The following is a 57,145-nucleotide window of genomic DNA, read 5'->3' as shown; positions in this document are numbered from 1 at the left end:
GCTACAAGATAAAATTACTGAGATGGTAAACCAACTAACTCCTGAACTTATAAAATCTATCACCAGTTATCAATTATACACTAAAACATTTTTTGAGTATTTTTAAATCAGAAATGGTATAATTCAAATGGTCAGAGAAATCAACTCCGGGCAAGAGAGCATTGCCTTTAAAAGATTTGGTGGGAATTAGTTGTTGCGATTCCATTAACGAGGTAATCTCCTCACTAAATTTGCCACTGTCCTTATGTTGAACTACCGTTATAAAATTTGCTTTGTTTCCATACATCAAACTCATTCCTGAAATCGGATATTCTTGTGAGTCTGGTTTATCATTATAATATCCAATCATTTCCAAGCAAATCATTCCCTTTACGGGAATTTTACTCTCAAAAAGATAATTGGCATGAATATAACTGCCCATTTGTTCTGTTCTAAAAAAAGGAGGTTCTTCTAAGGTGTATGCTACAAAATCTATTCTGTATTTGAGGTTCTCTTTGGCTAAAAGTCGAGCCAATTCCAGTAAACCTGCTACACCGCTAGCATTGTCATCAGCACCTTGTTGATTGCCAAAAACATCGTAATGGGCACCAATTATGATACGTTCTTTATTTTCTATTCCAATTGAACCTATTACATTTTTATATACGTTTCCATCAACATCATATTTTTGATACCCAGTAGAATCACATACTTTTTGAAGCCCTGATTTGATATAACCGGCAACACTATCAAGTGTATGAATATTTTTATAATTTCTAGTTTTTTTTGTGTTGGTAATATTGATTAAATCATTATTGATTCGCAAGGTATCAGCAAAAACCAATTCTTTTTTGGTTTTATCTTGCGAATGTGTACAGCTAAAGGAAATGATTAGCAAAAATATAATTAGTAGATTTTTCATTTTCACTTTTTTTACTTACAAATATAGGTAGTTAAACTAAACCAAATGTTACGGTATTTAATCCATATCTCTATAATTATTTTACCTATTTTTGTAAGCTATTACAAACAAACACTTAATGTCTGAAGAAAAAAAATCACTCAATTTTTTAGAGCAAATAATAGAAGAAGATTTGGCCAATGGTCTTGACAGAGACAAACTGCATTTTCGGTTTCCACCAGAACCAAATGGGTATTTACATATTGGTCACGCTGCTTCAATCTGCCTAAATTTCGGGTTAGGATTAAAATATAACTCCCCGGTTAATTTGCGTTTTGACGATACCAATCCCGCCAAAGAAGAGCAGGAATATGTTGACGCTATTAAAAAAGACATACAATGGTTAGGGTTTGAATGGGCAAATGAATTATACTCTTCAGATTATTTTCAGCAATTGTACGATTGGGCTATAAAGTTGATTAATGATGGTTTGGCTTATGTGGACGATCAACCGTCAGTGAAAATCGCCGAGCAAAAAGGCACACCCACGGAAGCTGGCACCAATAGTCCGAACAGGGACAGACCTATAGAAGAAAACCTAGAACTTTTCGAGAAAATGAAAAATGGCGAATTTCCAGAAGGTTCTCATGTACTACGTGCAAAAATAGATATGGCTTCGCCGAATATGCACATGCGTGATCCAATTTTGTATCGTGTATTAAATAGAAAACACCATAGAACTGGAGCTACTTGGAGCATTTATCCAATGTATGATTGGGCTCACGGACAATCGGATTATATTGAGCAAATCTCCCATTCGCTATGTACATTGGAATTTAAAAGTCACCGGCCACTATACGATTGGTGTTTAGATCAAATTTGTTCTGGTGACGATTTACGCCCAAAACAACGTGAATTTGCCCGACGTAATTTGAGCTATACCGTAACGAGCAAACGTAAGTTGTTGCAATTGGTAGAAGAAGGGCACGTAAATGGCTGGGACGATCCGCGTATGCCCACCATTTCTGGATTGCGTAGAAGGGGCTATACCCCAAACGCCATCAGAAAATTTAGTGAAGTTGCCGGAATTTCAAAACGTGATAATGTTACGGATGTAGCGTTATTGGAGTTTTGCATAAAAGACGATTTGAACAAAACAGCACCACGGGTTATGGCAGTATTGAATCCTGTAAAGGTGGTTATTACCAATTATCCTGAAGGAAAAGAAGAATGGCTAGAAGCAGAAAACAATCCAGAAGACGAAAATGCTGGCAGTAGGAAAGTTCCTTTTTCGAGAGAAATCTATATTGAAAAAGAGGATTTTAGAGAAGAAGCCAACAAAAAATTCTTTAGGTTAAAATTAGGAAAGGAAGTCCGGTTAAAAAATGCGTATATCATTAAAGCGGAATCGGTTGTGAAAGATGACAACGGCGAAATAACCGAAATACATTGCACTTATGATCCTTTAAGCAAAAGTGGTAGCGGCACTGAAGAAAGTCAACGTAAGGTTAAGGGTACTTTGCATTGGGTATCCATACCCCATGCGATAAAAGCGGAAGTGCGTTTATATGACAGATTGTTTAATGACGAAGCTCCAGACTCACATAAAGACAAGGATTTTAAGGAGTTTATCAACCCGAATTCATTGGAAATTATAAATGCTTTTGTAGAACCTAGTTTAAAAACGGCAAAGGTATTGGACAGATTCCAATTTCAACGTTTAGGTTATTTCTGTGTGGATAGTGATAGTACTGCTGAATACTTAGTTTTTAACAGAACCGTGCCTTTACGTGATAGTTGGGCCAAGATAGAAGCCTCCCCCTAGCCCCCTCCAAAGGAGGGGGAACTCGCGGTTTATACATTTGGAAATTGCCATTTCCTATTAAAAAGATAAAATAAATTGAAACCTTGATAGCAATTGGTATAAAATCTACATAGCACATTGAAAATCATAGAACAAATAAAACTTCCCATAAAAGCGGAAATGGAATTCTTTGAAGACAAGTTCAAAGCTTCTATGATTTCGAATGTACCTTTATTAAATAGGATTACACATTTTATTATACGCCGAAAAGGGAAACAAATGCGGCCCATGTTCGTTTTTTTAGTTGCAAAAATGGTTTCCGGTGGTAAAGTAAACGACCGCACTTATCGCGGAGCATCTTGTATTGAACTGATTCATACTGCAACGTTGGTGCATGATGACGTTGTTGATGATAGCAATCGAAGACGTGGATTTTTCTCTATAAATGCCTTATGGAAAAATAAAATTGCCGTTTTGGTTGGTGATTTTTTACTCTCTAAAGGGGTTCTACTTTCCATAGACCATGGCGATTTTGACATTCTAAAACTAATTTCCGTAGCCGTTCGCGAAATGAGCGAAGGCGAATTATTACAAATTGAAAAAGCAAGAAAGCTAGACATTACGGAAGATGTTTATTTCGAAATTATCCGTCAAAAAACTGCAACGCTAATAGCCGCCTGTTGTGGAATCGGTGCTGCATCCGTAAATGCCACACAAGAGGAGGTTCAAAAAATGAGAAAATTTGGTGAAATAATCGGTATCGCATTTCAAATAAAAGACGATCTTTTTGATTATTCTGATGGGAAGATCGGCAAACCAACAGGTATTGACATCAAGGAGCGTAAAATGACCTTACCGCTCATTTACACCATGAATACTTGCTCTGAAAAGAATAAAAAATGGCTCATCAACTCAATAAAAAATAAAAACAAGGATAAAAAACGTGTTAAAGAGGTTATTGATTTTGTAAAGGATAATGGTGGCATTGAATATACCATTAAAAAAATGAAAACCTACCATAAAGAAGCAATTACTATTTTAAATTCCTACCCTGATTCTCCATACAAAAAATCACTAACTGAAATGGTTAATTATGTAATTGATAGGAAGATATAATTGGCCCTTGCATTTCTTCACATATTTAACTCCAAACACTTCAAAATATAATTTTTACAGTAAATAATTAATTTTCTTGTCAATTCGGAACGAAATTTGATAGGTTTCTATCAATCGTCGCTATAAAAAGAAATACTATTAATAATTTCAAAATATATTCTTATGCGAAAATTTGCATTTCTTTCTTTGGCAATTTTATGTTTGAATTGTGATGACATTCAGTTTTCTGGTAATAATGAAATAAATAACGATAACGAGTTTGTTATAGACCCCGAAAATCAAAATTTTGGTGCGGAAGGCTCTTTTTGCTACGGATTTTCTGAGCCCACTACGGGTAATAAAGCCGATATTGAAATCCCTTCAACGTTTCCAGGGTCCTTAGATCTTTCCTCTTTTTTACCACCAATCGGCAATCAAGGCAAACAAGGTTCTTGCGTGGCATGGGCAACAGGATATTATCTAAAGGGATATCAGGAAAACGTTGAAGATGCAAATAATAGCATACAAAATCCTAACAATTTATTAAGTCCCGCATTTATTTACAATCAAATTAAGGTAGCTGACTGCGATAGTGGTTCTCAAATACCAAGTGCTTTGGAACTTATTTCTGATACAGGAATTGTTACATTAAGTGAAATGCCCTACAATGAAAATGAATGCCAAACTCAGCCAACCGAAACACAAATTAATTTAGCAGAAGAAAACAAAATCATGTCATTTTCTTATTTGGATGGTGATACCCTGTTCAATCAGGCTAAAGCATTTTTAAATAAAAATCAACCGATTGTTATTGCCATTTCTATTGACCGAAATCATTTTGGAAAAATAGATGCTAATGGTGACGCTGTTTACAGAGAGTTTGAAAATGCTGACGGATCACACGCTATGTTGGTTGTTGGTTATGACGATGCAAAAAATGCCTTTAAAGTGGTGAATTCATGGGGAGAAAGCTGGGGCAATAATGGGTTTGTTTGGATAGATTACAAAGCCTTTGAAGATGTACTGGACACAGGCTCCGATTTCAAAATTTTATGCGAGGCTTGGGTTACAGAGGATGTTATTTCGGTTAGTATTTAATTACAAACCTTACAATCTTCTTTACTCTTAATTTCTCCAACTAATTTACCTTTATCATTCAATTCGTAACCACAGCAATCCATAAACCCTTGGGCAATCATTTTTCTAGCACGTTGTATTTGCGATTTTACGGTGGGTAAAGGCACTTTTAAAAATTTAGCTATTTCTTGTTGCTTATATCCCTGAATATCGGCCATAAAAAGTGGATCTCTGTACTTTTTATCTAAATTAGTTATGATTCCGTATAGACAATCATGTTCGGAATGTTCATAGAATTCTACCGTATGGCTATCGTTATCTTCAATATCCAATTTGGCAATATCATTATCAATCGAAAAATGATTTTTTTTAGTAGCTCTAAAATAATCAGTAATAGTATTGTTTGCCACAGAAAAAATCCAAGACTTTATTTTATCGATGTCTTTTACATTCGATATTTTGGTATGTACTTTTATAAAAACCTCTTGTAATAAATCATCAGCAATGCTTTCATCTATAACTTTAGACAAAACAAATCGTCTCAAATTTTCCGAGTATCTGTTCCAAATAATTTTTGTGTCTGTCATAAGCCCATCCCCAACCTTCCCCAAGGGAAGGGAGTTCAATTTTGGTTAAAATTTATATTTTCCTTTAAAGTTTAAATCCTTTCTTTCAATTGCAAATTCCTTCTCAAAGAAGATTGCTGATTTTTTATACCCCAATATTCCCCTCCCTTAGGGAGGGGCTAGGGGTGGGCTCATTAACAATTACAACCTGAACAGGTGCAATTCTCGCACGTACAATTTGTACAAGTTCCGTCTTTACATCCTTCACAGTTGCAGGTACATTCTCTATTTCTCATATTATTAAATTTTAAGGTTAAACTTCTTTTTACATCTATTAGACGTAAAGAAGTTAAAAAAGATGCACTTTTAAGCTAAATTTTTTGGAGTGGACATTTCAAGCAGCTCATCCATAAAACCTCTACTGTTGGAGAGTCTTGGCACTTTATGCTGTCCACCTAACTTATTTTTTAACTTCAACCAATTGTAGAATAGTCCCGCTTGGGCTTGGTGAACTTTTGGCATGGTCAATGTCATGTCATTATAGCGTTTGGCTTCATAATCTGAATTGATGGACTTTAATGAATTGTCTAATAGCTCAGTAAAATAATCAATATTTTTTGGTGCTTTTTTAAACTCTATCATCCATTCATGTGAGCCTTGTTTTTTGCCGTCCATAAAAATAGGGGCAACCGTATAATCAACAACTATGGCGTTGGTCTTTGCACAAGCTTGTTTTAAGGCCTCTTCTGCATTTTCGATAATTAATTCCTCACCAAAAACATTGATATAATGTTTGGTTCTTCCCGTAATTCTTATCCGAAAAGGATTTAACGAAACAAATTTAACGGTGTCGCCAATTAAATATCTCCACAAGCCAGCATTAGTTGTAATTACAATGGCATAATTTATATTTAACTGTACCTCTTCCAACGGAATGGCTATTGAATCTTCACCATTGAACTCCGACATGGGAATAAATTCATAAAAAATGCCATAATCCAACATTAACAGTAAATCTAACGAATTATTTTCATCTTGTAGGGCGAAGAAACCCTCCGAAGCATTATAGGTTTCGTAATATCTAAAATCTTTTTTAGGAATTAACTTTTTATATTGCTCCCGGTAAGGATTAAAATTTACCCCACCATGAAAATAGACTTCTAAATTCGGCCACACCTCTAAAATATTATCCTTTCCTGTTTTTTCCAATACCGCATTTAACAATACCAACATCCATGAAGGCACACCCACTAAACTTGTAATATTTTCATTTATGGTTTCATTTACTATGGCTTCCATCTTTGCTTCCCACTCACTCATCAAGGCAACCTCTGACTTAGGCGAAGAACTAAAATCGGCCCAAAAAGGCATATTTTCAATTATTATTGCAGATAAATCTCCGAAATAGGTGTTATTATCTTCATAAATTGCACTACTCCCTCCTAAGCGTAATCCTCGACCATTGAACAATCCTGCATCTTCATTATTATTGATATAAAGTGCCAACATATCTTTTCCTGCCTTTAAATGACAGTATTCTAATGCCTCTTGACTTACTGGAATAAACTTACTTTTTGCGTTGGTAGTGCCACTAGATTTAGCAAACCACTGAATTTGCGTTGGCCAAAATAGATTTTGCTCCCCTTTTCTTGCTCGTTCAATTAAAGGCTCAAATGTTTCGTATTGTTGAATTGGAACTTGTTCTCTAAAAGTTTGATAATTATAAATCGAGCTAAAGTTATACTGCTTACCAAACTCCGTGTTTTTAGCAGTTTCAACTAGGCGAATTAACAACTCGTGCTGAACATCAATAGGATATTTTAAGAAAAGCTCCATTTGGTGCTTTCTCTTTTTTAAAAACCAAGAAATAACCGTATTAAATAGTGGTAACATTTTCTAAATTTCTATATGATGTTTCATATATTTGGACAATAAAAGTACGATTTTTCTTCGTACTGAAATTAAAATTATCAAATTATGGCTAAAGTGGGAATTATTATGGGCAGCAATTCAGACATGCCCGTGATGCAAGATGCAATTACAATACTGCACGAATTTAATATAGATACCGAAATTGATATTGTTTCAGCACATAGGACTCCAGATAAATTGTATGATTATGCAAAGAATGCCCACGTTCGTGGAATTCAGGTAATTATTGCTGGTGCAGGAGGTGCCGCCCACTTGCCTGGTATGGTGGCTTCTATGAGTCCGTTGCCTGTTATTGGTGTGCCCGTAAAATCAAGTAATTCTATCGATGGTTGGGATTCTGTTTTGTCCATTCTTCAAATGCCAGGTGGTGTTCCAGTCGCGACAGTTGCACTAAATGGAGCAAAAAATGCAGGAATTTTAGCCGCTCAAATTTTAGGAAGTACTGATAAAAAAGTTCAACAGACTATTATTGATTATAAAGAAGGGTTGAAGGTTAAAGTTGAGAAAGCGGCTGAAGCAATAAATTTTAAAAATCAAGAAAAAAATTCCAAATAATAAAACACAAATTGCAAGCACCAAATTCCAAAAAAAACCAATAAAATGTCAAAAAAAGTTTACGATTTAGAGGAAAGAACATATCTTTTTGCAAAAAATTGTAGGCTTTTATTATACAAATTGCCTAAAACATCTGCCAATTATCAAGACTCCAAGCAATTGATAAAATCTTCTGGATCAGTTGCTGCAAATTATATTGAAGCTAATGAAAAACTAGGTGATAAAGATTTTAAATTCAGGCTTAAAATTTCCAGGAAAGAAGCCAAAGAATCAATATTATGGCTAAGGCTTTTAAAAGATTTAAACGAACCTTTTGACGATAAATTAGCAGATTTAGTACAAGAAGCAGACGAACTAAGAAAAATACTTTCAACCATCATCAATAAATCGTAGTTCTATTGGAATTTGGAATTTTTTTATTGATTTTTAACTTTTACTTTATGAATCCACTATTACAACCCTTCAACACTCCATATTCCACCGCACCTTTTTCTAAAATTGAAAATAAACATTTTAAACCCGCTTTTGAGGAGGCTATTAAAAGAGCGAAAGCAGAAATTGATGAAATAACAGATAACTCAGAAGCTCCAACGTTCAAAAACACTATTGAAGCGTTAGACTTTTCAGGCTACACATTAGATAGATTATCATCCATTTTTTTTAATTTGAATTCAGCCGAGACCAATGATGAAATTCAAAAAATAGCCCAAGAAGTTTCACCAATGTTATCTGAATTTTCAAATGATATACGATTGAATGAAAAATTATTCAATCGTGTAAAATCGGTTTATGATGATAAAGAAAATTTAGATCTTTCTATTGAACAAGCCACACTTTTAGATAAAAAATACAAGAGTTTTGCAAGAAATGGTGCGAATCTGAATGATACTGACAAAACTAAATTAAGGGAAATTGACAAAAAATTATCAAAACTCTCCTTACAATTTGGAGAAAATGTATTGGCTGAAACCAATGCATTTCAGTTGCACTTAACCGATGAAAACCAACTCAAAGGATTACCAGATGGAGCAAAAGAAGCTGCAAAAATGACCGCTAAGGAAAAAGGTTTGGACGGTTGGGTAATTACGTTGGATTACCCAAGTTATATTCCTTTTATGACGTATGCTGATGATAGATCGTTGCGAGAAAAATTAGCCAAAGCGTTCGGAGCAAGGGCTTTTAAAAATAACGAACATGATAACCAGCAAATCGTATTGGATATTGTAAAACTCCGTTATGAAAGGGCTAACTTACTAGGCTATAAAACCCATGCCCATTTTGTGCTGGAAGAACGTATGGCGGAAAACCCAGAAAAAGTATTGTCTTTTTCAAATGATTTGTTGGAAAAAGCAAAACCTGCCGCCGAAAAAGAATTCAAACAACTTTCTGAATTCGCAAAAAAAGATGGAATCAAACTATTACAAAAATGGGATGGTGCTTATTATTCAGAAAAACTAAAAAAACAGTTATTTGATTTAGATCAAGAGGCTTTAAAACCCTTTTTTAAATTAGAAAATGTAATTGATGGTGTATTTACCATTGCCAATAAATTATTTGGATTGGAATTTAAAGAAGTCAACAACATTGACAAATACCATAAGGACGTTAAAACCTATGAAGTGACCAACCAAAGTGAAGAGTTCATATCAGTTTTTTACGCCGATTTTTTCCCAAGAAAAGGCAAACGGAATGGTGCTTGGATGACCTCATATAAAAGTCAATGGAAAAAAGATGGTGATAATTCAAGACCGCATATTTCTATAGTTTGTAATTTTACGAAGCCTACAGAAACGAAACCATCGTTATTGACATTCAATGAAGTAACAACTTTGTTTCATGAGTTTGGACATGCCTTACATGGTATGCTGGCAGATACAGTTTATCCTAGCCTTTCTGGCACCAGTGTGTATTGGGATTTTGTTGAACTGCCCAGTCAATTATTAGAAAACTGGTGTTACGAAAGGGAAGCATTGGATTTGTTTGCAAGGCACTACGAAACCAAAGAGCCCATCCCAATGGAACTGGTTCAAAAAATCAAAGATTCATCAAACTTTTTAGAAGGGATGCAAACGTTACGCCAACTTAGTTTTGGATTGTTGGATATGCAATGGCACGGTGGCGACCCAACTAACATTAAAAATGTAAAAGAATTTGAAAACCAAGCCTTTGCCGATACACAACTCTATCCTGATGTTGCCGAAAACTGTATGAGCACATCGTTTTCCCATATTTTTCAAGGGGGTTATTCTAGTGGTTACTATTCATACAAATGGGCTGAAGTATTGGATGCGGATGCCTTTGAATATTTTAAGGAAACCGGGATTTTTAATAAAGAGACCGCGAAAAAGTTTGCTGAAAATATACTTTCAAAAGGAGGAACAGACAAACCTATGGATTTGTATAAGCGTTTTAGAGGTACAGCACCTTCAGCCGATGCGTTGTTGAAAAGAGCTGGATTAGTTGAAAAAGAATGAAATTCTTAAAAATTATATTTCATATTGTATTTATAATCCTATTAACCATTTTAACACAAGTTGGCGGACTGATTTGGATATTGACTTTAATTATTTCAGCAAAATTAAAATGGAAAAAGGCGTATTTATTTTTTGGATTGTATTTTGTTTTTAATCTGATATTGATTCCTCCTATTGCTAAAGCTTTTGGTAGAGAAAAACTACCGACTTTCAACTCAAATTTAACACCGAGGAATATTGCGTATCCAATTCTATTCCGAAATTATATAACCCCACAATTAAAGACACTATTGATAGAAACTTCTAATAAAATTAAAGAAGAGCATAATTTTAAAATTACCTATCTAGATGCTAATTTTCCATTTTTTGATAAATTTCCGTTGTTACCTCATCTTAGTCATAATGATGGAAAAAAAATAGATATTTCATTTATGTATAAAACAAAAGACGGAAAAGAAACGAATAAAAAACCATCTATTTCGGGTTATGGAGCTTTCATTAAAGACCAAAGTATAACATCTACAACCTGTCAAGATAAAGGGTATTGGCAATATGATTTTACGAAATATTTCACTTTTGGAACTTTCAACGATTTAGACTTTGATGATAATCAGACCAAAATTCTAATAAAGGAGTTATTAGAACATATAAAAACGCAGAAGATTTTTATTGAGCCTTATTTAAAGACACAAATGGGTTTAAACCGGTATGATAAAATAAGATTTCATGGCTGTAGGGCAGTGAGACACGATGACCACATTCACTTACAGATAAGATAATCTTTTTTAATTGACTCCTTCCTTTAATCCCTTTACTCAACTAATTAGCAGATACTTTATTAAAAGCCCTGGGTTGTTACATTGATTTGATAAAAGAATACATCTTCTCTCTGGTTTTTGCATCTGGCATTTTACCATAACCGGCCATCATATTATCAATGACATGTTTAGGTTTAGAAGTACCCGGAATTACACAGGTTACCAACTCATTTGAAAGAATGAATTTTAAAAAAAACTGACCCCAACTGTTGATATCATAATCTTTGCTCCATTTAGGAAGTTCCTTTCCACGTGTAATTCTAAACAATGAACCACTTTCATAGGGTTGATTAATTATAACCGCTGTATCATGCTTTCTTATCGTTTCGAATAATGATTTTTCGGCGTTTCTTTCCCGTATAGAGTAATTGAATTGAACAAAATCGGGGTTTTCTTGTTGTATCACTTTTTCCAAAGATGAATGTGACGAATCTGTATAATGTGTAATTCCCCAATAACGGATTTTACCTTTTTCTTTCCATTCCTTAAGCGTTTTAACATGTGTTTTCCAGTCAACCAAATTATGTATTTGCATTAAGTCTATTTTTTTTCTTTTCATCAACTTAAAGGATTGATCCATTTGTTTTATCCCAGCTTCTTTTCCTGAGGTCCATACTTTAGTTGCGTAGAAAAACGCATCGGATAATCCAGATTCGCTTGTTAAATCACCAACTACTCTTTCTGAACTACCATACATAGGCGATGAATCAATCACACTTCCTCCCAATTTATTCATCTCTACAAGAACCTGAAGTAAGGTTTTTCTTTCTTCTTGTGAATCGCCAACATCAAAAGTTTGCCACGTTCCTAAACCAACCACAGGTATTTTTTGTTTTGAAGAGGGTATCTCTCTGAGTAACATTTTTTCCTTTAATTTATAGGACATTAGTCCAGGGTAAGCCAACAGTCCTAAAGTACTTAATCCTGTTAATTTTAATACTTCCCTTCTGGTATATATATTATTTTTCATAGTTAAAATTAAGAATTTTTAGCTTCAATCCACCTACTCAAATACTTTGTGCTCTGAAAACTATGATGTTGTAGCAAAACTCCAACAAAATTATTATTTCTATGTAAATTTATATCATCTTGAATTTTACGGATTTGATTATTTAGCTTTTCCGATAGTTGCTCTTTAAGGTAAATGTTATTAATTATTCCAATTCCATTTTGTTGTGATGTTAGCCAAATCTCTTTATTCGAATAAAGTTCAACTGCTTTATCGGCAAATGCTTTGGGATTGTCAGTTATGAAACCATTCCAAGGTAAATCGCCATGCATACCTTCAGCTCCAAAACTAGTTGTTACACTAGGTGTTCCGTTGAGCATCGCGTCAATAAATTTTCCTTTGAGTCCCGCTCCAAATTGAAGTGGAGCTAATAATACTTTCGCTTTTGAAATAACTTTATGGGCATCTTCTGCCCTACCCATTACCATAAAACCTTCATTTTCGTTATGCAAGTCTGTAACTTTTTGAGATGGGTAAGATCCGTAAATTAACAATTTAGCGTTTGGTATTTGTTTACGAATTAAAGGCCAAATGGTCTTTTTTAAGTATAAAACTGATTGCCAATTGGGTTCGTGTTTAAAATTACCAATGCTTATAAAATCTTGTCGCTTCTCAAAAAATGATTTTTTAAATATATCCTCTTGTGAAATACCATCGAGCATAAAAGGTAATTCAACTAAGATTTCTTTTGGAATTTTAAAATGATTGATTAACAATTGATATTCATATGGTGATATAATCAATGACAAATCGCATCTATAAATACTTGCAATTTCTCGTTTAGTAATATCTAACTTGTTAAGTTGTTTTAATTCAAAAGTTTCATCCTTTTTAAAAGCTTCAAACCTTGCTTGTCGTAAACAATGTAAATCTTCGGTATCTAAAATCCGAATCGCATTTGGGCAATTTTCAGCCACCCGCCAACCGAATTGTTCTTCTGTAATAAAACGGTCAAATACAACAATTTCGGGTTGTAACACTTTAATAAATTCATCAAAACTGGAATCGTTTAATTTAATAGTAACTTTTTTAACTCCAAGACTTTCTAAATCATCAATATATTCCGTTTGTTGTGCTGCACTTGCAAAAGTGATTTTATAATTTTCTGCTAAAAAAAAATGAAGCAATTGCAACATCCTACTTCCCGCCGCTGTAGAAGTTGATTCAGGGAAAACAAGACCGATAAATAAGACCATTTGCATTCTGCTAAAATAACTAATATTCTATTTAAAAAATAAACTTTCAATATTTTTTGAAAATTCAAAAATAATTGTATATTTGCATATGGAATATCAAGAAGCAAAAGAAAAGTTTATCAGTACTTGGGGAAGTTTGGGTTCGCTTTGGGGAATTAACAAAGCGATGGCGATGATACAAGCATTGCTTTTTGTTTCTACTAAACCATTGTCAATGGAAGATATTATGGAGGAGTTACAAATTTCAAGAGGAAATACGAGTATGAATTTACGCCAATTAATGGATTGGGGCATTGTAACCAAAGAAATTATTCCAGGTGAACGGAAAGAATTTTTTACAACTGAAAAAGATGTACAAGAATTAGCAAGACAGATAGCAAAGGAAAGAAGTAGAAGAGAAATTCAACCGGTTATAAAAGTATTAAAAGAAGTTTCAAGTATAAAAAATGATAATTCTGATAAAACAAAAGAATTGATCAAACAAACCAAGGCATTGCACAATTTAACGGAAAATGCAGATAAGATGTTGAATAAATTAGTGAATCAAGAGCAAAATTGGTTAACAAAATCTATATTCAAATTCATTAAATAAAAAAAATTTAAACTATACTTTCAATATTTTCTGAAAGTTTTAAAATATAAAATGAACCTAAATCTTATTACATATAGTGTCTATTTACCAATCATTAGTTTAATAACTATAAAGACGGGTTGGTCTTTATATAAAAATGGTGAACTCTTTTTATTAAACCTTTTTAGCAATGATAAAGTTCTGGTTCAACAAATTAATAAAATTCTATTGATGGGCTATTATCTGGTCAATTTAGGTTATGCGATAATTACAATATCCTATTGGGCAAAAATAAATAATGAAATAGAACTAATTAATTCTTTGACATACACACTTGGAAAATTAATTTTAATACTCGCCATTTTACATTACAACAATATATTCTGGCTTAAACAAATACAAAAAACAAACCTATTAAATCAGTAATTATGGAAAATTCAAAAATTATTATCGGCTATCTAATTTATTTACCTATTGCTATCGGATTAACAATTTATGTGTCTAAAATGCTATTCAAAAATGGAAAGTCATTCATGATAGATATTTTTAGAGGTAATGAAGAAATCGCACTAGCGACAAATAAATTGTTCGAGATTGGATTTTATCTTATAAATATTGGATGGGCTTTGCTCATTTTAAAGATAACCTATTACGGAGCAACCAATATTAGCAATCAGGCATTAATTGAAATTCTAAGTAAGAAAATTGGTGGATTCTCTATTTACTTAGGCATTATGCTTTTCTTAAACTTACTATTATTCTTAAAAGGCAGAAAAAAAGCGAATCAAAAACCAATTGAAATTTCAAAAACTGACACTCTTTAAAAGTTATTATTATGAAAACTCTGCATTATATAAACCTTATAGCTTTTCTAATTACAATTGGTTTTTACGTAAGTATTGAATACGTTCTGTATGGAGCAATATGTCAATTCTTTCTGGGTGTTATCCAGCTGGTTATTGCTATTATTATTTCATTTCGATACAAAACAATGGAAAGTAACATAAAAAAACTAATTATTTATTACTGGCTAAGTGTCTTCATTGTAAGTATTGGTATTGCAATAATTAGTTATTCAAGCTTAGTTAGAAACGGTTTTAACGAAATACTATTTGCATTTGTTATTCCGATGTTAATAGCGGCTTATTTCGTATTTATCACTTATCAAATTCAAAAATCATGAAAAACATTATAATAGCAGGCGGAAGCGGCTTCCTCGGACAAGCATTAGAAAATCATTTTATAAAAATTGGTTATACAGTTAAAATACTAACCCGCAATCCGAAAAAAGAAAATGACATCTTTTGGGATGCTAAAACATTAGGAAACTGGGCAAGTGAATTAGATAGCTCTGAGGCACTCATAAATCTGACAGGAAAATCGGTCGATTGCCGCTATACGGATAAAAACAAAAAGGAAATTTACGATTCTCGCATTGATTCTACCCAAATTTTAGGAAAAGTCATTTTGCAATGTAACCAACCACCAAAGGTTTGGATGAACGCCTCAACCGCAACCATCTATCGCCATTCCTTAGACAAAAAAATGACCGAACAAAATGGTGAGACTGGTGATGATTTCTCGATGAATATTGCCAAGGCTTGGGAAAAAGCATTTAATGAATTTGACACCCCAAAAACGAGAAAGATTGTTTTAAGAACTTCCATTGTGATGGGCAAAAACGGTGGAGCGTTTATACCCTTAAAGACCCTAGCAAATCTTGGTTTGGGTGGAAAACAAGGCAAGGGTAATCAGAAAGTGAGTTTTATTCACGAAAAAGATTTTGCAAGAGCAGTTGAATTTTTATTAACCCATCCTGAACTCGAAGGAATATTCAATGTTACAGTCCCAAACCCTACCAATAATAAACTATTGATGAATGCCATTCGTAAAGAAGTAGGTATTTCTTTTGGTATTTCGCACCCAACTTGGTTGTTGAAATTTGGAGCAAAAATCATAGGCACAGAAACTGAGCTAGTATTAAAAAGCAGGAACGTGGTTCCCGAGCGGTTACTAAAAGAAGGATTCGTATTTGAATATCTCACAATAGAAAATACCGTATCCAGTTTATTAAATTAAAACAGGTTATTCAATTACACATATTATCCCTATTTTTGTTCTATTAAAATTAAACTTTACTTATGAGTACATATGATGTAGCCATTATTGGTTCCGGTCCTGGTGGATATGTTGCAGCCATTCGCTGTGCACAATTAGGAATGAAAACTGCTATTATTGAAAAATACGATACCCTTGGTGGCACATGTTTAAATGTGGGTTGTATCCCATCCAAAGCCTTATTAGATTCTTCTCACCATTATCACGACGCTATTTCTCATTTTGAGGAACACGGTATTGAAATCTCAGGTGACATCAAAGCCAATCTGAAAAAGATGATTGACCGTAAACAAAGCGTGGTTGATACTAATACAAGCGGTATAAAATACTTAATGGGTAAGAATAAGATTACCGTCTATCATGGGTTGGGTTCTTTTATTGATGCTACACACATTAATATTGAAAAAGACAAGGGTAAATCCGAAAAAATTGAAGCCAAAAACATCATTATTGCTACAGGTTCAAAACCATCAACTTTACCTTTTATAAAGTTAGATAAGAAACGCGTAATCACCTCAACAGAAGCGTTGAGTCTAAAAGAGATTCCAAAACATATGGTTGTCATTGGCGGTGGTGTTATCGGATTGGAATTAGGACAAGTGTACCGAAGATTAGGAGCAGAAGTTTCCGTTATTGAATATATGGACAGAATCATCCCTACCATGGATGCATCATTGTCCAAAGAATTGCAAAAAGTACTCAAAAAACAAGGTGTAAAATTTTATACGAGTCATAAAGTTACTGCTGTAAAAACTTCTGCAAAAGAAGTAACTATTACGGCTGACGACAAAAAGGGAAATCCCGTAGAATTTAAGGGTGATTACTGTTTGGTTTCCGTAGGGAGACGACCTTACACCGATGGTTTAAACCTTGATAAGGCAGGTGTAAAAGCCAATGATAAAGGTCAAATAGAAGTTAATGAACATTTACAAACCAATGTATCTAATATTTATGCTATTGGCGATGTAATTAAAGGTGCAATGCTCGCCCACAAAGCAGAAGAAGAAGGTGTTTTTGTTGCCGAAACGTTGGCAGGACAAAAACCACATATCGATTATAATTTAATTCCTGGTGTAGTTTATACATGGCCAGAAGTGGCTGCCGTTGGTAAAACTGAAGAAGAACTTAAAGGTGCTGGAGTTGATTATAAAACTGGACAATTTTCTATGCGTGCATTAGGACGTTCCAGAGCGAGTGGTGATATTGACGGATTTGTAAAAATATTAGCAGATGCCAAAACCGATGAAGTTTTGGGCGTGCATATGTGCGGAGCCAGAGTAGCCGACTTAATTGCTGAAGCTGTTGTTGCGATGGAATTTAGAGCATCGGCCGAAGATATTGCAAGAATGAGTCATGCTCACCCAACTTACGCAGAAGCCGTTAAAGAAGCTGCGTTGGATGCCACCGATAAAAGGGCGTTGCATAGTTGAAAAGAAGCCCATCCCTAACCCTTCCTGAAGGGAAGGGAACTAATGGCGTTGATGAGGTTGTTCCCTTGAGACCTAAGACAAAAATTTTCTCAAGCGGAGGCGATAACATAATATAATAGAAATGGGAAAGCGAAAAGTCCTCCCCTTTTTTCAAGGGGAGAGCCTGTGCTGAATTAATTTCAGTATACCCAAACGCCATTTTAATTTTTATAGAATTTTTAAGGGCGGAGGGGTTAACGCGGTTTAATAATGATCTGAATACTAAACATTTAACGAACATGTCAATGTTAGGGGATTATAGGGATGTTTTATTTATAAAAGGTAATTTATAATGGTAAAATTGTACAAATTTTTAATCGTACCATTGTTAGCTATATTTCTTTTTGCTGCTTGTACCTCACAAAAGGCCACAACGGTAAATTATCAAACCGCCAAACAGGAAATTACAGCTATGATGCTGCAACAAGCAAAGGATTGGTCCAATGGCGATTTGGAAGCTTTTATGCAAGGGTATATAAAATCGGATAGTTTAAAATTTGTGGGTAGTAGTGGATTGACTTATGGCTGGCAACAAACCCTTGATAATTACAAAAAAGGTTATCCCACCAAAGACCATACTGGTACACTAACTTTTAAGTTACGTGATTTTGACCAATTGGCAAACGATGTATTTTTAGTTATTGGTGAATTTCATTTAAAACGGAAAGTTGGCGATGCTAATGGCATGTTTTCCATAATCCTAAAACGAATTAATGGAGAATGGAAAATTATAGCCGATCATTCTTCTTAAACTAATTTAATAACCTTGGGCCAAGTCGAAAGGTCATTGCGAACCACAAAAAAAATAACACTACAAAATCCTGCTGAGTTCAAGGAAAATCTACTGACTTGGGCTCAACAATTTGATGAATTTGTTTGGCTCGATAGTAACAATTATCCTCAACACTATTCAACCTACGATGCTGTGTTGGCTGCTGATGGCAATTCAGATTTACAATGTAATTTTCATAAGGCTTTTGATAAATTTAAACAATATAAAAATAAGGTCAACGATTATATTTTTGGTTATTTAAGTTATGATTTGAAGAATGATACTGAAAATCTAACCTCTAAAAATAACGACGGATTACATTTTCCTGATTTGTACTTTTTTCAACCAAAAAAACTGTTCCTTTTTAAGAATGATGTCCTAGAGATTCAATATTTGTCAGAGTATAAAGATGAAATTGATGATGATTTAAAGAGTATAAAACAGATTGCTTCGTCCCGAAAAGGGACTCGCAATGACAGCGTTCAGCATGACGTAAAAATTAAAAAAAGAATTACAAAGAAGCAATACCTGAATCAATTAGTTAAAATTCTAAAACACATACATCGTGGCGATATTTACGAAGTTAATTTTTGTCAAGAATTTTATGCGGAGGATGCAGTTATCAATCCGTTGGAAGTTTATCATCATTTAAATAGAATTTCTAACCCGCCATTTGCCAGTTTTATTAAATTCAATCAGAAGTACATTATTTCTGCTTCACCTGAAAGGTTTGTAAAAAAAGAAGGTCTCAAAATTATATCGCAACCCATTAAAGGTACTGCCAAAAGATTAGCGGACAAAGAGGCTGATAAAAAATTAGCTGCAGCATTAGCCAACGACCAAAAAGAACGCTCTGAAAACATTATGATTGTCGATTTAGTGCGAAACGATTTATCAAAAACTGCCATTAAAGGTTCTGTAAAAGTGGAAGAACTATGTAAAGTCTATTCATTTGACCAAGTACACCAAATGATTTCCACAATAAGTGCAAAAGTGGATGCTAATACGGACGGAATTGACATAATAAAAAGTCTGTTCCCTATGGGAAGTATGACGGGTGCACCCAAATTATCCGCTATGCAAATTATCGAAAATTTAGAAGCTTCAAAAAGGGGTGTTTATTCTGGTGCAATTGGTTATTTTAAATCTAATGGCGATTTTGATTTTAACGTAGTTATTCGAAGTATTTTGTATAATGAAACCAATAACTATTTATCTTATTCTGTAGGTGGGGCAATTACGTCAAAATCCAACCCTGAAAAAGAATATGAAGAATGTTTGTTAAAAGCAATTGCTATGAAAAGGGCGTTGAAGACAAATTAATTTAGTGAAAAATCACATTCATTATTGCTACTTTTCCAAATTACAGTACCTTTTGAGAGTAAATCGGATGAATATTTGTCATCACCAATATATCCTATATTCTCTCCACTGCAATTATAAACAACATATACAGAATTGCAGTTAGGGCAGCAGTCTCCATAAATAAAAATATCTTGCTTTTTAAATGAAGTTTGCAAAATGTAATGATACCGCCAATCGACCGAATCATTTTGCTCTCTTTCATCAATTTCGTTTTTTAACCAAGCTAAATCCTCAACTGGATTTTTCACTCCACATGCAGATTTAGAATTAAATTCTTCAGAACTATTGCAACTAAAAAATAAGATACAGGAAAGTAAAATTAAAGCTATTCTTTTCATGGTTTATCGATTTATTGCTAGATGCAAAATCTGAAAAAGGTTGCTTATTTAAATAACTTTCTCCATCTTACCCCTAATCTCATCCAAACATAAATTACCAATACTGCCTAAATGCGTGTGGTTTACATTTTTATCGGGTTTAAACTCTCCATTTTCCACTTTTGCTCCTACAATTTTATAGGCATCTCTAAAAGCGACACCATCTTGGACTAATTTGTTTACCTCCTCAACCGTAAATAGATAATCATATTTAGGGTCTTCTAATATATCTTTATTTACCCTTATATTCTCAATTGAGAATTTCATCATTTCCAAACATGATTTTAAAGTTTGAATGGCTGGCAACACCGCTTCTTTCAGTAATTGTAAATCACGTTGATAGCCACTTGGCAAATTACTCGATATTAGCGTTAACTCATACGGTAAAGCTTGAAGTGCGTTGCATTTCCCTCTTATCAATTCAAAAACATCTGGATTTTTTTTATGCGGCATAATGCTCGAACCTGTAGTCAACTCATCCGGAAAAGAAACAAAATTGAAATTCTGGCTCATGTACAAACAGATGTCCATAGCAAATTTTGAAAGTGTCCCGGCAACAGTAGCCATTGCAGAAGCTAGAGCTTTTTCCGTCTTACCTCGACTCATTTGAGCAGCAACCACATTGTATTTCAACGTTTCAAAACCGAGTAATTCGGTTGTCATTTGTCTGTCAATATCAAAAGAACTGCCATAGCCAGCACCTGAACCCAATGGATTTTGATCTGCAATTTTATAGGCCGCATTTAGTAAATAAATATCATCAATTAAGCTCTCCGCATAGGCCGAAAACCATAACCCAAAAGACGATGGCATGGCAACTTGTAAATGTGTATAACCGGGCATCAAAACATTTTTATGGGCTGCTGCCTTTGTTAACAACTCGTCAAATAATGCCTTTACCAAGCTTTTAATTTCATTAATTTCATCTTTAAAGTACAGATGTAGATCCACTAAAACCTGATCGTTTCTTGATCGTGCAGTATGGATTTTTTTTCCCGTATCGCCCAACATTTCGGTAAGCATGTATTCTACCTTAGAGTGTACATCTTCAAAAGAATCTTCAATCACAAAGTTTCCTTTCTCTATATTGTGAAGGATGCTTTTGAGCTTTTCTTCAATAATTACAATCTCCCTGTCTTGTAAAATCTCTATTTTATGCAACATTTTAGCATGGGCTATAGAGCCCAACACATCATATTTTGCAATTATTAAATCGAGTTGGCGGTCGTTACCTACCGTAAACATATCTATTTTTTTATCGGTGCTAAAGCCTTTGTCCCAGAGTTTCATTTTTTGTAGTTTAAGCGTTTAATTGTTGATTTGTGTAATCGTTTAATCATTTATATATCGTTCAATTCTTTTTTGTCATTCCGAGGCACGAGGAATCACATAAATGCTTGTCCTCCTATTAATGAGATTCTTCGCTTCGCTCTGAATGACAGGCTATTCGATAATTACCCTTTTCAACAATTCCACATAAATTTTAATCCCTTCTTCAATTTCATTTACATAAATAAATTCATCTGCAGTGTGTGAGCGTAACGAGTCTCCAGGCCCTAATTTTAGGGATGGACAGGTCAATACAGCTTGGTCCGATAGCGTTGGAGACCCATAAGTTTCTCTTCCTAATTCAATTCCAGCTTTTACCAAAGGATGTTCCTTAGGTATTGATGATGAATTTAATCGTAAAGATCGTTCTTTTACTTCAACCTGCACGTGATTTTTTATAATTTCCAATACTTCTTTGTTGCTATAAGCATCCGTAATACGGACATCCACCACAAAACGGCATTCAGCCGGAATTACATTATGTTGATTTCCAGCATTAATTTGTGTAACGGTCATTTTAATTTTCCCCAAGGTTTCTGAAACTTTAGGAAATTCATAATTCTTAAACCAATCTATGGCTTCCATAGCTTTATAAATAGAATTGTCGCCCAATCCATGTGCGGCATGCCCAGCTTTCCCATGAGCTGTGCAATCTAAAACCAATAAGCCTTTTTCGGAAATGGCCAACTGCATCAAAGTAGGTTCGCCAACAATAGCAACATCAATTTTTGGCAATAGAGGCAAAACGCTATTCAAACCCAACTGCCCCGAACTCTCTTCTTCTGCCGAAGCTACGATTATCAAATTGTATTTTAAATTTTCATGATTATAGTAATGCGTGAATAAAGCTATTAATGAGACTAAACACCCCCCAGCATCATTACTTCCTAATCCGTATAATTTTCCATCTATAATTTGAGGTTTAAAAGGGTCTTTTGTATAAGCACTATTGGGTTTTACCGTATCGTGATGAGAATTTAATAGCAACGTCGGTTTGGTGTTATCAAAATGTTTATTAAAAGCATATATATTATGATTACTACGCTTAAATTTAATGTCATTAGCAACAAACCACCCTTCAATTAATGCTGCCGTACCATCTTCTTCTGACGAAAAAGATTGGGTGGCAATAAGTCGTTGTAAAAGGGCTATAGCCTCTTTGGTGAGCTTTTCAATCATAAACTTAAAGTTGTGTGTTTTGTATTTTTATTGGTTATGAAATCAGTATTCGCGATGTGAATTTCCGAAACACCTTTAATCAAAGCATTAAAACAATTTTCCAGTTTTGGTAGCATTCCATCGGCAATAACACCTTCATTTTTTAATGTATTGTAAATTGCTGAATCTATTTTTTCAATAACGGAATTCTCATCTTTAATATCTTTCAATACGCCTTTCTTTTCAAAGATATAAGTTAAACTTACTTCGTAAATTTCCGCTAAAGCAGATGCCAATTCTGACGCTATGGTATCTGCATTGGTATTCAATAATTGCCCATTTTTATCGTGTGTAATCGCACAAAAAACAGGAGTTAATTCAGCATTTATTAATGTTGATATTGTCTTTACCTCTAGACTATCGACATCACCGGCAAAACCATAATCAACTTCTTTTACAATACGTTTATGGGCTTTAATGGTGTTGCCATCTGCACCTGAAAGTCCAATGGCATTACAATTGTTTTTTTGCAAATTTGCTACTATATTTTTATTCAATAATCCTGCATAAACCATGGTTACGACTTCTAAATTGGCGGCATCCGTAATTCGTCTTCCTCCAACCATTTTGGGTTCAAGTTGTAATTTGTTGGATAAATCTGTTGCTTTTTTTCCACCTCCATGAACCAGAATTTTTAAACCATCCAATTTAGAAAAATCGGCTAAAAAAGCATGTAAGACTTCTTCCTGGTCGATGACATTACCTCCAATTTTTATGATGTTTAGTTTCTGCTTCATTCTATTTTACCAGTCTTAATAGAGTTTGTCTAAGATTTCGCTCCTATGGAGCTTTAACTTTTATCACTCTTTATTATTATTACAAAGATAACGCTCCTAGGGAGCTGAGTATTGAAACAATTTTAGAACTTGTCGATTTCAACTATCTTCTAATATTTTTTTCAATACCAATTGAGCTGCAAAAGTTCTATTATTAGCTTGTTCTATAACCAAAGAATTCTCTCCATCTAATACCTCATCGGCAACAACTACATTTCTTCTAACAGGCAAACAGTGCATAAATTTGGCATTATTGGTTAATTTCATTTTTTGTTCGGTAACCATCCAGTTTTTATCTTTTGACAGAACTTTGCCATAATCACCAACCGAACTCCAGTTTTTTGCATAAATAAAATCGGCATTTTCAAAGGCTTTATCTTGATTGTATTCCACTTTTGAATTCTTAACAATACCTTTGTCCAATTCATATCCTTTAGGGTGCGTTATCACAAAATCAACATTATTGATTTGCATCATTTCCACAAAGGAATTAGCCACCGCCTGCGGCAACGCTTTTGGATGCGGTGCCCAAGTCAACACCACTTTTGGTTTTTTATTTTTTTGATTTTCTTTTATGGTTATGACATCGGCCAAGGCTTGTAATGGATGCCCCGTTGCACTTTCTAAGCTAATAATTGGTACGGTTGCATAGTTGACAAAAGCATTGATTACCTTTTCGCTATAATCTTCTTCTTTGTTTTTCAATCCCGCAAAAGCCCTAATAGCAATAATATCTGCATATTGGGAAACCACTTTAGCGGCTTCTTTAATGTGCTCCGATGTATTTTGGTTCATTATCGTACCATCTTCAAATTCCAGTGCCCAAGCGTCGTTTGAAATGTTCATCACCATTACTTGCATTCCCAAGTATTGTGCTGCCTTTTGGGTGCTCAGACGTGTTCTTAAACTGGGATTGAAAAACAACATTACCAAGGTTTTGTGTTTGCCTAAACTTTCAAAAGCGTATGGGTTTTTCTTTAATTGTACGGCTTCATCAACCATAGTTGAAAGCGATTTTATATCAGATATAGCAGTGTATTTTTTCATTGGGTTAAATTATTTATAGGCAACCTTTTAATGCTTCAAAGAAGTTATCCACGTGTTCTTTTTTTATCGTCATTGGTGGTAAAATTCTCAGCAATTTTTTATTGCTGGCACCACCTGTAAAGATGTGATGTTCATAAATCAGTTTTTTTCGCAATTCACCAACTTCAAAATCAAATTCCAATCCTAACATTAATCCTCTACCTTTTATCTTTTTTACTTGTGGAATTCGTTTTGCCTTTTCAATAAAATAAGCTGAAATTATATTCACATTTTCTATTAAATTTTCTTTTTCAATCACTTCCAAAACGGCCATAGAAGCCGCACAAGCCAGATGATTTCCACCAAAAGTGGTACCCAACATGCCATAACTGGCTTTTAGCTTGGGTGAAATTAAAATTCCTCCCACAGGAAAACCATTACCCATTCCTTTAGCAATTGAAATTATATCTGGTTGAATGTTGTGATATTGATGGGCAAAAAATTTACCGTTTCGTCCATATCCTGATTGGATTTCATCAGCAATTAATATAACATTATATTGATTACATAGTTTTCGTAAATCTTGAAAGAATTGTGTTGTCCCCTCATCCAGTCCACCGACACCTTGAACACCTTCAATAATCACAGCACAGACATCACCCACCAATAAGGTTTTTTCAAGTAAAACACTATCGTTTAAAGGTAAAATGGTAATAGGATTGCAACTATTTATTGGTGCTATTATCTTGGGATTATCTGTAACAGAAACGGCAGCTGAAGTCCGCCCATGAAAAGAATTTTGAAAAGCAACTATTCTATTTTTATTGGTATGGAAGGAAGCTAATTTCAAAGCGTTTTCATTAGCCTCTGCACCAGAATTACATAAAAACAGATTGTAATCGGGATAACCAGACAACTTTCCTAATTTTTCTGCCAATTCAACTTGCAATGGGTTTTGTACAGCATTGGAATAAAAACCAAGATTATCTAACTGTTCCTTAACTTTTTTAACATAATGTGGATGCAAATGACCTATGGATATAACACCATGCCCTCCATAAAAGTCAAGATACTTTTGACCTTTATCGTCAATAACAATTACATTATTGGCTTTAACCGGTGTAACGTTATACAGTGGATATACATCAAATAAATTCATGTTTTTAGTTTTTTTATTCGCTCATTCAGACCTACTAGGAACCGCCTTTAGCGGGAATACCTTGCAGGGTCGTTAAAGCTCTGGTTTTGCGATTTGATTGATTTTATTAAACGAAGTAACAATCCCTTTTATCAAGGATGAACTTAAGCCACTGTGTTCCATTTCATTTAACCCTTCGATTGTACAACCTCCAGGCGTTGTAACTCTATCTATCTCCTCCTCTGGATGATTGCCAGATTCTATCAATAAAGTTGCCGCACCTAAACAAGTTTGCATTGCCATTTCTTGAGCAATTTCTGCTTCAAACCCTAATTGAATAGCTCCTTGCGTTGTTGCTCTGATCAATCGCATCCAAAAGGCAATACCACTGGCACAGATTACCGTTGCAGCTTGCATTTGTTCTTCGGGAATTTCCACGGAAGTACCCAGCCTGTTAAAAATTGCTAAAGCAATATCAATCCGTTTTTTCCCTTGTGCATTACTACACACACAAGTAATGGATTTACCGACTGAAATAGCCGTATTGGGCATAGAACGAATAATGAAATTATCTTTACCAATAACAGATTCAATTGTTGAAATTTTAAATCCTGTAATAGTAGAAATCAGAACATGCTTTTCTGTCAATAAATCGGCAATACCTTTTAAAATGCCTGCAAAATGACGGGGTTGTACTGCAAAAATCAAAATGTCAGAATTGCGTACAGCTTCCTTATTATCTGAGGTTATTTGTACATTATCATATTCCGCCCAGTCTTCTATACTTTGCGTATTCCTTTTAGTGAGGTATAAACTTGTGTAGGCATTATTTACAATAAGCCCTTTGGCTATTGAAAGCCCTAAATTACCCATTCCTATAATTGCTATTTTCATAAGCCTCTCCCCAGCCCTCTCCCAAAAGAGAGGGGGCTGCTATTGGGGTGTTTTAAATTGTTAGTATATATTTCTTCCTAATTATTTCTTTCAATTTTTTGTAAATCGAACTTTCTTGTTCTAAATACTAAAAACTCATTATTTGTCTAATATCTCACGTCTCTTATCTAACGTCTCCTTTAAAAATACGTTCCTTTCAGTCCCAAACCTTCTTTTTCATCAAGCCCAAAAATTAAATTCATATTATGAACTGCCTGGCCCGATGCTCCTTTTAACAAATTGTCCGTTATACTGCTAATTAATAATTTATCGTTGTGTTTGTGTAAATGCACCAAACACTTATTGGTATTAACCACTTGTTTTAAATGTAATTCAGTATCACTCAGAAAAGTAAAAGCCGCATCTCTGTAAAAATCTTTATACAATTTTTTAGCAGCTTCTAAACTTCCGTCAAATTTGGTATAGGCCGTGGCAAAAATCCCTCGGCTAAAATTACCTCTGTTCGGCATAAAATTTACCTCGTTAATAAACGAAGATTGCAATTGCCCAAGACTTTGGTTTATTTCACCTAAATGTTGGTGCGTAAATGGTTTGTAGTACGAAAAATTATTATCTCGCCAAGTAAAATGGGTGGTTTTAGATAATGATGTTCCTGCACCCGTTGCACCGGTAACAGCATTTACATGGATATCTTGTTTCAATAAATTATTTTTTGCCAATGGCAATAAAGCCAACTGAATCGTTGTTGCAAAACAACCTGGATTTGCAATATTTTGAGCTGATTTTATTGTTGTTTTATTGAGTTCGGGCAAACCGTAAACAAATTCCTTTCCTTGAAAAACCCGGTCTTTTTCCAACCTAAAATCATTACTTAAATCAATAATTCTTGTACTGTTCGAAAATTGATTTTTTTCTAAAAAAGATTTCGAATTGCCATGTCCCAAACATAGAAACAGCACATCAACATTGTTATTTATTTTATCGGTAAATTTTTGATCGGTTTCGCCAATTAAATCTTGATGGATGCTGCTAAACGCATTGCCCGCATTAGAAGTTGAATACACAAAATTGATTTCTGCTTTTTTATGATGCAATAAAATCCTAATCAATTCGCCTGCGGTATAACCGGCACCACCAATAATTCCAACTTGTATCATTCTGAATTGTTTATTTGGTTAAAAATCTTATTTTGATTTGATAAAATTTTGATAAAGCCCTTGGCGTCATCAGCCGTCCAACCATTATTCATTTCGCCATAAGCAGCTACTTTCGAGTTCATCAGGTCGTGTGGCGATTGAACTCCATCAAGTGTAAAGCGATATGGGCGTAAGGTTACCATAACATCGCCACTTACATTGTTTTGGGCATCCTTTAAAAAAGCTTCTATATTACGCATTACTGCATCTAAATATTGACCTTCGTGCAACATTGTTCCATACCAATTAGACAAATACTCTTTGTGATGTTGTTGCCATTTGGTAAGTACATGCTTTTCCAGTAAATGATGAGCTTTTATAATAATTAACGGAGCAGCAGCCTCAAACCCAACCCTTCCTTTAATGCCTATTATGGTATCGCCTACATGAATATCTCTTCCAATGGCATATTTTGATGCCATTTCATTTAGAATCTCAATATTTTTAACAGGACTATTTTTAACATAATTGATAGCTATCAATTCTCCTTTTTCAAAACTGAGTTTCACTTTTTCAGGCTCTTCTTTTTCCAATTGACTGGGATAAGCACTTTCAGGCAATGGTTCATTGGACGTTAAAGTTTCTTTACCGCCCACACTTGTACCCCACAATCCTTTGTTAATTGAATATTGGGCTTTTTCCCAAGAAAGCTCAACACCATGTTCTTTTAAGAATTCTATTTCTTCCTGTCTTGATAATTTTAAATCCCTTATCGGAGTTATAATTTCAATTTCGGGAGCTAAAATTTGAAAAATCATATCAAATCTGATTTGATCATTGCCAGCACCTGTGCTGCCGTGGGCAATATATTTTGCTCCTATTTTTTTCGCATAGGTTATGATTTCAATAGCTTGGATGATTCGTTCTGCACTGACTGAAAGTGGGTAAGTATTGTTTTTTAGCACATTACCAAAAATCAGGTATTTTACTACTTTTTGGTAAAAAGTAGCAACCGCATTAATGTTTTTATAGGTTTTTACACCTAGTGCGTATGCTTTTTCCTCAATCGTATCAATCTCTTGTTGGATAAATCCACCAGTATTCACACTTACAGCATGGACTTCATAACCTTTTTCTGCCGATAAATATTTTGCACAATACGAAGTGTCCAATCCGCCGCTATATGCTAAAACTAACTTGTTCATTTTTTGTTTTTATTTTTTAATAAAATAGATTCTTTTATACTTTTTAATCTTTTCAATACCCTTTTATTGTAAGGACGCTTCTTTTCCTTTTCTATTTTCGTTTTTTTGTCGTTTGGATCGTAAAGCATACCTGTACATAGGCACATTTTACGTTCCGTACGGGTTAAAATATCATAATTTTTACAGGTTTGGCATCCTTTCCAAAAAGCATCATCAGTGGTAAGTTCAGAAAAAGTAACGGGTTTGTAACCTAGTTCGTAATTTATTTTCATTACGGCCAAACCCGTTGTAATACCGAACATTTTAGCATCGGGAAATTTCTTTTTTGAATAATCAAAAATAACTTTTTTGATTTTTTTTGCCAGACCTTGACCTCTGTAATCAGGATGAACGATCAAGCCCGAATTGGCAACAAATTTACCATGCCCCCAAGCTTCGATATAGCAGAAACCGGCAAACTTATCACCATCCAGGGCAATAACGGCATTCTTGTTTTCAAGTTTTGTTATAATATATTCTGGTGTACGTTTGGCTATGCCCGTACCGCGAACTTTGGCTGATTCCGCAATGGTATCGCAAATAATAGAAGCATACTTACTATGCTTTTTTGTAGCAATAACAATATCCATACTATGATATTAAAAAAATTAAAATGTGTTTTAAAAAATTGTGTTTTTGAAAAAAGAACCGGACTCACCTTAGTTCAATATAATATAAGATACCCTTACGGGCGACGGATGCCTCTTGGGCGGTTACAGTTTGTAGAAATTGTATATAGGTGTACCGTTTTCACAAAGCAATATTACGAATTTTTATTAAAAAAGTAAATAATAAAATATTATTTCTGAAAAAAATGACAATTATTGCCAAACCAACAACAAAATAAAGGCAAAATTATATAATTACTATTTTTAACTTAAAAAAGCAATCAAATTCTCAATCATAAGTTTACATTATTTATAAGTTATTGTTTGTTAACACGTTACAACTAAAGTTTTTAGCTTTAATTAACAATTTTGCAATTGAACTGTGTTGCTTTGCTATTTTTGATTGGTTTCAACTCCAAATCATCTATGAAAAAACTGTTTTCTACAACTCTTATTTTTTATGCTGTTTTATTATTTGCCCAAGATATTTCAATAACAGACTTTGATTATCAAGCCACAAATACAGAAAGCCCAATTAGCAATGTATTTGAGGGTGATTTACCCCAAGTAGGCAAGTCAAAACCAATAGAAAATGAAAGGTTTTCCTCAATGGTGCTTAAAGATAGGTTGGCAGCATTAAATAACAAAACCCCTTTTGACGTCCCCTACAATGCCACCGTTGAGCGTTTTATCCGATTGTATTTAAGAGATAACAAAACGGCAATATCCAATTTAATGGATAGAGCCAATTACTACTTCCCCATTTTTGAACAGTATTTAGATAAATATGACCTCCCTTTAGAAATAAAGTATTTAGCTGTCGTTGAATCTGCGTTGTTACCAACTGCTAAATCTCATGCGGGTGCCAAAGGAATTTGGCAATTTATGTACCATACCGGTAAAGAATATGGCCTAAATGTTACTTCTTATGTTGATGAGCGTAATGACCCTTTAAGAGCCACAGAAGCCGCATGCAACTATTTAAAAGATCTTTACGAAAGGTTTGGAGATTGGGATTTAGCACTTGCAGCTTATAATTCTGGGCCGGGCAATGTCAACAAAGCAATTAGACGCTCTGGCGGAAAAAGAAATTATTGGAATATTAGGCAATACCTGCCTTCGGAAACGAGCAGCTATGTACCCGCTTTTTATGCTATGTTCTATCTTTTTGAATATGGCGAGGCTCACCGAATTTACCCTAATACTATTGAAATTGATTATTTTGATACCGACACCCTTCATATTAACGAAAAATTAAGCTTTAATCAAGTTGAAAAAAGAACCGGAATACCCTATAAATTTATAGCCTCGTTAAATCCGCAATATAAGTTAGGTATTATACCCTATCAAAAAAATAAAAATTACGTATTAGCATTACCTAAAAATGCGATCGATAAATTTTTAAGCAGCAGCCCAACTACAGAAAGTAATATGAAGAGCAAAGAGCTGCCCAAACATATAATTCCAACGGCAAAAAACAGCTATGTGGTTCAAGCACTTGATAATTTACCTAAAATTTCCAAAAAGTTTGGTATATCGCTGCAACAATTAAAAGCGTGGAACGGTTTGCAAACTGATTTTCTTATTGAAGGTCAACGACTGGTCATTACAGATAAAGATGCAGAAAAACATATAGCTGTAAAGATAAATCCTGTTAAAACGAATAATACTACTGCCAAACCACAAACTTTTAAAAACTACACGGTAAAAAAAGGCGACTCGCTTTTTATAATTTCCAAAAAATTCCCAAATGTTTCAATTAGTCAACTTCGAAATTGGAACAATATTTGGGGCGTATCTTATGTTGAACCCGGTACGAAACTTAAAATTTTAACAACTGCTGAATAATTTGCCAAGGTATTTTGCGTTATCCTTACAGTTTGACATTACGAACTAATTTTAAACACATGTAAATCAGTTGGTTAAAATTTATTTCGATTAGGAATTTGGTTTGTAAGATAAACTTAACGAAAAATTTTATATTTTTGTTTTCTTCTAACCCTAACTTTCAGCTGTCAATATTTTAAATATTTAAGCATTATGAGATTTATTTTTATATCTATTTTATTGTTAGTATCCAGCACCGTATTTTCTCAAAAAAACAACGGTAAACTTGACGACAATAAAGATATTAATCAAACAAAAACGCTGAAGATAAGTGCTGACAGTCTTAAAGCCAACCCTCCAGAGTTAATTGACCATAATAATGCAAAATTGATAGACAGTTTATGGTTAGCTACTTTAAAAGAATCATCGTTAGGAGACGATTTTCAGTTTGTTGATCCGGAAGAAGATATTTCAGATACGATAAATAGCGAACTTACCACTGAATTGTTAAAAGAAAGATTGGCCCATTTAAACAGCACCACACCTTTTAATGTAGAATACAATTCTTCTTTAGAGCGATTGATAAAGCATTATTTAAAAACCCGTAAAAAAACCATGGGCATTTTAATGGGCAGGGCAGAATATTATTTCCCAATGTTCGAGGAGCATTTGGACAAGCACAATATTCCAATGGAAATTAAATATTTGGCAATAGTTGAGTCCGCATTGCGACCAACGGCCAGATCAAGAGTTGGTGCATCAGGTCTATGGCAATTTATGTACTACACTGGTAAACAATTTGACCTTGAAGTGAATTCTTATGTTGACGAAAGACACGATCCTCTTAGGGCAACCGAAGCCGCTTGTAAGTTTTTATCGCAATTGTACAACACATTTGACGATTGGGATCTTGCTTTGGCAGCTTACAACTCTGGTCCCGGTAATGTATCCAAAGCAATCAGGCGTTCTGGTGGAAGCAGAAATTATTGGAATATAAGACATAATCTGCCTCGTGAAACCGCAGGCTATTTACCTGCATTTTATGCCACTTTATATTTGATGGAATATGCAAAAGAGCATGATATAGTGCCTCAAAAATTTTTTACCAACAGATTTGAAACCGATACCATTGTCGTAAAACAACAAATTACATTTGATCAAATAAACAAGGTTTTAAATACGGATGATGAATTGCTGGAACATCTGAACCCACAATACAAGTTGAAAATTATTCCTTATGTAAAAGAGAAAAACTATACGTTGCGTTTGCCAGTTCATTTGATTGGGAAATTTGTTTCTAATGAAGAGCAGATTTATGCTTATGCAAAGGAAGATTTAGCCAAACGCGAAAAACAGTTGCCTAAGTTCCAAACATCGCCTGATAAAATAAGATATAGGGTACGTAACGGAGATTACCTTGGTAAAATTGCACAGCGTTACGGTGTTGGTGTATCACAGATAAAAAGATGGAACGGCTTACGATCTAATAATTTAAGGATTGGACAACGGTTGACTATTTATCCTAAAAATTACAAAACCGCATCTTCGAGCAGTAACAAAACTACGACTGAATCTACTTCAAAATCAACGCCAAAGGGCAGTTATACCACTTACACGGTTAAAAAAGGAGATTCGCTATGGATAATCTCAAAAAAGTTTCCCAAAGTTTCTGTGGAGCAAATTAAAAATTGGAACAATATTTGGAGTGTTAAAAACTTAAAGCCAGGTACCAAACTTAAAATTTATAAAAGTTAGGTAAAAGCGTTTGGTGCTTTTCAATGGCAAAATTGAAATTTTAATAACCAATTCCATTTAAACCTATGAAATGTCCATTTACTTCAAACGCTCAAAACAAACCAAACAAGATAATAAATTGGACATTCCTTCTGACCAACAAAAACCCGTCCGCCGGCGTGGCAGGCAATAAATATTTTCAGATGAAAGCTCTGTTATCAGTTGCATTATTAAGTGTATTCTTTATTTCCTGCAATTCAAAAAATACCGAATTAACGTTAAAAGATTCGAATAGTAGGATAAACCATTTGACCATAGTGATTGAAGATAATCTTTGGAAAGGTCAAATTGGAGACTCACTCAGAGATATTATTGCTGCCCCCGTACTAGGTTTACCTCAGGAAGAAACACAATTTACAGTTAATCAAGTAACGCCAACTGCTTTCTCAAATTTATTCAAAAGAAACAGAAATATACTGTTTGTGGGGATTAGTGAAAAAGAAGGCTATTTTTTAAAGAAAGATGTTTATGCAGCTCCTCAATTAACAATGACCATCTTTGGAAAAGATATAAATACGTTAAAACAATTAATTCAAGAACATAAAGAAGATATTATTTCGGTTTTTAAAGATTCAGATTTAGCTATATATCAAAAAGAAAAATCTGGAATCAGTTTAGATACTAAAGATATTAAAACATTAAATAATTTAGGCATTACATTAAAAATACCTCAGACTTATGCCGTAGTTGATGACACAGGTGATTTTTTATGGTTACGCCAAGATATTTCAAAAGGCAGTTTAAATATTATCGTATATGCCCTACCGCTTGTTGAAAAAGATAGTATAGCAATAAATATTGTTGAAAACAGAAATATTATAGGAAAAAAATACATTCCTGGTCCATCTGAAGGATCTTACATGGCTACCGAAGCGGCTTACACCCCATTTACCAAAGAAATTGAATTTTTGGGCAAATCTGCCTTTGAAACTAGAGGCACTTGGGAAGTGCCGGGAGAATTTATGGCAGGTCCTTTTTTAAATTATACTATTGTGGATAAAGAAAATAATAGACTTTTGGTTTTAGAAGGCTTTACTTATGCCCCTTCAATTAACAAACGCGATTTTATGTTTGAACTTGAGGCCATTATAAAAACCTTAAAAATTTGAGGTTGAAAATGTTTTTATTCCCCCTTTATTATCACTATAAATAATAAACGCTTTTAATTGGCTTTGTTTGTCTAAAAAATCTTTAGCTGATTTTAATGGCATTGCCATAATTGCAGTAGCATAGGCATCAACATCCGCACAATCTAGCTGAGCAATTACTGAGACACTTAACAAATTACTTTGAGCCGGGTAGCCTGTTTTTGAATTAATAATATGTGCGTATTTTTTACCCGTAATAGAATCAACCTTAAATTTACGATAGTTACCAGAAGTTGCCATAGCTTCGTTATGCAGCTCAACCGTTTTTTCGATGGAACGTGTACCATCAAAATTCGGGTTTTCTATGCCTACTTTCCAAGGTTTGCCTTTCGTTTTATTTAGTCCTCTGGTACGTAATTCACCTCCAATTTCAACGAGATAGTTGTCTATACCCCTAGTTTCTAAAAACCTACCCGCTATATCAACGGCATAGCCTTTGGCAATGGCGTTAAAATCAAAATAAATACTGTCATTGGTTTTGAATACTCTGTCATTTTGGAGTTTTACCTTATTGAACCCAACCAAATTAAGCAATTGTTTCACCTTTGCTGAGTCTAGCTGTTGTAAAGGTTTTTCTGGTCCAAACCCCCACGCGTTGACCAAAATTCCGATTGTTGGATCAAAAATACCATCCGTTTCTTGGTATATTTTGGATGATTTTTCAAAAACTTCCTTAAAATAACTATCTACAACAATCGTAGTATCTCCACTATTTATCTTAGAAATATCGGAATTGGAAATGTAGGTTGACATTGATTTATTGACCTCATAGAACAAACTATCCATAGATTTGGAAAAATCATGACCATCCTTATCAAAATAGGTAATGTGATATGTGGTACCGAAAGCTAAACCTTCCAATTTTAAGGGCTCATCTGTTCTATGTTCTTTACAAGAGCATAAAATAAAAAAAAGTATAAAAAAAAGTATAAATTTCTCGTACAACAAGCTCATTTTGAATAAATCTCCTTAATTTTTATAGAAATACAAAGGTAAAACTTTATTTTTGAGTATAGCATTGTTAAAATCTTACTAAAAAATTCTTTGCTCAAATAAATTTTTAATAACTTCGCGTACTAATTAAACAATCAATATTTAAAATCATGAAAAAAATACTTTTTCTTTCACTATCATTAGTAATCTTACTTTCGTCATGTGTATCTCAAAAAAAATATGATGATCTAATGAGTCAATATGATACAGCAAAAACCGAATTAACCGATGCAAAAGCTAAAGTTTTAGAGTGCCAAGTTGAAAAGGATAAATTTGCAGGTATGGTGGCCAATTTAGAAGCACAAAATAAATTTTTACAAGACAATCATGCTCAATCGATCAGACAGATTGAAAATTTAACTACATTATCTCAATCAGCTTCTGGTAACATTAAAGACATTGTTGCACAATTGAGTGAAAAGGACAAATACATTAACGGTATCCGTGGTGCTATGTCCAGAAAAGATTCTATAAACCTAACATTGGCTGTGCATTTAAAAAGTGCTTTGGCGGATGGTATTCAAGATGAAGACATTATTGTAAATGTTGAAAAAACCGTAGTTTATGTTGAAATTAATGACAAACTATTGTTTAGAAGCGGTAGTTCCGTAATTTCTAATAAGGCAAAAGACATTTTGGACAAAGTAGCTACAGTTATTGCCAGCCGTCCGGAGATGGAAGTTATGGTTGAAGGTTATACAGACAATGTTCCAATTAGCACTGCTATTACAAAAGATAACTGGGACTTAAGTACACAGCGTGCAACTTCAGTAGTTAGAGTATTACAAAATGATTTTAAGATTGACCCTAAGCGTTTAATTGCAGCAGGTAGAAGCGAATATTTACCGCTAGCAACTAATGACACTGCTGAAGGTAGATCAAGAAACAGAAGAACTAGAATTGTAATTTTACCAAAATTAGATCAGTTCTTTGACGTATTAGAGCAAAAGCCTGATGGAACAATTAAAGGTTCATCTGAAGAGTAATTTTTTTATAATGTTTTAAAAAAATAGGGTCAGATAATTATCTGACCCTATTTTTTTATTTTAATATTTCCCTCAGATTTAAGTGATACTCATCAAATTGTAAAAGATTGTTATGGCTGCCTCCTTCTATGGTAATGAACTTCTTTTGCTTTACCTCAACCTCCTCAAATAATTTTTTGCTATCATCATAGGGTGTTATCCAGTCGTCGGTACCATGAAAAAAAGTAATAGGGCAAGTAACTTCCTTTATATATACATTGGTCATAAATTTATAATTCAGTAAAAATATGGGTGCAAACGGAAAACGATGTTTGCCCGCGTGAGCCAAATTATAAAAAGGGACTTCTAATATTAATTGTCTAGGATTGTTATCTGCTGCTACTTTGGTAGCAAATGTGGTACCTAAGGATTTGCCATAAGCAATTATATAATCTTCATCATATTGCTTTTTTAGATAATCATAGCACAATTGGGCATCGGCATACATTTTATCTTCGTTAAAAGAACCTGTACTCTTACCATAACCTCTGTAATCCATCACAAAAGCATCATAACCGAGATCGGCAAAGTATCGGGTTACTTCGCCCCAACCTTTTAAACTTCCAGCATTTCCATGAAAATACAATACCACACCCTTTGGTTGTTCCACTTTAAAATGTAAAGCATTTATTTGTTCGCCATCGTTAGTTTTTAGATTTACTTCTTCAAAATTTCTATCAAATTGAAAAGTATAGTCTTTTGGTAACACTTGTGGTTGAAAGATTAATTTTTCTTGAAAAAAATAAGCCAGTACCGTAATAAAAATATATACAATGGCCAACCATTTCAAAACTTTAAAAATTTTCTTCATTTTCTATTTCCTTTTTTTTCTGACAAAATCTATACTTGTATTTTGTCTATCAATTGCAGCCATCTCTTTTGATTGCAGTATTTCTTTTAACGCCCTGTGGTAATCCTCAAAATTGTGCAAATTTTTATGTCCGCCGCCAATTACCAAATATAATCTTGATAGTTTGGGATTAATCCTAGACAATCTTACACTCGATTTCATGGGTATTATCCTATCATTGGTGCCGTGAATGAGTTTTATGGGGCATTTTACATATTTTATCCATTTATAGGTTGGCATGGAATATCGCATTAGCAAACCTAAAGGAATAAAGGGCAAATAACGTTTTGCATTGTTGGACATGCTGTAATACGGACATGCTAAAATTAGCATTTTAGGATTGTTAACGGAAGCCACTTTGGTTGCCAATCCGGTTCCCAATGAACGTCCGTAAACAATGATATATTTTTCATCGACTTTCTGCTTGATGATGTTATAGATAGCCTGAACATCGTCTTTCATGGCTTGCTGGGTGCGTTTACCCTTGCTTTTGCCAAAACCCCTGTAATCTATCATAAGCACGTCCCAACCGTAATGTGTAAAGTCAATGGCAAATTTACCCCAGCCTTTAATACTTTTTGAGTTTCCTTTGAGATAAAAAACGACCCCTTTCGGGTTTTTGGTTTTAAAATGAAGTCCGTTTATGGTTACTTTATCATTGAGCTGAATGTTATATTCTTCAACTTCTTGATTTTCGTATTTAAACTTAAAATCGTCTGATAGTTTTTCGGGTTTGAAGATAAATTTTTCCTGAAAAAAATAAAAAATGAGACTTATAGCACTTACTGCAATGACAAAAATAGTTATGATTAGGGTGTAGTTCATTGTGAAATTAAAGATACAAAACTTACTTTAATCAAAAAGTTTTATAAATCCTTAAAATATTAAAGCCGTATCAAAACCATAGAAATCATCTGTTTTAAAACGGCTTAGAATTGATTCAATTCGTTAATGTTAGTCACAAGCATTCCGTAAAGCATCTTCACGCTGAATCATTAATATTTTAATCTCCTCCTCATTACCCGCTTTCTCTATCAATTCGTTGTACTTTTGGGTTATTTCTTCACGAGTACCCATACAATCATCATCTGATGAACTACAAGACGCAAAAGTTAATGCGATCACTATTATCAGTTTTTTCATTATTCGTTGTTTTAATTACTTTTATAAGGCTAATTTCAGTAGTTTGAACTGCACTACATGTTGATATTGTACACTTCTGAGGTTGTATTTTGTCCTATTTCACTATACACAAAATCGGTTCCATTGTTAAAAAAGAATACTTCATAGACTTTGCCGTTAACTGGATAAATAAAAGCTGCATCAACAATTGAATTTAAGTTCAAACCTGATTTTATATTGTTGGTGCATTCATATAGGCCGAAATTGGACAGTGCAACAGTATTTGAAAACGTACCAACCTCATCGTTATAAGTGGTAATCTCTGGCTTGTCTATATTTAGATGAAACAAGCGTTCGCGGTTTTCAACTTTTATATCGCAGTGTCTATCTGGATGCCACGCAAAAGCGGCACTAACACCTTTAAATGGAGAAGAATCATCTACGCCCCATTGTCTTAATAAAAAATTTGAATTTCTAACATTAAAATATGACGGATCGTTCCATTTACCTTGTACTTGATCTCGGTTAAAACCAATAGAGCTGTAACTACCCCCACCAATAGCAAATACATACAAAGAAGATTTTAATACCACTGCTGCTGATGGGCCGCTTTGGGGTAATTTTTGAAAGATGCTATTCTCATCATTTACTTTTCGGATATCTTTTACAACGCCGTTTTCTATCCACGCATAATTGGAGGCATTGATATCAAAAAGTACCACCACATCTTTGGCCAGCCATGCCCCTGCCCCAATTCCGGTTTCACCGAATATTTTGGATAAACCTTGAAAGTCAGTGGGCAGTTTGCTTTCGGGTTGTTTTGGTTCCATTGCCGACTCTTCTTTAGAACAAGAGATTAAAAATATACTTAATAGAAGCATTAAACTGAAGATTTTAAAATTTTTCATAGTGTTATGGATTTTAAATTAAGATTATTAAATGGTTCAATATTTATGTTAATTGACTGTAATTTCTGTATAAGTGTAGTTGTATTGTCGAAAAAATTCGCCGTCCTGATTAGATAAAGTGACTTCTACCGGATACCCCAACTCGTTTAAAACGTATTCATAAATAATTTTACTTGTTGTATAAGTAATGCTTTTTATGGCTTTAGTTGACATGTTTTGAGTTATATCCATGTTAGTTGTTAAGAAATTAAAATAAGGTTGTTTTTCTAGGTCGGCGAATACCCCTTTTATAGAAGTGTATTCAATATCGGCTATATTTCCTGCAATATTCCTACGAATCAAATCGTCATTTTGGTCAAGGTAAATTGAGTGATCAATATTGGTCGACTTATAACTATTCGCAGTTTGATTGTAGTTGTATTTTATTACATCTGATAAACCTTCGTAGGTGAACTCCTTAATTTTACCGTTTTCATCATAGTAAATATGTGTAGTAGTTGTATATCCAAAGTACTTATTGACCCGGCCTTTTTCATTATATGAGTAAAGACCTGATGATAATACAACATAATTTTCAGGACTTCTTCCAACAAAGCTTTCTAGCCTATTAAGGGAATCATAAGTGAATTTTACTGTAATTATCTCGTTTTTGTCATCTGTATAGGTAATCTCACTAGGTAAATATATTTTTTTGGTGGGTTCCGCAATTTTTAAATCTTCTTCACCCGAACAAGAAGTAAAAATGAAGACCAATAGCGTAATAAGTGTAAACGATAGGTATTGTGCTTTTTTCATGTTTAATTTTTTATGTTAATTGACTGTTATTTCTACATAGGTGTAATTGACTTTTTCCAAAAACTCCCCAACATCACTGCTGTAGTTAACCTCAACTGGGTAGCCAAGTTCATTTAAAACATAATCGCACCTTATTTCACCTACCTCAACTATATTTATGGTTTTTAAGGCTTTACTTGACATATATTGTGTAACAAAATCGTCTTTATAGAAAAAATGAAAATAAGGTTGCTTTTGAAGATCTGAGAATACACCTTTTACTTCAGTATAATCATAATAAACTTCAGCATAATCAATGCTATGTATTCTATCGTCACTTTGGTTAAGGTAAACCATAGAATTATTAGTGTCCTCATCTCCCGACCCCCATTTGTAACTGTTCGTAGATTTATTGTAAAAATAATCTACTGTATTACCGTATAAATGGTTGTAGATGCCAGAAATTTTATCATTTACGTCATAATAAATTTTTTCGTAACCGTTGCTGGATAAATAATTAACTCTATTAATCAATCCCTTTTCATCATAAGTAAAGCCATATCCATCAACTGAAAATCTTGAGATTGTATGATACGCCGTTAACCTACCAATAGAATCATAATCAAATTTGATAGTTATGGTTTCCCCACTGCTATCGACATACATTGCCGCTCTAGGTAAATAAATTGTTTTTGCCGAATTTAAATCGTCATCACTTGTACAAGAAGTAAAAATGAAAGTTAATAGTGTTATTACCACCAACACCATGGAGTTTACTTTTTTCATAATTATTTGTTTTGAGGTTAATATTAAATTTTGTTTGAGAGACTTGCCCGATGTTTACATTAACTTACCGAGCAAGACCTCAAAACAAAGTTGACGCAAACATATAAACACTGTTTTAGGGTGCAAAAAAAACACAGGGTACAAAAGGGGTACATAAAAAAACACCTGTAATTAAAGGTGTTTCAGAAGGTTTATACTTTTAACAGAAGTTTAAATGGCAATTATTATAGCTTCTAAAGACTGATCTGAATCAATCCCCATCTTTTTACGAAGACGTTGTCTAGCTTTTTTAATACCATCATGAGAGATGTTTAAAATATTTGCAATTTCTTTAGAAGACAGGTTCATTTTTAAAAGTGCCATAAGACGTAAATCATTAGTAGTTATGGCCGGGAATTTTTGTTGTGCATTGCTGTTAAAATCTTTATATACTTCTTGAAAATATTTGCTGAAGTTTTCCCAATTATTATCATCTTGCAAATCAAAATTGATGGTCTGGATAAGCATTTGGTAACCCGGATCGGCATTGGCATCGGCTTTAAGTACTTTTGCTTTCTGTTTTAAATCATTAAGCACTTCGTTCTTTTTGGCCAAATGTAGGGCGTGCGTGGTCAGCTCTTTGGTTTTAAATTCCAAATCCGCTTTCATTATCTCTTTCTCCACTTTGCTGCGTTTTAATCTTTGATAAAATGCATAAAGCCCAATAATTGCAAGCAGTAGCCCTAGACCCAACAAAAGGCGTTGTTGGTTGCTCACTTTGTTTTTTACATTTAACAGATCAATTTCGTTCTTTTGGTTTTTAATTTCTTGTTCTTTTTTTTCAGTTTCATAAATGGTGCGGAGTTCTTCAATTTGTTGTATTTTTTTATTTGAAAATAAACTGTCTTTTATTTTTTGTGATGCTTTGAGGTAAACAACGGCTTCTTTATGTTGGTTTAAAGTATCCAAAATTTCAGACCTATACTGGTACAGGTTTTGTAAAAGAGGCAAAGTACCATTTGTTTTTGAAATTATTATTGCCCTATTGTTTTTGTTAAGAGCATCTGAAAAATTATTTGATTGATAATCAATTTGAGATAATAGACTATAAGCGTCAGCCAATCTTAATTGAAGATTTTCTTTTTCCGCAATGGCCTTGGTGTCCATCAACAACTGTTTTGCTTTTGGGTAATTTTTATTAATAATTTCCAATTCAGCCAACTTCAATAAGCCCCCCGATATAGGTAATTTAGCATCAACCTCTTTAGCATACGAAATGGCTGAATTATACGATGTTTCGGCATTCTTATAATCTTTTAAATTTTGATAGGAAATGCCCAATGAATTATAAGCATAGGCCAAATAAACTTTGTCATCTAATTTTTTATAGATATCAATAGCCTGCTTAAAATATTCAATAGATTTTTCATGGTTTTCTAAATTAGATTCTATGTCGCCAATTTGTTTTATGACATCTGCCCTTCTCGCTTCATCATTTATTTCTTCCAAGTATTTTAGAGCCTTAAGTGCCTCAAGTAATGCAATTCTATAGCTTCCTTTTTGTATATATATATTAGCAAGCACGTTATGTTGTGCACCAATAAACTTAGTTTTTAAATCACCTTCTTTTTCATGCTCTTCAATTATTTTTAATGTTTCATTTGTGAGGCTGATGGCTTCATCTAAAGCACCAGTTGATTGTTTAATTGATGATAATGAGTGATTTACAAAAATTAACCCTCTATTATTATTTATTTCTTTATAGTGTTTTTTCGCTTTGGTGTAATAATGCAGGGCAGAATCATATTCACTTCTATTTTCATAATAGTTACCTATATGCCTATTCCCGGTGGCAATTCCTTTTTTGTAACCTATTTTTTTTGAAATCTCTAATTCTTTTAGCGAGTAGTTTTTAGCTTCTTCTGGTTTTGAATACATCAGTCTTTCATGTAGCATACCTAAAATAGCTACCTTTACCGTATCGTCTTCTTTGTTATTTTTAAGTTCAAGTTTTAAACTATCAATTAACTTAGTGTTTTGGGCATTGAGTCCCGTTGAAAAAAGAAGTAGAAGAAAGAAGATTAATTGTCTCATGTGTTTATTTTTATTGTTTTTCATCGGACACATGCTGTTCGCAAATAATCATCTCCTTAGGTGATAATGCTTTTAACATGCTCGTTTCAAGGTTTTAAAATTGGATATAAAGATAGTATTTAAAAAAACAGCTTTAAAATTGAACGGTAAGACAAAAGGGGTACATGCTTAACTATATAAGTTTTGACGATTTTTGATGTCAAAAATATAAGCCTGATTACATACCCACCCCATAAAAATAAGCGATATTTTGGTCAGTATCGACCAAATAATAATGATCACCACCACCTGTCCATTCATTGGAATCCCTTTTTGAAAAACATCTTTTATTTTTAACATTTTCGGGATTCCAACCTTCTTTAAAGTCTAGCTTAAGGTCAATTGGCGAGGTCAGTCCGTACTCAATATCGTTCCATGTGGTTTCTTCGTAACCTAAGTTCAATAATTTATCAATAAAAGATGGGGCCGTATTAAATTTTAAAAATAGAGAATAACCTTGCCAACATTCCCCACCACCTTCTATGTCAGAAATGGATTCAACCAAAGGTTTTTCAATAATATATTCAACTATTTCATTGGTCGGAGTTGCACAGCCCGCTTGTTGCTTGCAAGACAACAAATTAATGCAAACAAAAAATAGTAATAAGATTTTTTTCATCTTCTAAGGTATGATTATGTCAAACTCTTCAAATGCTACGTAATAGGGTTGATCTTTAAAAACAGGCATTTCTACACTTTCCGCATTGGCAATGCCCACACCTGCAAACCAAACTTTGGCATTTTGTCTTATGGCATGTTGCTTAAAGGTTTCCATCCAAATTACATCGTAATCTTGGGCATTTTGCAGATTAGAAGTTACCTTTACCAATACAAAAATAGTAGGTTCACCCTTTTTATATAATACATATTGTGGATGTTTTTTGAGCTTGCTATTAATTGCCACAAACTCATAACCCATTTGCTGTAATTTTTCGCCTACTATGTTCATTCCTAGGTTATGCAGTTCTTGTTCGGTGAGTGGGATCATTTGGTTCGTGGTTTTTCTATTTCAGGTTATTGGGTTAATTGCAAAAACTATTTATTTTTTCAAAAATAAGGATTATTAGGTTAATCCAATTATCCGTTCTTAACTGTCCACCTCTGGAGAAACGATTAATCAACGACTAACAGTTTTGATAAAACACCTGAAATCTTAAAGTTATCACTTAAATAGCGTGTTTTTAAAAAAATAATTACATTTACATCTATAAGCGATATAAACGCAATAGAAGTATTAATTGCGTTTATACAATTGTTGGCAAACATATTGGAAAATAGTAATCAATAATAAACTAAATTAAAATAATTGTATCTTTGAATTGTGGAAAAAATAGGTGAAATAGAAATCCGAGTGGTGGGTAAATCAGGTAATCAAAGTTTAAGACCTGACAACTATGACATTAAACATATTGCAACGATTTTGCAAAATGTTGAGGACTTATTATATCCAAACAATAAGAAAGATAGACCTATAATAACTTATGATATTCAAGAGGGTTCTGTAAGACATTTGTTTAAAACGACTATTCAAACAGTAATAGGATTTAGTGCTGTATTAGGTCAAGTTCAAGCCAATGAATCTATAGATTTTTTAGAATTAAAAACTGCGAGAGCAATTGAAAATATCCAATATTTATCACGTCAGAAAAATTATGAATTCCAAATAAAAACTTCTCTCAGTGGGGATTATGAGCTAACCATTAACCCTTCAACTAAATTTTTTAGAGCTGATAATATTTGGGTCGATGCAGAATTCTACTTTTATGGTATTTTAAAAGATGCTGGTGGAAAAAGTAAAGCCAATATCCATTTAGATACCCAAGATTATGGATACTTATCTATTGAAACTGGCGAAGAATTTTTAAAGGAAAGAGAAGAAAATTTACTTTATAAGAAATTCGGTGTTAGGGCGAGTGGAAAACAGAATATCGAAACTGGTGAAATCGACACAAAATCACTTTCTTTACTAGAACTAATTGATTATCAACCTAAATTTGATAGTGACTATCTGAATTCACTAATTAAAAAGACCAAAAAAAGCTGGAAAAACATTAATCCGGATGAATGGTTGTTAAATTTGAGAGGTGGATATGAAGCATAGTGTTTTATTAGATACAAGTTTTTTTATTCGGCTTCTTAATGATGAAGACCCACTTCACACAAATGCTGTAGGTTATTTTAAATATTTCTTGGAAAGTGAAATCGCTCTAAAAATTTCCACAATTACTATTGCTGAATATTGTGTGCTTGGAGCACTCGAGGATTTACCTTTAAAAAACCTACAAATTGTTCCGTTTAATTTAAAAGACGCAGAAAAGACAGGTGAATTTGCCAAAATTATTTTTTCAGAAAATAAAATGAATGAAGAAAAGCTATCACCACGAGCGATTATACCTAATGACTCAAAACTTTTTGCTCAATCTGATTTAGATAAAACTATTACTCATTTCGTAACATCTGACGTTCGTTCAAAAAGCACTTTAGCTTTATTAAAAAGAGGAACTAATCCAAAATTCGATATAATAAGTATTGATGTTCCATATACAGAAACATTTGGGATTTTAGATTTATAAAAATACGTTTTACAACAATGTACTGTAGTAAAAAACAAATAAAAAGACACTAACTTTTCTCTAAAAGTACTTTTATAGTTTCCATTTTATACTAAACCTGTAACAATAATTGCTAACGCGAATTCTCTTTGCTCATGTCTCATGGATTTACTACCTACCTACCGGCGAGCAGGTTTGGTTTTTATTTGTTAAATTAGTTGCTTTACTGCATAGCCATGTTGAAATTCATTTCTACATTTAAACTGTTTAAACATGTATAAAGAAAAATTAGCCCTTTATGATAAATTGGTTGACAAATGCCCCAGATTTGAAAGAAAAGGCAAAACCATGCCTTATACCTCTGCCAATGGGTATATGTTTTCACTCTTAAATAAGGATGGTGAACTAGGAATTAGATTCTCTAAAGAAGTACAACAAAAATATATGGCAGCATTGAACACCACCATTTTTAAATCTTATGGAGCCATTATGCGTGGTTATATTTTAATTCCTGACAGTATGATAGACGATTTAAACAACCTAGCCAATTATTTAAATGAAAGTTACGATTATGTTATGTCTTTGAAGCCTAAATAACCAAAAGAACAAAAAATGAAACTGATTGAATTTTTGCAACTATCAGGTATTGATCTGTCTTCTGAATTACAGCAAGATTTGCTAGGAACCCTTGTTAAGAAAGTGTACGAAAAGGGAGATTATTTTCATAAAGAAGGCCGTGTTTGTAAAGAACTTGGTTTGTTGATTGAAGGTCAGGTGGCGTTAATCCATCTAGTTGATGGAACAGAATTTACCCGATGGGTGGGCATTAAGAATACTTTTATAACTTCCTTGGGTAGTTTTATAAATGAAGTAGCTAGTATAAATGGTTTACGATTTTTATCAGATGCTAAAGTCGAAGTCATGACCAAAAAAGATTTTGACAGATTGTTATATACTTATCCAGAATTTCAACAATTTGTAATTAGAGCAATCAGTCAAGATTTGGTAAAGTATCAATATCTGGCGGATTTATTTATTACCACAAAAGGCACAGAACGCTACCTTAAATTTCAAGAAAAATATCCTCAAATTGTACAAGAAATCCCTCAAAAATATATTGCCAGTATTTTAGGAATGAACCCACGTCATTTGAGTAGAATTCGCAAAAAGTTAACTACAACACCGAAATAGACAAATGTCCTTGTACATAATTCTTTTTATATTCAATTTTGAATATATTTTAGCCATTACCTCAATTTTGCTATTATAAAAAATAGGATTATGAAAACAAAGACATTGATTTCGATAGTATTTACATACTTTTTTTTATCCATTACCTCTTGCGAGGAAATTACTCAAGAAGAACCTCCAATGGGCGATTGCAAGTATAGTTTTCTCAACGAACCTATTGGTTTTTGTGGTTTTGATTTGGACAAAGTACCCTATTGCATAGATTGCCCTGACGAAGAGGGTAAATTAGGTACTTATAATATTTTGATAGATCAACCCAATGATAAATATAATGATGCTGTACCTTTAAGACCTACGGTTTTGGCCGTACATGGATACCTACCAAATTCCAACGAGCCCAACGACCCTTGGGGAGCTTGGACATTAAATTTAATGCGTAAAAATTTTTGCAAATATGGTTACACCGTGGCTTCTTTAGAGTATCGTCAAGATATAAAAGATTTTTCAAAACAACCTATTTGCGAAATTCCAGAAATGGAAATTATAAAAACACATTATAGAGCTATTCAGGATTTAAGGAAAGCCATTAATAAGATTTATGAAAATCCAGCTGATTATGGTATTGACATCAATAACTTGTTTTTGTTAGGGAATAGCCAAGGGGGTATGACCGTCTTAAACGGAATGTTCGCTAACGACGAAGAAGAATGGTTGGCAAGTTTCCCGTCTGAATTTAATAATATAAAAAATGAATTAGGCCCTTGGGAAGCAAGACGTCCTGTAAAGGGTATAATTTCAGTAGCTGGATCAGTATATAATCTAGATTTTTTTGATCAAAGTGATAACATCCCTCTATTCTTAGCACATGGGGTTTGTGACAATGCAGTACCCTATAAAATGGGAGCTTATTATGATTGTCCAACTGATATAAAAGTTAACGGAAGTTACGACATAGCCTGCAAAGCACACCAATTAAACAAACCATATAGTTTACATAGTGTAAAAGGGCTAGGTCACGATTGGAATGATGAAAAGAATGATGAAATAGCTATTAAAATACGTAATTGGATTAAAGATCAGGTTGTTTGTGGTGAACCCAAACAAGAGGAGTTTACAACTACAGCTAATGAAGTGAAATGCCCAGAGACAAGTACTAGTGTTGCTGGTTGTAATTGAATTCACAAATAGAAAACAAAAAAACCGACACAATACTGTATCGGTTCAATTATCTCATTAACTTTCAAGATTATTTTTTGTCAGATTTTGTAGTCTTAGCCATTATAAAAACTCCATAAGCAGCTAAAATCACACCAAGAAATGTACAGGAAAGGTATAATATTTTCGAGCTTTTCATTGACATTAAAGTGGTTCCAAATATTGTAAATAATGCTCCAAGGCTCGAAATAATAATTCCTTTATTATCGTTTTTCTTGTCAGTCATTTTAAACTTAATTTTTAAGCTCATTCAAAAATCGATGGCAACGAATGATTATCCTCCAAAGTCGTCAAACCTGATATTTTCATCTGGAATACCGAAGTCCTCGCCCATTTTTTGAACGGCTTTGTTCATTAATGGTGGCCCACAGAAATACAATTCTATATCTTCAGGGGTTTCGTGATGGTTCAAATAGTTGTCAATAACACAATTGTGTATAAAACCAACAAATCCATCACCAGGGGCATCAATGTCCTCTTTTACTTTCCAATTATCCTCTTCCAATGGTTCAGATAAAGCCATATAAAATTTAAAGTTAGGAAATTCCTTTTCCAAATCTTTAAAGTGGTCTATATAAAACAGCTCACGTTTAGAGCGTCCACCATACCAATAGGTTACTTTTCTTCCTGTTTTTAAGGTTTTGAATAAATGATACAAATGTGATCGCATTGGTGCCATACCAGCTCCACCACCTACATACAGCATTTCGGCATCGGATTCATTGATAAAGAACTCGCCGTAAGGTCCAGAAATAATAACTTTATCGCCAGGTTTTTGGTTAAAAATATAGGAAGATGCAATACCTGGATTTACATCCATCCATCCATTTTTATTTCTATCCCATGGTGGTGTTGCAATACGTACATTCAACATAATTTCGCGACCCTCAGCAGGATAAGAAGCCATAGAATAAGCACGTTCTACAACCTCATCGTTTTTCATTACCAATGGCCATAGGTTAAACTTATCCCATTCCTCTTGAAACTTATCAGGTCTTTCATGCTCTTCAGGGTGTGCGGTAATATCCATATCCTTATAGTTGATTACGCAAGGTGGAATTTCAATTTGAATATAACCACCTGCTTTGTAACCCATATCTTCTGGAATTTCTACCACAAATTCTTTAATAAACGAAGCAACATTGTAATTTCTTACAACCGTAGCTTCCCATTTTTTAATACCAAAAACCTCTTCAGGAATGGTAATGTTCATATCCTGTTTTACCTTAACCTGACAAGAAAGCCTGGCTCCTGCCTTTAACTCTTTACGTGTAAAATGTGGTGTTTCGGTAGGCAACGCTTCCCCTCCACCTTCTAATACGTGGCACTCACATTGGATACAAGTACCGCCACCACCACAGGCAGATGGTAAAAATATTTTTTGTCCACTTAAGGTTGAAAGTAATGAATCTCCCGAAGGCACCTCTATTTCCTTTTCTCCATTAATTGTAATTTTAACGGGTCCAGATGGAGCTAATTTTTGTTTTACGAATAATAAAAGTGAAACCAATAACAATGTAATTGCCAAAAATGCAACTACCGTAGCTATGATTACCCCTGATGTACTTACTGCTAATAACATATTATTGATTTAAAGCGGTTGTAGTTTCTTCTATTTCTTCTTCTTTGGTCGAATTAACGTCGGCGTCATTATCATTCTCCTCTATTTGAATAGCTTGCTCGGTTGGTGCTGCTTGTTCTGCACCTTCGTCACCTCCGGTTAACATTCCTCCAAAGCTCATAAAGCCGATGGCCATTAATCCTGTAAGGATAAAGGTTATTCCTAATCCACGCAACGCAGGTGGAACGGCTGAATATCTAATTTTTTCGCGAATGGCAGCAATGGCGATAATGGCCAAAAACCATCCGATACCCGAACCAACACCATAAGTTAAGGCTTCTGACAACGTAGGAATTTCACGAGATTGCATAAATAAAGAACCCCCTAAAATAGCACAGTTTACCGCAATCAACGGTAAAAAGATACCCAAAGAGTTATATAACGCCGGTGAAAATTTTTCTACCACTATTTCTACCAATTGTACCATGGTTGCAATGGTTGCTATAAACATGATAAAGGATAAAAAGCTTAAATCATAACTTGCATACTCTTCACCCAACCAAGCCAAAGCTCCCTCTTGCAAAACATATTGGTCTAACAACCAGTTTAACGGTACAGTAACCGCCAATACAAAAATAACGGCAGCTCCTAAACCAACAGCGGTTGAAACTTTTTTAGATACAGCTAGGTAAGAACACATTCCTAAGAAATATGCAAATACCATATTATCTACAAATATCGATTTAAAAAATAATTCTAAATATTCCATGTTTTATAGTGTTCAGTGTTCAGTGTTCAGTGTTCAGTGTTCAGTGTTCAGTGTTCAGTGTTCAGTGTTCAAATTATTATTTTTGAATTTTAACCCCAAATCTTTGAGGGTTTAAAATCATGTAATTTATTAACTTACCCACTTCTTCACTTTGTATTATTAATTTATCAAAATCCTCTTTATTTATATATTCACAGGCTAAAGAAAACTCCAACCATGTTTGTACTTCAGAATTTTCAGCATCACTATCCGTTAACTTACTCGCAAAATGCTTTGGGTAAACTCTTTTTCTATATGCTTCTGAAATACTTGCCGAAACACTTCTCGAAGCTCTTCTAATTTGACTTGTCAACGAATAGACTTCTTCTTTCGGAAACCCCTTCGTGATTTCAAATATAGCCATAGCTAAATCGAAAGACTTTCTATATGCTAATAAATCTTGAAATCTCATTACTGTTTCTTCAATTTAAATGTTCACTCCAGTTCTAACTGCCAACTGAAGACTGAACACTGCCTACTAATTTTTTAATGTTCTTCTACTAATTCTTTATTTTTACTACGTTGTACCCAAATAATAAGCCCAACTACAATCAATGCCATTGGAGGCAGTACCATAAATCCGTTATTTTCATAACCGATGCTGAATAGTCCTGTTTTTTCTACAGGGTCTCCTAACACTTTGAATCCGAATAATGTACCTGACCCTAATAATTCCCTAAAGAAACCTACGATGATTAAAATAACACCATAACCAGCAGCATTACCAATTCCGTCGAGAAATGATCTCCATGGGCCTTCTGCTAATGCAAAAGCTTCAAAACGCCCCATGATAATACAATTTGTAATAATCAATCCAATAAATACAGAGAGTTCCTTACTTAAGGTGTATGCAAAAGCTTTTAATACTTGGTCAACTATAATTACTAACGTAGCAACTACAATTAATTGTACGATAATTCTAATTTTAGATGGGATAATGTTTCTCATTAAAGAGATTACCACATTACCAACACCCATTACAAATAGCACCGAAATTGCCATTACCACAGAAGGTTTTAGCTGTGCTGTAATTGCCAATGCAGAACAAATACCCAATACCTGAATGGTAATAGGATTATTGTCCGTTAACGGGTCGGTAATCAGTTTTCTATTTTTTTTAGAAAACAAAGGCTCTTTGGGAATTTTTACTACTTCCTCTTTTTCTGCTACTTCTGCCATAATTATTTTAACGTTTTAAAATAAGGTACATACATTCTTAAATCTTTCTTTATCATTGCTGTTACTCCATCACCAGTAATGGTTGAACCTGCAATAGCATCCACTTCATAATCATTTTTATCTTCATTTTTAGGATCTGCATTTCCTTTTGCTACGGTTATTCCTTTAAACACCCCAGCTTCAGTAAGTAAATGTTCTCCATAGAAATCATCCATAAAATAACGTTGTTTGATTTCCGCACCTAAACCAGGTGTTTCTCCTTTATGGTCAAAAAATACGCCTTGTACAACCATTGATTTGTCAAGAGCTACAAATCCCCAAATGGCATCCCATAATCCTTTTCCTCTAATTGGAACAACATAGATTGGTTCACCATCTTTTTCGCCTTCAAACAATGGAAGTCTTCTTTCATAATCTGGATCTTTGGCTTTTGTCTCTTCTTTTTTGATGTCTATTAAATAAGCTTCAGGATCTTCGGTAACTTCATCTCCTTGAATTACATATTGCTTTTTGATAGTGCTGTTAAAAACTTCCTCAACCCTATCAGTGGAAATAAAGGCTACATCATTTGCCCCTTCGTTATCGTTAATGCCCATGGCATACAATATATTCTGCTGTTTTTCAAAACGCTCATTTGCTTTTACCAAAGGTTTTAAACCTTGGGCAAGTCCTGCAAGTATAGAACCCACTACCAACACCATAACGATGGCAAAAATAATGGTGTAACTATTTTTATCTGTATCGATTGCCATAATTTAAGCTGTTTTTAATTTTGCTCGTTTTAATCTTCTTTTCACATTGCCCTGTACCACATAATGATCTATGGTAGGTGCAAAAACGTTCATTAATAATATTGCCAACATTACCCCTTCTGGGTAGGCTGGATTAAATACCCGAATCATAATAGAAATAAATCCGATCAAGAAACCGTAAATCCATTTTCCTCTGTTGGTTTGCGATGCCGTTACTGGGTCAGTTGCCATATAAACTATACCAAATGCCATACCGCCAATTAATAGATGTTGCCAAAATTCAGTACTCATCAAACCGTGAAATTTGCTCGTTTCCGTAATCCATCCCGCATCAACAACCATATTAAAAATAAGGCCCATAGCCAAAGCCCCTATAACCGCACTTAACATTATACGCCAGCTACCTATTTTAGTAAAGATGAGGAACAATCCGCCCAAGAGAATTAACAGCGTTGATGTTTCGCCTATAGAACCTGGAATAAAACCAAAGAACATATCCATTACGGAATAGTCAACTGGGTTTGATTGAGCCAAGCTACCTAAAATAGTTTCTCCAGAAATAGCATCAGCAGTGGAGCCATTTGCAATTTCTTTGGTTCTTTCTACAGCACCATGTACCCAAACTTTATCACCACTCATCCAAGTTGGATAGGCAAAGAACAAAAATGCTCTAATCGTTAAAGCAGGATTTAAAATATTCATACCTGTACCGCCAAATACTTCTTTTCCGATAACTACACCAAAAATAACAGCGATAATTAACATCCAATAAGGAGTGTCTATAGGAATAATAAGAGGAACCAACATCCCTGTAACCAAATATCCTTCCTCAACTTCATGTCCCTTTATGGTTGCGAAAATAAATTCAACACCTAAACCAACTCCATAAGAAATAATGATCAACGGTAGCGTTTTCCAAAAACCCAATGCAAAATTTTGAAAGTTCCAAAATTCAGGTCTAAAAAACCCTGTTGATATTGCTTGAATGTCCCCAGTAGCAATATAATGCTGATAGCCCGCATTGAACATACCAAAAATTAGACACGGAATTAATGCCATAATTACCGTATTCATGGTACGTTTTAAATCGTCAGCAGCCTTTATATGTGTCCCTGCATGAGCAGTTTCGTTTGGCGTATATAAAAACGTATGCAAGGCATTAAAGGCAGGTGCCATTTTTGTGCCCTTATACTTCTCTTTTAACTTATGTAAGTTTTGTTTTAAACCCATTGTCTTTTATTTATCCTATTTCTTCTAACATTAAGTCTAGCCCTTCTCTAATAATTTGCTGATGTGGTTGTTTAGACACACATACAAACTCCGTTAAGGCAAAATCTTCCGGTACTACCTCGTACATCCCTAAGGCCTCCATTTCGTCCAAATCTTTATACAAACAAGCTTTTAGGATTTGCATCGGATAAATATCTAATGGAAAAACCTGTTCGTAATTACCTGTAAGTACAAAATTTCGATGTTCACCGTTCATATTTGTAGTAAGATCGTATTTTTTATTTGGTGTTAACCAAGAAAATGTTAAGGCCCTAGTGTTAGAAATTTTATTGAAAATCGGCTTGTTCCAACCAAAAAACTCATAATCATCACCTTCAGGAATTGCTGTTATCTCATTGTCATAATACCCTAGGTAATCCTCCCGTTTAACTTGTTTGCCGGTAAGTACATTACCGCTTATAATTCTTGTATTGCTATCTAAATTTTCAGAAACAATATCTGCAATATTAGCTCCAGCAACAACTTCAACATATTGATTTTTAATAAATTGAGATCCCGTTAGAGCGATAGTCCTTTTAATATTAAACTTTCCTGTAAGTAGGAGTTCACCAATAACCACTAAATCTTGTGGTGTAACTACCCAAACTATTTCGCCTTTGTTTATAGGATCGATTTTTGCAATTTGCGTACCAACGTTGCCACTTGGATGTGGTCCAGAAACCTTATGAATTTCCGCACCAGTTACCGTAGACATTGGTGAATTGGATTTTTTGCCAATGCTCACATGAACCTTTCCTTCGGTCAGTTTAGATAATGCAGTAACTGCCGCTTGCAATTCAGCTTCTTTACCCTGTAAAATATAATCATAATCAGCAGCCAATGGTGCACTGCTATAAGCAGAAATAAATATTGCTTTTGGGGCTTCGTTTGGGTTGGCAATAACATCATACGGACGTTTTTTAATAAATGGCCAACAACCAGAAGCTAATAAATGTGCTTTTATTTCGTCAGCACCAAGACTATTAGGGTCCTTTTTACCAAAATCTTGATATTGCTGTTGCTTGTCCGCTAAAATTTTAATTTCTAAAATTTTTCGTTTGGCACCTCTTACAATTTCAATGATTTCACCGCTTACGGGTGAAGGGAACATTATTTCTTCATACTTTTTGGAATGAAAAACAGCTTCACCAGCTTTAACTTCTGCTCCTTGTTTTAAAATAAGTCTTGGCGTAATTTTGTGGAAGTCTTCAGGTTTTAAGGCGTAAACACTACCTAAGGAAGGCTTAGTGGTAGTTTTCTCTGCTTCGCCTACAAGCTTAATATCTAAACCTTTTTTAATACGAATGTCTTTTGACATATTAATAGAATATGGTTAATTATCAATAAAAAACGGTGCAAATTTAAAGATTTTGTACGTGTTATTTACCTTTTTATATGATAAATTATTATTTATAACGATTCTAAATAATGATACCGATTTTAAAGTAAAAATAGTCAAATAAAAACTTCGTTTTCAAGAAATAAGCTAAAATTTTTTTGCACGACAAATCATGAGAAAAATGCCACGAATTCACTAATTTTTTAATTATTATGGATTAAATACCAAGGATAAGCACTAATTTTTAAAAAATCTATAGATTTTTTAATTCGTGATGATTATCTTTTCATAACCAATATCATTTAATTCGTGTACCTGCCCGTCCGGCAGGCGGGTTGGTGGCTAAAATGGTTGAGTCTAAGAAATTACAGAGATAATTTTTCCTTGCTAAAATTAAATCATTAGTTTTGGTATAACTTTTGATTCTAACAGTTCAAAATTAATCAATGCAACACCCTGTTTATCGCTTTTTTATATTAATCTTTTTAACTCTTTATTCGGGTTTAGGTGTTGCACAAACTGAAGTAATTGTTAACCCGCCCGAATATATAAAAACCATTGTCTTTCGATCTGGGCAGATAAACAACTATGCTCCTATCGTGAAATTAGGCGAACCTTTACTGCTAGAATTTGACGATTTAAGTGACAGTCAGGCCGAATATTCCTATAAAATTGAACATTACGATTACGATTGGAAAGTTTCAAAACTTATTGCCACAGAATTTATTAACGGTTATGATAACGATTGGATAAGAAATTTTGAAAATTCGTTTAACACGCTACAGCCTTATACCTATTACAGGTTATCGCTACCAAATGAGAATACGCAAATAAAATTAAGCGGTAATTATTTAATTAGCATTTTAGATGAAAATGGTAAAATTCTTTTTACAAGACCTTTTATTGTTTATCAGCCTTTAGTTAATGTTGGTGTAAGTGTGCACAAGAGTAGAGATATTAGCACAATAAATTCTAAACAGAATATAGAATTTAGCATTAATCATCCTGATTTGTTGATTAACAATCCCAGTCAAGAAATTAAGGTCCTTCTTTATCAAAATAACGATTGGAATACCGCTGTCAAAAACATAAAACCCCAGTTTTACAGAGGCAATCAACTATTGTATAGGTATTCTGATAAAACATCCTTTTGGGCAGGTAACGAGTACTTGTTTTTTGACACCAAAGAGATCAGAAATGCAACAAATAACATTGCTAAGAGTCGTCTTGACGGGTTGTTCAATACCTATTTATATACAGACGAAATGCGTAAAAATAAACCTTACACCTTCTATCCGGACGTAAATGGTAATTTCGTAATCAGAACTATCGACAGTGATACCAATGCCACCGAAGCCGATTATTCTTATGTGCATTTTACACTTGAAGCCTATACCGATGTAGGCGAAGATGATATTTATATCTATGGCGATTTTAACGATTGGCAATTGACCGAAGAAAACAAAATGGAATATAACGAACGCCTTAAACTTTATACCCGTACCATGTTATTAAAACAAGGCTTTTATAATTATACTTACGTAACGGGAGATGATGAGGGCAATATCAATAACCACGCCATTGAAGGCTCTTTTTACCAAACCGAAAATGATTATTCCGTACTTGTTTATTACAAACCTATTGGGAGTAGATATGACCAAGTAATAGGCTACGGCCGAGCCAATTCTGAAAACTTACGCAACTAAATTCCTTTTTCTGTATCTACTTTGTATAAACTCAATATACATCAATAAAAATATTCATATATTTGTGATAATATTTACCACTATTTAGCTATGGTACAGCAAGTAACAAAAGGAATTAAAATATCTGTAAAAACAAAGTTTGAAGGCATCAGCCATCAGAGCAATAGACTATTTTTTACTTTCAGCTACCAAATTACCATTGAAAATCAAAGTAATGCGTCTGTTCAGTTAATAAGCCGTCACTGGAAAATATTCGATGCTTTAAAAAGCTTGGAAATTGTTGAAGGTGAAGGAGTTATTGGTAAAAAGCCTATTTTAGCACCTAAAAAATCTTATACTTATAGTTCTTATTGCAACCTTACTTCGCCAACAGGAGCTATGAAAGGATTCTACAATATGATTAACTTTACCAATACAAGTAGGTTTAAAGTTCAGATACCATCTTTTCAATTGACGGTACCTGCTATTTTGAATTAACAACAAATTCACTTCTTTTACTTTAAATAAAATTTACTACTTTTAGTCATTCATGTATATCTATACTATAAGAATTGATTTACAATGAAATCAACCACCAGGTTTTCTAAAAACAAAAGAGGCATTGAATGTTTAAATTGTAATCAACCTATTTCTGATAAGGACAACTTTTGCTCTAACTGCGGACAAGTAATACCATTTCTGATTTAAAAATACTCAAAAAATGTTTTAGTGTATAATTGATAACTGGTGATAGATTTTATAAGTTCAGGAGTTAGTTGGTTTACCATCTCAGTAATTTTATCTTGTA

General features: G+C 33.8%; 58 protein-coding genes. 25 read left to right on the top strand and 33 right to left on the bottom strand.

The genetic code is table 11. From position 1 onward, the window contains the following. Positions 1 to 73: 73 nt before the first annotated feature. Positions 74 to 901, bottom strand: a complete 828-nt coding sequence (locus UMM65_RS14700; RefSeq protein ID WP_321977615.1) for a M28 family peptidase — start codon at positions 899 to 901, stop codon at positions 74 to 76. A 118-nt stretch (positions 902 to 1,019) separates the two neighbouring features. Here UMM65_RS14700 and UMM65_RS14695 point away from each other — a divergent pair, with 118 nt between their 5' ends. The 3 genes from UMM65_RS14695 (at position 1,020) to UMM65_RS14685 (ending at position 4,877) form a co-directional block, all read left to right on the top strand. Then, complete coding sequence (locus UMM65_RS14695; protein WP_321977613.1) at positions 1,020 to 2,705, top strand: glutamine--tRNA ligase/YqeY domain fusion protein; 1,686 nt, start codon at positions 1,020 to 1,022, stop codon at positions 2,703 to 2,705. A gap of 117 nt (positions 2,706 to 2,822) precedes the next feature. Next, the gene (locus tag UMM65_RS14690) at positions 2,823 to 3,800 is read left to right on the top strand and encodes a polyprenyl synthetase family protein (RefSeq protein ID WP_321977611.1); all 978 of its coding nucleotides are present in this window, start codon (positions 2,823 to 2,825) and stop codon (positions 3,798 to 3,800) included. Positions 3,801 to 3,962: 162 nt separating this feature from the next. After that, the gene (locus UMM65_RS14685; RefSeq protein ID WP_321977609.1) at positions 3,963 to 4,877 is read left to right on the top strand and encodes a C1 family peptidase; all 915 of its coding nucleotides are present in this window, start codon (positions 3,963 to 3,965) and stop codon (positions 4,875 to 4,877) included. On the opposite strand, the gene UMM65_RS14680 is transcribed toward UMM65_RS14685, so the two are convergent. After that, complete coding sequence (locus UMM65_RS14680) at positions 4,874 to 5,386, bottom strand: sigma-70 family RNA polymerase sigma factor (protein ID WP_415859566.1); 513 nt, start codon at positions 5,384 to 5,386, stop codon at positions 4,874 to 4,876. The genes UMM65_RS14685 and UMM65_RS14680 overlap by 4 nt on opposite strands. A 402-nt stretch (positions 5,387 to 5,788) precedes the next feature. Then, positions 5,789 to 7,315 (bottom strand): GH3 auxin-responsive promoter family protein, encoded by a 1,527-nt coding sequence (locus tag UMM65_RS14675; protein ID WP_321977605.1) that lies wholly within the window; start codon positions 7,313 to 7,315, stop codon positions 5,789 to 5,791. 84 nt (positions 7,316 to 7,399) lie between these two features. On the opposite strand from UMM65_RS14675, the gene purE reads away from it, so the two are divergent. From purE to UMM65_RS14655, 4 genes are read left to right on the top strand one after another with little or no spacing between them, the layout of a single operon-like run. After that, a complete protein-coding gene (purE, locus tag UMM65_RS14670; RefSeq protein ID WP_321977604.1) occupies positions 7,400 to 7,909 on the top strand; it encodes a 5-(carboxyamino)imidazole ribonucleotide mutase in 510 nt (169 codons plus the stop codon). Between the two features lie 45 nt (positions 7,910 to 7,954). After that, on the top strand, positions 7,955 to 8,302 hold the full coding sequence (locus tag UMM65_RS14665) for a four helix bundle protein (RefSeq protein ID WP_321977602.1): 348 nt from the start codon (positions 7,955 to 7,957) through the stop codon (positions 8,300 to 8,302). 47 nt (positions 8,303 to 8,349) lie between these two features. Next, positions 8,350 to 10,383 carry a M3 family metallopeptidase gene (locus UMM65_RS14660; RefSeq protein ID WP_321977600.1) on the top strand — a complete coding sequence of 678 codons (2,034 nt, stop codon included), beginning with the start codon at positions 8,350 to 8,352 and terminating at the stop codon, positions 10,381 to 10,383. Continuing rightward, positions 10,380 to 11,162, top strand: coding sequence for a hypothetical protein (locus UMM65_RS14655; RefSeq protein ID WP_321977599.1), 783 nt, complete (start codon positions 10,380 to 10,382; stop codon positions 11,160 to 11,162). The genes UMM65_RS14660 and UMM65_RS14655 overlap by 4 nt, the downstream gene beginning before the upstream one ends. A gap of 76 nt (positions 11,163 to 11,238) precedes the next feature. On the opposite strand, the gene UMM65_RS14650 is transcribed toward UMM65_RS14655, so the two are convergent. Next, positions 11,239 to 12,171: an aldo/keto reductase gene (locus UMM65_RS14650; protein ID WP_321977598.1), complete on the bottom strand. Its 933-nt coding sequence runs from the start codon at positions 12,169 to 12,171 to the stop codon at positions 11,239 to 11,241. A gap of 8 nt (positions 12,172 to 12,179) precedes the next feature. Next, positions 12,180 to 13,406, bottom strand: coding sequence for a glycosyltransferase (locus tag UMM65_RS14645; protein ID WP_321977597.1), 1,227 nt, complete (start codon positions 13,404 to 13,406; stop codon positions 12,180 to 12,182). Between the two features lie 88 nt (positions 13,407 to 13,494). On the opposite strand from UMM65_RS14645, the gene UMM65_RS14640 reads away from it, so the two are divergent. From UMM65_RS14640 to pabB, 6 genes are all read left to right on the top strand, one after another. Then, the gene (locus UMM65_RS14640; protein WP_321977595.1) at positions 13,495 to 13,998 is read left to right on the top strand and encodes a GbsR/MarR family transcriptional regulator; all 504 of its coding nucleotides are present in this window, start codon (positions 13,495 to 13,497) and stop codon (positions 13,996 to 13,998) included. A gap of 407 nt (positions 13,999 to 14,405) precedes the next feature. After that, entirely contained in the window at positions 14,406 to 14,801 is a 396-nt protein-coding gene (locus UMM65_RS14635) for a hypothetical protein (protein ID WP_321977594.1), read from the top strand. A gap of 355 nt (positions 14,802 to 15,156) precedes the next feature. Continuing rightward, positions 15,157 to 16,056 carry a TIGR01777 family oxidoreductase gene (locus UMM65_RS14630; protein ID WP_321977592.1) on the top strand — a complete coding sequence of 300 codons (900 nt, stop codon included), beginning with the start codon at positions 15,157 to 15,159 and terminating at the stop codon, positions 16,054 to 16,056. Positions 16,057 to 16,118: 62 nt separating this feature from the next. After that, positions 16,119 to 17,525, top strand: a complete 1,407-nt coding sequence (gene lpdA, locus UMM65_RS14625) for a dihydrolipoyl dehydrogenase (protein ID WP_321977590.1) — start codon at positions 16,119 to 16,121, stop codon at positions 17,523 to 17,525. A gap of 331 nt (positions 17,526 to 17,856) precedes the next feature. Next, positions 17,857 to 18,315, top strand: a complete 459-nt coding sequence (locus tag UMM65_RS14620; RefSeq protein ID WP_321977588.1) for a YybH family protein — start codon at positions 17,857 to 17,859, stop codon at positions 18,313 to 18,315. Between the two features lie 36 nt (positions 18,316 to 18,351). Next, complete coding sequence (gene pabB, locus UMM65_RS14615; RefSeq protein WP_321977586.1) at positions 18,352 to 19,659, top strand: aminodeoxychorismate synthase component I; 1,308 nt, start codon at positions 18,352 to 18,354, stop codon at positions 19,657 to 19,659. On the opposite strand, the gene UMM65_RS14610 is transcribed toward pabB, so the two are convergent. The 10 genes from UMM65_RS14610 to UMM65_RS14565 all read right to left on the bottom strand — a co-directional run bounded on the left by UMM65_RS14610 (position 19,656) and on the right by UMM65_RS14565 (position 29,429). Then, positions 19,656 to 20,039 carry a hypothetical protein gene (locus UMM65_RS14610; RefSeq protein ID WP_321977585.1) on the bottom strand — a complete coding sequence of 128 codons (384 nt, stop codon included), beginning with the start codon at positions 20,037 to 20,039 and terminating at the stop codon, positions 19,656 to 19,658. The genes pabB and UMM65_RS14610 overlap by 4 nt on opposite strands. A 48-nt stretch (positions 20,040 to 20,087) precedes the next feature. Beyond that, on the bottom strand, positions 20,088 to 21,368 hold the full coding sequence (gene argH, locus UMM65_RS14605) for an argininosuccinate lyase (protein WP_321977584.1): 1,281 nt from the start codon (positions 21,366 to 21,368) through the stop codon (positions 20,088 to 20,090). A gap of 153 nt (positions 21,369 to 21,521) precedes the next feature. Then, positions 21,522 to 22,586 carry a M20 family metallo-hydrolase gene (locus tag UMM65_RS14600; RefSeq protein WP_321977583.1) on the bottom strand — a complete coding sequence of 355 codons (1,065 nt, stop codon included), beginning with the start codon at positions 22,584 to 22,586 and terminating at the stop codon, positions 21,522 to 21,524. Beyond that, positions 22,583 to 23,362, bottom strand: a complete 780-nt coding sequence (gene argB / locus UMM65_RS14595; protein ID WP_321977582.1) for an acetylglutamate kinase — start codon at positions 23,360 to 23,362, stop codon at positions 22,583 to 22,585. Before argB ends, UMM65_RS14600 begins: the two co-directional genes overlap by 4 nt. Before the next feature lie 138 nt (positions 23,363 to 23,500). Further along, positions 23,501 to 24,448: an N-acetylornithine carbamoyltransferase gene (locus tag UMM65_RS14590; RefSeq protein WP_321977581.1), complete on the bottom strand. Its 948-nt coding sequence runs from the start codon at positions 24,446 to 24,448 to the stop codon at positions 23,501 to 23,503. A gap of 13 nt (positions 24,449 to 24,461) precedes the next feature. Next, the gene (locus UMM65_RS14585) at positions 24,462 to 25,586 is read right to left on the bottom strand and encodes an aspartate aminotransferase family protein (RefSeq protein ID WP_321977579.1); all 1,125 of its coding nucleotides are present in this window, start codon (positions 25,584 to 25,586) and stop codon (positions 24,462 to 24,464) included. A 72-nt stretch (positions 25,587 to 25,658) separates the two neighbouring features. Beyond that, entirely contained in the window at positions 25,659 to 26,459 is an 801-nt protein-coding gene (gene proC, locus UMM65_RS14580; protein ID WP_321977577.1) for a pyrroline-5-carboxylate reductase, read from the bottom strand. A gap of 179 nt (positions 26,460 to 26,638) precedes the next feature. Next, complete coding sequence (gene argC / locus UMM65_RS14575) at positions 26,639 to 27,616, bottom strand: N-acetyl-gamma-glutamyl-phosphate reductase (protein ID WP_321977576.1); 978 nt, start codon at positions 27,614 to 27,616, stop codon at positions 26,639 to 26,641. Continuing rightward, positions 27,613 to 28,800, bottom strand: coding sequence for an argininosuccinate synthase (gene argG / locus UMM65_RS14570; protein ID WP_321977574.1), 1,188 nt, complete (start codon positions 28,798 to 28,800; stop codon positions 27,613 to 27,615). The genes argC and argG overlap by 4 nt, the downstream gene beginning before the upstream one ends. Further along, a complete protein-coding gene (locus UMM65_RS14565; RefSeq protein ID WP_321977572.1) occupies positions 28,797 to 29,429 on the bottom strand; it encodes a GNAT family N-acetyltransferase in 633 nt (210 codons plus the stop codon). The genes argG and UMM65_RS14565 overlap by 4 nt, the downstream gene beginning before the upstream one ends. A 444-nt stretch (positions 29,430 to 29,873) precedes the next feature. Here UMM65_RS14565 and UMM65_RS14560 point away from each other — a divergent pair, with 444 nt between their 5' ends. From UMM65_RS14560 to UMM65_RS14550, 3 genes are all read left to right on the top strand, one after another. Next, the gene (locus UMM65_RS14560; RefSeq protein WP_321977571.1) at positions 29,874 to 31,295 is read left to right on the top strand and encodes a lytic transglycosylase domain-containing protein; all 1,422 of its coding nucleotides are present in this window, start codon (positions 29,874 to 29,876) and stop codon (positions 31,293 to 31,295) included. 192 nt (positions 31,296 to 31,487) lie between these two features. Beyond that, entirely contained in the window at positions 31,488 to 33,029 is a 1,542-nt protein-coding gene (locus UMM65_RS14555; RefSeq protein WP_321977570.1) for a lytic transglycosylase domain-containing protein, read from the top strand. 65 nt (positions 33,030 to 33,094) lie between these two features. Further along, on the top strand, positions 33,095 to 34,177 hold the full coding sequence (locus UMM65_RS14550; RefSeq protein ID WP_321977568.1) for a DUF4837 family protein: 1,083 nt from the start codon (positions 33,095 to 33,097) through the stop codon (positions 34,175 to 34,177). On the opposite strand, the gene UMM65_RS14545 is transcribed toward UMM65_RS14550, so the two are convergent. Continuing rightward, entirely contained in the window at positions 34,166 to 35,161 is a 996-nt protein-coding gene (locus UMM65_RS14545; RefSeq protein WP_321977566.1) for an FAD:protein FMN transferase, read from the bottom strand. The two genes, UMM65_RS14550 and UMM65_RS14545, sit on opposite strands and share 12 nt — an antisense overlap. Before the next feature lie 158 nt (positions 35,162 to 35,319). On the opposite strand from UMM65_RS14545, the gene UMM65_RS14540 reads away from it, so the two are divergent. Continuing rightward, positions 35,320 to 36,195: an OmpA/MotB family protein gene (locus UMM65_RS14540; RefSeq protein WP_321977564.1), complete on the top strand. Its 876-nt coding sequence runs from the start codon at positions 35,320 to 35,322 to the stop codon at positions 36,193 to 36,195. Positions 36,196 to 36,250: 55 nt separating this feature from the next. Here UMM65_RS14540 and UMM65_RS14535 read toward each other — a convergent pair whose 3' ends face one another. The 9 genes from UMM65_RS14535 to UMM65_RS14495 form a co-directional block, all read right to left on the bottom strand. Beyond that, positions 36,251 to 37,045: an alpha/beta hydrolase gene (locus tag UMM65_RS14535; RefSeq protein ID WP_321977562.1), complete on the bottom strand. Its 795-nt coding sequence runs from the start codon at positions 37,043 to 37,045 to the stop codon at positions 36,251 to 36,253. A gap of 3 nt (positions 37,046 to 37,048) precedes the next feature. Next, the gene (locus UMM65_RS14530; RefSeq protein WP_321977560.1) at positions 37,049 to 37,909 is read right to left on the bottom strand and encodes an alpha/beta hydrolase; all 861 of its coding nucleotides are present in this window, start codon (positions 37,907 to 37,909) and stop codon (positions 37,049 to 37,051) included. A 129-nt stretch (positions 37,910 to 38,038) separates the two neighbouring features. After that, positions 38,039 to 38,227 (bottom strand): hypothetical protein, encoded by a 189-nt coding sequence (locus UMM65_RS14525; protein ID WP_321977558.1) that lies wholly within the window; start codon positions 38,225 to 38,227, stop codon positions 38,039 to 38,041. A 53-nt stretch (positions 38,228 to 38,280) separates the two neighbouring features. Beyond that, positions 38,281 to 39,114, bottom strand: a complete 834-nt coding sequence (locus UMM65_RS14520; protein WP_321977556.1) for a hypothetical protein — start codon at positions 39,112 to 39,114, stop codon at positions 38,281 to 38,283. 48 nt (positions 39,115 to 39,162) lie between these two features. Further along, on the bottom strand, positions 39,163 to 39,909 hold the full coding sequence (locus tag UMM65_RS14515; RefSeq protein ID WP_321977555.1) for a hypothetical protein: 747 nt from the start codon (positions 39,907 to 39,909) through the stop codon (positions 39,163 to 39,165). Between the two features lie 15 nt (positions 39,910 to 39,924). Beyond that, complete coding sequence (locus tag UMM65_RS14510; RefSeq protein WP_321977553.1) at positions 39,925 to 40,674, bottom strand: hypothetical protein; 750 nt, start codon at positions 40,672 to 40,674, stop codon at positions 39,925 to 39,927. Positions 40,675 to 40,884: 210 nt separating this feature from the next. Next, positions 40,885 to 42,747 (bottom strand): tetratricopeptide repeat protein, encoded by a 1,863-nt coding sequence (locus tag UMM65_RS14505; RefSeq protein ID WP_321977551.1) that lies wholly within the window; start codon positions 42,745 to 42,747, stop codon positions 40,885 to 40,887. 217 nt (positions 42,748 to 42,964) lie between these two features. Further along, the gene (locus UMM65_RS14500; protein WP_321977549.1) at positions 42,965 to 43,405 is read right to left on the bottom strand and encodes a hypothetical protein; all 441 of its coding nucleotides are present in this window, start codon (positions 43,403 to 43,405) and stop codon (positions 42,965 to 42,967) included. Between the two features lie 3 nt (positions 43,406 to 43,408). Then, entirely contained in the window at positions 43,409 to 43,774 is a 366-nt protein-coding gene (locus UMM65_RS14495; protein ID WP_321977547.1) for a Na(+)-translocating NADH-quinone reductase subunit F, read from the bottom strand. 333 nt (positions 43,775 to 44,107) lie between these two features. Here UMM65_RS14495 and UMM65_RS14490 point away from each other — a divergent pair, with 333 nt between their 5' ends. The 5 genes from UMM65_RS14490 (at position 44,108) to UMM65_RS14470 (ending at position 47,705) form a co-directional block, all read left to right on the top strand. Continuing rightward, positions 44,108 to 44,887 (top strand): hypothetical protein, encoded by a 780-nt coding sequence (locus UMM65_RS14490; protein WP_321977545.1) that lies wholly within the window; start codon positions 44,108 to 44,110, stop codon positions 44,885 to 44,887. After that, positions 44,877 to 45,359: a type II toxin-antitoxin system VapC family toxin gene (locus UMM65_RS14485; RefSeq protein WP_321977543.1), complete on the top strand. Its 483-nt coding sequence runs from the start codon at positions 44,877 to 44,879 to the stop codon at positions 45,357 to 45,359. The genes UMM65_RS14490 and UMM65_RS14485 overlap by 11 nt, the downstream gene beginning before the upstream one ends. A gap of 252 nt (positions 45,360 to 45,611) precedes the next feature. Continuing rightward, positions 45,612 to 45,935, top strand: a complete 324-nt coding sequence (locus UMM65_RS14480; RefSeq protein WP_321977541.1) for a hypothetical protein — start codon at positions 45,612 to 45,614, stop codon at positions 45,933 to 45,935. A gap of 15 nt (positions 45,936 to 45,950) precedes the next feature. Next, positions 45,951 to 46,529, top strand: a complete 579-nt coding sequence (locus UMM65_RS14475; protein ID WP_321977540.1) for a Crp/Fnr family transcriptional regulator — start codon at positions 45,951 to 45,953, stop codon at positions 46,527 to 46,529. Positions 46,530 to 46,619: 90 nt separating this feature from the next. Continuing rightward, a complete protein-coding gene (locus UMM65_RS14470) occupies positions 46,620 to 47,705 on the top strand; it encodes an alpha/beta hydrolase family protein (protein ID WP_321977539.1) in 1,086 nt (361 codons plus the stop codon). Positions 47,706 to 47,775: 70 nt separating this feature from the next. Here the strand turns inward: UMM65_RS14470 and UMM65_RS14465 are convergent, their stop codons facing one another. The 8 genes from UMM65_RS14465 to UMM65_RS14430 form a co-directional block, all read right to left on the bottom strand. Beyond that, entirely contained in the window at positions 47,776 to 47,970 is a 195-nt protein-coding gene (locus tag UMM65_RS14465) for a hypothetical protein (protein WP_321977538.1), read from the bottom strand. A gap of 48 nt (positions 47,971 to 48,018) precedes the next feature. Then, complete coding sequence (nqrF, locus tag UMM65_RS14460; protein WP_321977536.1) at positions 48,019 to 49,326, bottom strand: NADH:ubiquinone reductase (Na(+)-transporting) subunit F; 1,308 nt, start codon at positions 49,324 to 49,326, stop codon at positions 48,019 to 48,021. A gap of 1 nt (position 49,327) precedes the next feature. Then, positions 49,328 to 50,074: an NADH:ubiquinone reductase (Na(+)-transporting) subunit E gene (gene nqrE, locus UMM65_RS14455; RefSeq protein ID WP_321977534.1), complete on the bottom strand. Its 747-nt coding sequence runs from the start codon at positions 50,072 to 50,074 to the stop codon at positions 49,328 to 49,330. A 76-nt stretch (positions 50,075 to 50,150) separates the two neighbouring features. After that, complete coding sequence (locus UMM65_RS14450) at positions 50,151 to 50,525, bottom strand: four helix bundle protein (protein WP_321977533.1); 375 nt, start codon at positions 50,523 to 50,525, stop codon at positions 50,151 to 50,153. Positions 50,526 to 50,599: 74 nt separating this feature from the next. After that, entirely contained in the window at positions 50,600 to 51,292 is a 693-nt protein-coding gene (locus tag UMM65_RS14445; RefSeq protein WP_321977531.1) for an NADH:ubiquinone reductase (Na(+)-transporting) subunit D, read from the bottom strand. A gap of 2 nt (positions 51,293 to 51,294) precedes the next feature. Next, entirely contained in the window at positions 51,295 to 52,044 is a 750-nt protein-coding gene (locus tag UMM65_RS14440) for a Na(+)-translocating NADH-quinone reductase subunit C (protein ID WP_321977529.1), read from the bottom strand. A gap of 3 nt (positions 52,045 to 52,047) precedes the next feature. Further along, positions 52,048 to 53,274 carry an NADH:ubiquinone reductase (Na(+)-transporting) subunit B gene (locus tag UMM65_RS14435; RefSeq protein WP_321977527.1) on the bottom strand — a complete coding sequence of 409 codons (1,227 nt, stop codon included), beginning with the start codon at positions 53,272 to 53,274 and terminating at the stop codon, positions 52,048 to 52,050. Between the two features lie 10 nt (positions 53,275 to 53,284). Further along, entirely contained in the window at positions 53,285 to 54,631 is a 1,347-nt protein-coding gene (locus UMM65_RS14430) for a Na(+)-translocating NADH-quinone reductase subunit A (RefSeq protein ID WP_321977525.1), read from the bottom strand. Between the two features lie 467 nt (positions 54,632 to 55,098). On the opposite strand from UMM65_RS14430, the gene UMM65_RS14425 reads away from it, so the two are divergent. The 3 genes from UMM65_RS14425 to UMM65_RS17665 all read left to right on the top strand — a co-directional run bounded on the left by UMM65_RS14425 (position 55,099) and on the right by UMM65_RS17665 (position 57,045). Next, positions 55,099 to 56,358 carry a type IX secretion system plug protein gene (locus tag UMM65_RS14425; protein WP_321977523.1) on the top strand — a complete coding sequence of 420 codons (1,260 nt, stop codon included), beginning with the start codon at positions 55,099 to 55,101 and terminating at the stop codon, positions 56,356 to 56,358. A 90-nt stretch (positions 56,359 to 56,448) separates the two neighbouring features. Further along, on the top strand, positions 56,449 to 56,835 hold the full coding sequence (gene apaG / locus UMM65_RS14420; RefSeq protein WP_321977522.1) for a Co2+/Mg2+ efflux protein ApaG: 387 nt from the start codon (positions 56,449 to 56,451) through the stop codon (positions 56,833 to 56,835). An 84-nt stretch (positions 56,836 to 56,919) separates the two neighbouring features. Continuing rightward, a complete protein-coding gene (locus UMM65_RS17665) occupies positions 56,920 to 57,045 on the top strand; it encodes a zinc-ribbon domain-containing protein (protein ID WP_415859565.1) in 126 nt (41 codons plus the stop codon). The last annotated feature ends 100 nt before the right edge of the window (positions 57,046 to 57,145 follow it).

It is taken from the genome of Aureibaculum koreense, assembly GCF_034296135.1.
Taxonomy (GTDB): Bacteria; Bacteroidota; Bacteroidia; order Flavobacteriales; family Flavobacteriaceae; genus Aureibaculum.
Note: the sequence above shows the minus strand (reverse complement) of the source record. Positions and strands in the feature narration are given on the sequence as shown.

What these genes read in the sequence shown, in the direction of transcription:
- nqrF (WP_321977536.1), bottom strand. Translation starts at nt 49,326, where the DNA reads ATGTTATTAGCAGTAAGTACATCAGGGGTAATCATAGCTACGGTAGTT.
- UMM65_RS14430 (WP_321977525.1), bottom strand. Translation starts at nt 54,631, where the DNA reads ATGTCAAAAGACATTCGTATTAAAAAAGGTTTAGATATTAAGCTTGTA.
- UMM65_RS14485 (WP_321977543.1), top strand. Translation starts at nt 44,877, where the DNA reads ATGAAGCATAGTGTTTTATTAGATACAAGTTTTTTTATTCGGCTTCTT.
- UMM65_RS14610 (WP_321977585.1), bottom strand. Translation starts at nt 20,039, where the DNA reads ATGAAAAGAATAGCTTTAATTTTACTTTCCTGTATCTTATTTTTTAGT.
- UMM65_RS14505 (WP_321977551.1), bottom strand. Translation starts at nt 42,747, where the DNA reads ATGAGACAATTAATCTTCTTTCTTCTACTTCTTTTTTCAACGGGACTC.
- UMM65_RS14475 (WP_321977540.1), top strand. Translation starts at nt 45,951, where the DNA reads ATGAAACTGATTGAATTTTTGCAACTATCAGGTATTGATCTGTCTTCT.
- UMM65_RS14685 (WP_321977609.1), top strand. Translation starts at nt 3,963, where the DNA reads ATGCGAAAATTTGCATTTCTTTCTTTGGCAATTTTATGTTTGAATTGT.
- UMM65_RS14500 (WP_321977549.1), bottom strand. Translation starts at nt 43,405, where the DNA reads ATGAAAAAAATCTTATTACTATTTTTTGTTTGCATTAATTTGTTGTCT.
- UMM65_RS14540 (WP_321977564.1), top strand. Translation starts at nt 35,320, where the DNA reads ATGAAAAAAATACTTTTTCTTTCACTATCATTAGTAATCTTACTTTCG.
- UMM65_RS14585 (WP_321977579.1), bottom strand. Translation starts at nt 25,586, where the DNA reads ATGAATTTATTTGATGTATATCCACTGTATAACGTTACACCGGTTAAA.
- argC (WP_321977576.1), bottom strand. Translation starts at nt 27,616, where the DNA reads ATGATACAAGTTGGAATTATTGGTGGTGCCGGTTATACCGCAGGCGAA.
- UMM65_RS14515 (WP_321977555.1), bottom strand. Translation starts at nt 39,909, where the DNA reads ATGAAAAAAGCACAATACCTATCGTTTACACTTATTACGCTATTGGTC.
- UMM65_RS14480 (WP_321977541.1), top strand. Translation starts at nt 45,612, where the DNA reads ATGTATAAAGAAAAATTAGCCCTTTATGATAAATTGGTTGACAAATGC.
- UMM65_RS17665 (WP_415859565.1), top strand. Translation starts at nt 56,920, where the DNA reads ATGAAATCAACCACCAGGTTTTCTAAAAACAAAAGAGGCATTGAATGT.
- UMM65_RS14510 (WP_321977553.1), bottom strand. Translation starts at nt 40,674, where the DNA reads ATGAAAAAAGTAAACTCCATGGTGTTGGTGGTAATAACACTATTAACT.
- argB (WP_321977582.1), bottom strand. Translation starts at nt 23,362, where the DNA reads ATGAAGCAGAAACTAAACATCATAAAAATTGGAGGTAATGTCATCGAC.
- argH (WP_321977584.1), bottom strand. Translation starts at nt 21,368, where the DNA reads ATGAAACTCTGGGACAAAGGCTTTAGCACCGATAAAAAAATAGATATG.
- UMM65_RS14635 (WP_321977594.1), top strand. Translation starts at nt 14,406, where the DNA reads ATGGAAAATTCAAAAATTATTATCGGCTATCTAATTTATTTACCTATT.
- UMM65_RS14655 (WP_321977599.1), top strand. Translation starts at nt 10,380, where the DNA reads ATGAAATTCTTAAAAATTATATTTCATATTGTATTTATAATCCTATTA.
- UMM65_RS14700 (WP_321977615.1), bottom strand. Translation starts at nt 901, where the DNA reads ATGAAAAATCTACTAATTATATTTTTGCTAATCATTTCCTTTAGCTGT.
- nqrE (WP_321977534.1), bottom strand. Translation starts at nt 50,074, where the DNA reads ATGGAATATTTAGAATTATTTTTTAAATCGATATTTGTAGATAATATG.
- UMM65_RS14665 (WP_321977602.1), top strand. Translation starts at nt 7,955, where the DNA reads ATGTCAAAAAAAGTTTACGATTTAGAGGAAAGAACATATCTTTTTGCA.
- UMM65_RS14445 (WP_321977531.1), bottom strand. Translation starts at nt 51,292, where the DNA reads ATGGCAGAAGTAGCAGAAAAAGAGGAAGTAGTAAAAATTCCCAAAGAG.
- UMM65_RS14530 (WP_321977560.1), bottom strand. Translation starts at nt 37,909, where the DNA reads ATGAACTACACCCTAATCATAACTATTTTTGTCATTGCAGTAAGTGCT.
- UMM65_RS14450 (WP_321977533.1), bottom strand. Translation starts at nt 50,525, where the DNA reads ATGAGATTTCAAGATTTATTAGCATATAGAAAGTCTTTCGATTTAGCT.
- UMM65_RS14695 (WP_321977613.1), top strand. Translation starts at nt 1,020, where the DNA reads ATGTCTGAAGAAAAAAAATCACTCAATTTTTTAGAGCAAATAATAGAA.
- UMM65_RS14425 (WP_321977523.1), top strand. Translation starts at nt 55,099, where the DNA reads ATGCAACACCCTGTTTATCGCTTTTTTATATTAATCTTTTTAACTCTT.
- UMM65_RS14645 (WP_321977597.1), bottom strand. Translation starts at nt 13,406, where the DNA reads ATGGTCTTATTTATCGGTCTTGTTTTCCCTGAATCAACTTCTACAGCG.
- UMM65_RS14555 (WP_321977570.1), top strand. Translation starts at nt 31,488, where the DNA reads ATGAGATTTATTTTTATATCTATTTTATTGTTAGTATCCAGCACCGTA.
- UMM65_RS14550 (WP_321977568.1), top strand. Translation starts at nt 33,095, where the DNA reads ATGAAATGTCCATTTACTTCAAACGCTCAAAACAAACCAAACAAGATA.
- UMM65_RS14565 (WP_321977572.1), bottom strand. Translation starts at nt 29,429, where the DNA reads ATGGATATTGTTATTGCTACAAAAAAGCATAGTAAGTATGCTTCTATT.
- apaG (WP_321977522.1), top strand. Translation starts at nt 56,449, where the DNA reads ATGGTACAGCAAGTAACAAAAGGAATTAAAATATCTGTAAAAACAAAG.
- UMM65_RS14470 (WP_321977539.1), top strand. Translation starts at nt 46,620, where the DNA reads ATGAAAACAAAGACATTGATTTCGATAGTATTTACATACTTTTTTTTA.
- UMM65_RS14600 (WP_321977583.1), bottom strand. Translation starts at nt 22,586, where the DNA reads ATGATTGAAAAGCTCACCAAAGAGGCTATAGCCCTTTTACAACGACTT.
- argG (WP_321977574.1), bottom strand. Translation starts at nt 28,800, where the DNA reads ATGAACAAGTTAGTTTTAGCATATAGCGGCGGATTGGACACTTCGTAT.
- proC (WP_321977577.1), bottom strand. Translation starts at nt 26,459, where the DNA reads ATGAAAATAGCAATTATAGGAATGGGTAATTTAGGGCTTTCAATAGCC.
- UMM65_RS14630 (WP_321977592.1), top strand. Translation starts at nt 15,157, where the DNA reads ATGAAAAACATTATAATAGCAGGCGGAAGCGGCTTCCTCGGACAAGCA.
- UMM65_RS14590 (WP_321977581.1), bottom strand. Translation starts at nt 24,448, where the DNA reads ATGAAAAAATACACTGCTATATCTGATATAAAATCGCTTTCAACTATG.
- UMM65_RS14495 (WP_321977547.1), bottom strand. Translation starts at nt 43,774, where the DNA reads ATGATCCCACTCACCGAACAAGAACTGCATAACCTAGGAATGAACATA.
- UMM65_RS14440 (WP_321977529.1), bottom strand. Translation starts at nt 52,044, where the DNA reads ATGGCAATCGATACAGATAAAAATAGTTACACCATTATTTTTGCCATC.
- UMM65_RS14525 (WP_321977558.1), bottom strand. Translation starts at nt 38,227, where the DNA reads ATGAAAAAACTGATAATAGTGATCGCATTAACTTTTGCGTCTTGTAGT.
- UMM65_RS14620 (WP_321977588.1), top strand. Translation starts at nt 17,857, where the DNA reads ATGGTAAAATTGTACAAATTTTTAATCGTACCATTGTTAGCTATATTT.
- UMM65_RS14675 (WP_321977605.1), bottom strand. Translation starts at nt 7,315, where the DNA reads ATGTTACCACTATTTAATACGGTTATTTCTTGGTTTTTAAAAAAGAGA.
- UMM65_RS14535 (WP_321977562.1), bottom strand. Translation starts at nt 37,045, where the DNA reads ATGAAGAAAATTTTTAAAGTTTTGAAATGGTTGGCCATTGTATATATT.
- UMM65_RS14650 (WP_321977598.1), bottom strand. Translation starts at nt 12,171, where the DNA reads ATGAAAAATAATATATATACCAGAAGGGAAGTATTAAAATTAACAGGA.
- lpdA (WP_321977590.1), top strand. Translation starts at nt 16,119, where the DNA reads ATGAGTACATATGATGTAGCCATTATTGGTTCCGGTCCTGGTGGATAT.
- UMM65_RS14435 (WP_321977527.1), bottom strand. Translation starts at nt 53,274, where the DNA reads ATGGGTTTAAAACAAAACTTACATAAGTTAAAAGAGAAGTATAAGGGC.
- UMM65_RS14640 (WP_321977595.1), top strand. Translation starts at nt 13,495, where the DNA reads ATGGAATATCAAGAAGCAAAAGAAAAGTTTATCAGTACTTGGGGAAGT.
- UMM65_RS14465 (WP_321977538.1), bottom strand. Translation starts at nt 47,970, where the DNA reads ATGACTGACAAGAAAAACGATAATAAAGGAATTATTATTTCGAGCCTT.
- purE (WP_321977604.1), top strand. Translation starts at nt 7,400, where the DNA reads ATGGCTAAAGTGGGAATTATTATGGGCAGCAATTCAGACATGCCCGTG.
- UMM65_RS14520 (WP_321977556.1), bottom strand. Translation starts at nt 39,114, where the DNA reads ATGAAAAATTTTAAAATCTTCAGTTTAATGCTTCTATTAAGTATATTT.
- UMM65_RS14560 (WP_321977571.1), top strand. Translation starts at nt 29,874, where the DNA reads ATGAAAAAACTGTTTTCTACAACTCTTATTTTTTATGCTGTTTTATTA.
- UMM65_RS14660 (WP_321977600.1), top strand. Translation starts at nt 8,350, where the DNA reads ATGAATCCACTATTACAACCCTTCAACACTCCATATTCCACCGCACCT.